General features: G+C 73.2%; 52 protein-coding genes (2 of these 52 running past the window's edge). 27 read left to right on the top strand and 25 right to left on the bottom strand.

Annotated features, from left to right (window positions below; translation table 11 throughout):
* The 3 genes in view from J4G33_RS04770 to J4G33_RS04760 are tightly spaced (each overlapping or abutting the next) and all read left to right on the top strand, a layout consistent with a single transcriptional unit that may run on beyond the window.
* Window positions 1-423, top strand: partial view of a tripartite tricarboxylate transporter TctB family protein gene (locus J4G33_RS04770; RefSeq protein WP_208054799.1) — the 3' portion only. It extends 63 nt beyond the left edge of the window; only the last 423 of its 486 coding nucleotides appear in the window; its start codon lies off the left edge, out of view; it ends in the stop codon at window positions 421-423.
* Complete coding sequence (locus J4G33_RS04765) at window positions 420-1,916, top strand: tripartite tricarboxylate transporter permease (protein WP_208054798.1); 1,497 nt, start codon at window positions 420-422, stop codon at window positions 1,914-1,916. Before J4G33_RS04770 ends, J4G33_RS04765 begins: the two co-directional genes overlap by 4 nt.
* Window positions 1,913-3,454: an aldehyde dehydrogenase family protein gene (locus J4G33_RS04760; protein ID WP_307793752.1), complete on the top strand. Its 1,542-nt coding sequence runs from the start codon at window positions 1,913-1,915 to the stop codon at window positions 3,452-3,454. The genes J4G33_RS04765 and J4G33_RS04760 overlap by 4 nt, the downstream gene beginning before the upstream one ends.
* A 154-nt stretch (window positions 3,455-3,608) precedes the next feature.
* On the opposite strand, the gene J4G33_RS04755 is transcribed toward J4G33_RS04760, so the two are convergent.
* Window positions 3,609-4,511, bottom strand: coding sequence for an alcohol dehydrogenase catalytic domain-containing protein (locus J4G33_RS04755; RefSeq protein ID WP_208054797.1), 903 nt, complete (start codon window positions 4,509-4,511; stop codon window positions 3,609-3,611).
* 102 nt (window positions 4,512-4,613) lie between these two features.
* Here J4G33_RS04755 and J4G33_RS04750 point away from each other — a divergent pair, with 102 nt between their 5' ends.
* The 4 genes from J4G33_RS04750 to J4G33_RS04735 all read left to right on the top strand — a co-directional run bounded on the left by J4G33_RS04750 (window position 4,614) and on the right by J4G33_RS04735 (window position 9,473).
* Window positions 4,614-5,114: a MarR family winged helix-turn-helix transcriptional regulator gene (locus J4G33_RS04750; protein ID WP_307793751.1), complete on the top strand. Its 501-nt coding sequence runs from the start codon at window positions 4,614-4,616 to the stop codon at window positions 5,112-5,114.
* Window positions 5,115-5,168: 54 nt separating this feature from the next.
* The gene (locus tag J4G33_RS04745) at window positions 5,169-5,534 is read left to right on the top strand and encodes a hypothetical protein (protein WP_208054796.1); all 366 of its coding nucleotides are present in this window, start codon (window positions 5,169-5,171) and stop codon (window positions 5,532-5,534) included.
* A gap of 153 nt (window positions 5,535-5,687) precedes the next feature.
* Window positions 5,688-8,078 (top strand): protein translocase subunit SecD, encoded by a 2,391-nt coding sequence (gene secD / locus J4G33_RS04740; RefSeq protein WP_208054795.1) that lies wholly within the window; start codon window positions 5,688-5,690, stop codon window positions 8,076-8,078.
* 96 nt (window positions 8,079-8,174) lie between these two features.
* Window positions 8,175-9,473 (top strand): glycoside hydrolase family 5 protein, encoded by a 1,299-nt coding sequence (locus tag J4G33_RS04735; RefSeq protein WP_208054794.1) that lies wholly within the window; start codon window positions 8,175-8,177, stop codon window positions 9,471-9,473.
* 518 nt (window positions 9,474-9,991) lie between these two features.
* Here the strand turns inward: J4G33_RS04735 and J4G33_RS04730 are convergent.
* Entirely contained in the window at window positions 9,992-11,002 is a 1,011-nt protein-coding gene (locus J4G33_RS04730; RefSeq protein ID WP_208054793.1) for an EamA family transporter, read from the bottom strand.
* A 72-nt stretch (window positions 11,003-11,074) separates the two neighbouring features.
* On the opposite strand from J4G33_RS04730, the gene J4G33_RS04725 reads away from it, so the two are divergent.
* Together J4G33_RS04725 and J4G33_RS04720 are read left to right on the top strand one after the other, a co-directional pair.
* The gene (locus tag J4G33_RS04725) at window positions 11,075-11,971 is read left to right on the top strand and encodes a LysR family transcriptional regulator (RefSeq protein WP_208054792.1); all 897 of its coding nucleotides are present in this window, start codon (window positions 11,075-11,077) and stop codon (window positions 11,969-11,971) included.
* Window positions 11,972-11,998: 27 nt separating this feature from the next.
* A complete protein-coding gene (locus tag J4G33_RS04720; protein WP_208054791.1) occupies window positions 11,999-12,553 on the top strand; it encodes a hypothetical protein in 555 nt (184 codons plus the stop codon).
* A gap of 54 nt (window positions 12,554-12,607) precedes the next feature.
* On the opposite strand, the gene J4G33_RS04715 is transcribed toward J4G33_RS04720, so the two are convergent.
* The 7 genes from J4G33_RS04715 to J4G33_RS04685 form a co-directional block, all read right to left on the bottom strand.
* On the bottom strand, window positions 12,608-14,170 hold the full coding sequence (locus J4G33_RS04715; RefSeq protein WP_208054790.1) for a DUF6297 family protein: 1,563 nt from the start codon (window positions 14,168-14,170) through the stop codon (window positions 12,608-12,610).
* 11 nt (window positions 14,171-14,181) lie between these two features.
* Window positions 14,182-14,880, bottom strand: a complete 699-nt coding sequence (locus tag J4G33_RS04710) for an ABC transporter ATP-binding protein (RefSeq protein ID WP_208054789.1) — start codon at window positions 14,878-14,880, stop codon at window positions 14,182-14,184.
* A 5-nt stretch (window positions 14,881-14,885) separates the two neighbouring features.
* The gene (locus J4G33_RS04705; RefSeq protein ID WP_208054788.1) at window positions 14,886-15,089 is read right to left on the bottom strand and encodes a PLDc N-terminal domain-containing protein; all 204 of its coding nucleotides are present in this window, start codon (window positions 15,087-15,089) and stop codon (window positions 14,886-14,888) included.
* Window positions 15,090-15,216: 127 nt separating this feature from the next.
* Entirely contained in the window at window positions 15,217-15,444 is a 228-nt protein-coding gene (locus J4G33_RS04700) for a hypothetical protein (protein ID WP_208054787.1), read from the bottom strand.
* Between the two features lie 4 nt (window positions 15,445-15,448).
* Window positions 15,449-17,938 (bottom strand): lysylphosphatidylglycerol synthase transmembrane domain-containing protein, encoded by a 2,490-nt coding sequence (locus tag J4G33_RS04695; RefSeq protein WP_208054786.1) that lies wholly within the window; start codon window positions 17,936-17,938, stop codon window positions 15,449-15,451.
* Between the two features lie 10 nt (window positions 17,939-17,948).
* On the bottom strand, window positions 17,949-19,460 hold the full coding sequence (locus tag J4G33_RS17000) for a sensor domain-containing diguanylate cyclase (RefSeq protein WP_208054785.1): 1,512 nt from the start codon (window positions 19,458-19,460) through the stop codon (window positions 17,949-17,951).
* Between the two features lie 420 nt (window positions 19,461-19,880).
* Window positions 19,881-21,074 carry a hypothetical protein gene (locus J4G33_RS04685; RefSeq protein ID WP_208054784.1) on the bottom strand — a complete coding sequence of 398 codons (1,194 nt, stop codon included), beginning with the start codon at window positions 21,072-21,074 and terminating at the stop codon, window positions 19,881-19,883.
* A gap of 551 nt (window positions 21,075-21,625) precedes the next feature.
* Here J4G33_RS04685 and J4G33_RS04680 point away from each other — a divergent pair.
* Both J4G33_RS04680 and J4G33_RS04675 read left to right on the top strand, forming a co-directional pair.
* Window positions 21,626-21,799 carry a hypothetical protein gene (locus tag J4G33_RS04680; protein ID WP_208054783.1) on the top strand — a complete coding sequence of 58 codons (174 nt, stop codon included), beginning with the start codon at window positions 21,626-21,628 and terminating at the stop codon, window positions 21,797-21,799.
* A 161-nt stretch (window positions 21,800-21,960) separates the two neighbouring features.
* A complete protein-coding gene (locus tag J4G33_RS04675) occupies window positions 21,961-22,230 on the top strand; it encodes a hypothetical protein (RefSeq protein ID WP_208054782.1) in 270 nt (89 codons plus the stop codon).
* 158 nt (window positions 22,231-22,388) lie between these two features.
* On the opposite strand, the gene J4G33_RS04670 is transcribed toward J4G33_RS04675, so the two are convergent.
* Together J4G33_RS04670 and J4G33_RS04665 are read right to left on the bottom strand one after the other, a co-directional pair.
* The gene (locus J4G33_RS04670; RefSeq protein WP_208054781.1) at window positions 22,389-22,850 is read right to left on the bottom strand and encodes a hypothetical protein; all 462 of its coding nucleotides are present in this window, start codon (window positions 22,848-22,850) and stop codon (window positions 22,389-22,391) included.
* Complete coding sequence (locus tag J4G33_RS04665) at window positions 22,847-23,677, bottom strand: CPBP family intramembrane glutamic endopeptidase (protein WP_372434969.1); 831 nt, start codon at window positions 23,675-23,677, stop codon at window positions 22,847-22,849. Before J4G33_RS04665 ends, J4G33_RS04670 begins: the two co-directional genes overlap by 4 nt.
* A gap of 172 nt (window positions 23,678-23,849) precedes the next feature.
* Here J4G33_RS04665 and J4G33_RS04660 point away from each other — a divergent pair, with 172 nt between their 5' ends.
* From J4G33_RS04660 to J4G33_RS04645, 4 genes are read left to right on the top strand one after another with little or no spacing between them, the layout of a single operon-like run.
* Window positions 23,850-24,608, top strand: a complete 759-nt coding sequence (locus tag J4G33_RS04660) for a hypothetical protein (protein ID WP_208054780.1) — start codon at window positions 23,850-23,852, stop codon at window positions 24,606-24,608.
* The gene (locus J4G33_RS04655) at window positions 24,608-25,018 is read left to right on the top strand and encodes a transcriptional regulator (RefSeq protein ID WP_208054779.1); all 411 of its coding nucleotides are present in this window, start codon (window positions 24,608-24,610) and stop codon (window positions 25,016-25,018) included. Before J4G33_RS04660 ends, J4G33_RS04655 begins: the two co-directional genes overlap by 1 nt.
* A complete protein-coding gene (locus tag J4G33_RS04650) occupies window positions 25,015-26,007 on the top strand; it encodes an ABC transporter ATP-binding protein (RefSeq protein ID WP_208054778.1) in 993 nt (330 codons plus the stop codon). The genes J4G33_RS04655 and J4G33_RS04650 overlap by 4 nt, the downstream gene beginning before the upstream one ends.
* Window positions 26,004-26,771, top strand: coding sequence for an ABC transporter permease (locus tag J4G33_RS04645; RefSeq protein WP_208054777.1), 768 nt, complete (start codon window positions 26,004-26,006; stop codon window positions 26,769-26,771). Before J4G33_RS04650 ends, J4G33_RS04645 begins: the two co-directional genes overlap by 4 nt.
* Window positions 26,772-26,817: 46 nt before the next feature.
* Here J4G33_RS04645 and J4G33_RS04640 read toward each other — a convergent pair whose 3' ends face one another.
* The 3 genes from J4G33_RS04640 to J4G33_RS04630 all read right to left on the bottom strand — a co-directional run bounded on the left by J4G33_RS04640 (window position 26,818) and on the right by J4G33_RS04630 (window position 30,110).
* Window positions 26,818-29,388 (bottom strand): heavy metal translocating P-type ATPase, encoded by a 2,571-nt coding sequence (locus J4G33_RS04640; RefSeq protein WP_208054776.1) that lies wholly within the window; start codon window positions 29,386-29,388, stop codon window positions 26,818-26,820.
* A gap of 116 nt (window positions 29,389-29,504) precedes the next feature.
* Window positions 29,505-29,747 (bottom strand): heavy-metal-associated domain-containing protein, encoded by a 243-nt coding sequence (locus J4G33_RS04635; RefSeq protein ID WP_208054775.1) that lies wholly within the window; start codon window positions 29,745-29,747, stop codon window positions 29,505-29,507.
* Window positions 29,748-29,828: 81 nt separating this feature from the next.
* Window positions 29,829-30,110 (bottom strand): metal-sensitive transcriptional regulator, encoded by a 282-nt coding sequence (locus J4G33_RS04630; protein ID WP_208054774.1) that lies wholly within the window; start codon window positions 30,108-30,110, stop codon window positions 29,829-29,831.
* A gap of 781 nt (window positions 30,111-30,891) precedes the next feature.
* On the opposite strand from J4G33_RS04630, the gene J4G33_RS04625 reads away from it, so the two are divergent.
* The 10 genes from J4G33_RS04625 (at window position 30,892) to J4G33_RS04580 (ending at window position 41,572) form a co-directional block, all read left to right on the top strand.
* Window positions 30,892-31,866, top strand: a complete 975-nt coding sequence (locus tag J4G33_RS04625; protein ID WP_208054773.1) for an ATP-binding cassette domain-containing protein — start codon at window positions 30,892-30,894, stop codon at window positions 31,864-31,866.
* The gene (locus J4G33_RS04620; protein ID WP_208054772.1) at window positions 31,863-32,702 is read left to right on the top strand and encodes an ABC transporter permease; all 840 of its coding nucleotides are present in this window, start codon (window positions 31,863-31,865) and stop codon (window positions 32,700-32,702) included. Before J4G33_RS04625 ends, J4G33_RS04620 begins: the two co-directional genes overlap by 4 nt.
* Before the next feature lie 153 nt (window positions 32,703-32,855).
* Entirely contained in the window at window positions 32,856-33,905 is a 1,050-nt protein-coding gene (locus J4G33_RS04615; RefSeq protein ID WP_208054771.1) for a TerC family protein, read from the top strand.
* Window positions 33,906-34,026: 121 nt separating this feature from the next.
* Window positions 34,027-35,406, top strand: coding sequence for an alpha-amylase family protein (locus tag J4G33_RS04610; RefSeq protein ID WP_208054770.1), 1,380 nt, complete (start codon window positions 34,027-34,029; stop codon window positions 35,404-35,406).
* 214 nt (window positions 35,407-35,620) lie between these two features.
* On the top strand, window positions 35,621-36,547 hold the full coding sequence (locus J4G33_RS04605) for an ABC transporter ATP-binding protein (RefSeq protein ID WP_208054769.1): 927 nt from the start codon (window positions 35,621-35,623) through the stop codon (window positions 36,545-36,547).
* The gene (locus J4G33_RS04600) at window positions 36,544-37,431 is read left to right on the top strand and encodes a hypothetical protein (protein WP_208054768.1); all 888 of its coding nucleotides are present in this window, start codon (window positions 36,544-36,546) and stop codon (window positions 37,429-37,431) included. Before J4G33_RS04605 ends, J4G33_RS04600 begins: the two co-directional genes overlap by 4 nt.
* 5 nt (window positions 37,432-37,436) lie before the next feature.
* Window positions 37,437-38,267 (top strand): hypothetical protein, encoded by an 831-nt coding sequence (locus J4G33_RS04595; RefSeq protein ID WP_307793750.1) that lies wholly within the window; start codon window positions 37,437-37,439, stop codon window positions 38,265-38,267.
* 106 nt (window positions 38,268-38,373) lie between these two features.
* On the top strand, window positions 38,374-39,813 hold the full coding sequence (locus J4G33_RS04590; protein WP_307793749.1) for a sensor histidine kinase: 1,440 nt from the start codon (window positions 38,374-38,376) through the stop codon (window positions 39,811-39,813).
* A complete protein-coding gene (locus J4G33_RS04585; RefSeq protein WP_307793748.1) occupies window positions 39,810-40,493 on the top strand; it encodes a response regulator in 684 nt (227 codons plus the stop codon). The genes J4G33_RS04590 and J4G33_RS04585 overlap by 4 nt, the downstream gene beginning before the upstream one ends.
* 890 nt (window positions 40,494-41,383) lie before the next feature.
* Complete coding sequence (locus J4G33_RS04580; protein ID WP_208054764.1) at window positions 41,384-41,572, top strand: hypothetical protein; 189 nt, start codon at window positions 41,384-41,386, stop codon at window positions 41,570-41,572.
* Window positions 41,573-41,575: 3 nt separating this feature from the next.
* Here the strand turns inward: J4G33_RS04580 and J4G33_RS04575 are convergent, their stop codons facing one another.
* From J4G33_RS04575 to hemE, 9 genes are all read right to left on the bottom strand, one after another.
* Window positions 41,576-42,541, bottom strand: a complete 966-nt coding sequence (locus J4G33_RS04575; RefSeq protein WP_208054763.1) for a sensor domain-containing diguanylate cyclase — start codon at window positions 42,539-42,541, stop codon at window positions 41,576-41,578.
* 131 nt (window positions 42,542-42,672) lie between these two features.
* Complete coding sequence (gene hemL, locus J4G33_RS04570) at window positions 42,673-43,995, bottom strand: glutamate-1-semialdehyde 2,1-aminomutase (protein WP_208054762.1); 1,323 nt, start codon at window positions 43,993-43,995, stop codon at window positions 42,673-42,675.
* Window positions 43,995-44,978, bottom strand: coding sequence for a porphobilinogen synthase (gene hemB / locus J4G33_RS04565; RefSeq protein WP_208054761.1), 984 nt, complete (start codon window positions 44,976-44,978; stop codon window positions 43,995-43,997). The genes hemL and hemB overlap by 1 nt, the downstream gene beginning before the upstream one ends.
* Complete coding sequence (locus tag J4G33_RS04560; RefSeq protein WP_208054760.1) at window positions 44,975-45,883, bottom strand: uroporphyrinogen-III synthase; 909 nt, start codon at window positions 45,881-45,883, stop codon at window positions 44,975-44,977. Before J4G33_RS04560 ends, hemB begins: the two co-directional genes overlap by 4 nt.
* Complete coding sequence (gene hemC, locus J4G33_RS04555; RefSeq protein ID WP_208054759.1) at window positions 45,880-46,875, bottom strand: hydroxymethylbilane synthase; 996 nt, start codon at window positions 46,873-46,875, stop codon at window positions 45,880-45,882. Before hemC ends, J4G33_RS04560 begins: the two co-directional genes overlap by 4 nt.
* Before the next feature lie 49 nt (window positions 46,876-46,924).
* Window positions 46,925-48,127 carry a ferrochelatase gene (locus tag J4G33_RS04550; protein ID WP_208055183.1) on the bottom strand — a complete coding sequence of 401 codons (1,203 nt, stop codon included), beginning with the start codon at window positions 48,125-48,127 and terminating at the stop codon, window positions 46,925-46,927.
* A gap of 44 nt (window positions 48,128-48,171) precedes the next feature.
* The gene (gene hemQ / locus J4G33_RS04545; RefSeq protein ID WP_208054758.1) at window positions 48,172-48,867 is read right to left on the bottom strand and encodes a hydrogen peroxide-dependent heme synthase; all 696 of its coding nucleotides are present in this window, start codon (window positions 48,865-48,867) and stop codon (window positions 48,172-48,174) included.
* Window positions 48,868-49,048: 181 nt separating this feature from the next.
* A complete protein-coding gene (locus J4G33_RS04540; protein ID WP_208054757.1) occupies window positions 49,049-50,449 on the bottom strand; it encodes a protoporphyrinogen/coproporphyrinogen oxidase in 1,401 nt (466 codons plus the stop codon).
* The gene (hemE, locus tag J4G33_RS04535; RefSeq protein WP_372435027.1) at window positions 50,449-51,402 is read right to left on the bottom strand and encodes a uroporphyrinogen decarboxylase; all 954 of its coding nucleotides are present in this window, start codon (window positions 51,400-51,402) and stop codon (window positions 50,449-50,451) included. The genes J4G33_RS04540 and hemE overlap by 1 nt, the downstream gene beginning before the upstream one ends.
* 221 nt (window positions 51,403-51,623) lie before the next feature.
* Between hemE and J4G33_RS04530 the strand changes: the two genes are divergently transcribed.
* Window positions 51,624-52,934: a glutamyl-tRNA reductase gene (locus tag J4G33_RS04530; RefSeq protein WP_243758624.1), complete on the top strand. Its 1,311-nt coding sequence runs from the start codon at window positions 51,624-51,626 to the stop codon at window positions 52,932-52,934.
* Here the strand turns inward: J4G33_RS04530 and J4G33_RS17595 are convergent.
* The gene (locus tag J4G33_RS17595; protein ID WP_305852915.1) at window positions 52,931-54,331 is read right to left on the bottom strand and encodes a methyl-accepting chemotaxis protein; all 1,401 of its coding nucleotides are present in this window, start codon (window positions 54,329-54,331) and stop codon (window positions 52,931-52,933) included. The genes J4G33_RS04530 and J4G33_RS17595 overlap by 4 nt on opposite strands.
* Window positions 54,332-54,386: 55 nt before the next feature.
* Entirely contained in the window at window positions 54,387-55,868 is a 1,482-nt protein-coding gene (gene purB / locus J4G33_RS04520) for an adenylosuccinate lyase (protein WP_208054754.1), read from the bottom strand.
* Between the two features lie 67 nt (window positions 55,869-55,935).
* On the opposite strand from purB, the gene J4G33_RS04515 reads away from it, so the two are divergent.
* Window positions 55,936-56,457 carry the 5' portion of a DUF4129 domain-containing protein gene (locus J4G33_RS04515; RefSeq protein WP_208054753.1) on the top strand. 270 nt of this gene lie beyond the right edge of the window, so the window shows 522 of its 792 coding nt (coding positions 1-522); the start codon lies at window positions 55,936-55,938; its stop codon lies off the right edge, out of view.

The following is a 56,457-nucleotide window of genomic DNA, read 5'->3' as shown; positions in this document are numbered from 1 at the left end:
GCGGTCCTCGTGGCGGCGGGGGTCACCGTCTTCGCCCAGACCGCCGAGCTCGCCGAGCTCGACTCGGGCAGCGACCCCGGTGCGGCGGGCTACCCACGGCTCCTCGCCGGGGTCCTCATCGCGCTCGCGGTGGCCCTCGCCGTCCAGCGCGGCCGGGGTGAGGCCGCCCCGTCCCGCAGCGGCGCGCTGCGGGTGGCCGGGGCCGTCGTCCTGGTCATCGCCTACGCGCTGGCCCTCGAGCCCCTCGGGTACCTGACGGCGACCGCGGCCTTCCTGCTCGGGGCGATGCTGCTCATCGCTGTCGGGCGGTCCTGGGCGCTGCTCGTGGTGCCGGTGGTCTTCAGCCTCGTCGTCTACCTGGTGTTCTCGACCGTGTTCGGCATCCCGTTGCCCCGCGGTCCGGTCGAGGGGCTCCTGCCATGAGCGACTGGCTCGCCGGACTCCAGCTGATCCTCGCCTGGCAGCCCCTCCTGCTCATGGTCGTGGGCGTGCTCGGCGGCATCCTCGTCGGGGCGATCCCGGGGCTGAGCTCGACCATGGCGATCGCCATCCTGCTGCCCTTCACCTTCGCCGTCGACCCCGTGCCCGGGGTCGCGCTGCTGCTCGGCATCTACACGGGCTCGGTTTACGCGGGCTCGATCCCCGCGATCCTGCTGCGCATCCCGGGCACCCCCGCCTCGGCGGCGACAGTGCTCGACGGGCACCCCATGGTGCTGCGCGGCGAGGGGCGCCAGGCCCTGTCGATCTCGCTGGTCGCCTCGTGCGTGGGCGGGCTGGTCGGTGGGGTGCTGCTGCTCTTCTTCGCCCCTAGCCTCGCGCAGTACGCCCTGCGCTTCGGTCCTGCCGAGTTCTTCATGCTCGCCCTCTTCGCGATCTCGCTGATCGCGTCGATGTCCGAGGGGGCCATGGTCAAGGGCCTCCTCAGCGGTGTGCTCGGCCTGATCATCGCCACCGTCGGGACGGACCCGATCGGTGGGTATCCGCGGCTGACCTTCGGCTCGAACGAGCTGCTCGCGGGGCTCGGGTTCGTGCCGGTGCTGATCGGCATCTTCGGCGTCGCCGAGGCCCTCACCCGGTTCGAGCAGCGGGCCCGGTCCCACGACCCTCGTGCCCTCTCGACGACGGGGTCCTTCCGCCTGTCCCTCGCGACCCTGCGGCGGATCGCTCCCGGCACCGCCTACAGCTCGGTGATCGGGTTCGGCGTGGGTGCCCTGCCGGGCACCGGCGGTGACATCGGCTCTTTCATCGGCCACAACGAGGTCAAGCGTCTCGCGCGTCGCAGCGAGGACTTCGGCCGGGGGGACCCGCGCGGCCTCGCGGCGGCCGAGTCGGCGAACAACGCCTCGGTGCCCGGGAGCCTGGCCCCCACTCTCGTCCTGGGCATCCCCGGCAACGCGCCCGCGGCCGTCCTCATCGGGGCCCTGACGGTCCACGGCCTGCAGCCGGGGCCGCAGCTGTTCTCCGGCTCGGGGGACCTGATCTACAGCATCTTCTTCGCCCTGCTCATCCTGCCCGTGATGATGCTGGTGGTCGGGGCGCTGGGGATCCGGTCCTGGAGCCAGATCGTCCGGGTGCCCACCCAGCTGTTGTGGCCGTGCATCCTCGCCCTCAGCGTGATCGGCAGCTACGCCGTGCGCTCGAGCGTGGTGGACGTGCTCGTCATGGGCGGGGCCGGGTTGCTCGGCTACCTCATGATCAAGACGGGCTTCCCGACGGCGCCCCTGGTCATCGGCCTGATCGTCGGACCCCTCGCCGAGGCCGGGTTCCGCCGCGCGACCATCATCAGCAGCGGCAGCTACTCGTGGATGCTCGACCCGCTACCGCTGGCCCTGCTCCTGCTCAGCGTGCTGACCGTGACGGTCGCCCTGATCCGTTCAGCCCGAGGACGCCGCACCACCCTGAGGAGCTCCGAGTGACCGTCAGCAGCATCAACCCCCGCACCGGCCTGGTCGAGGAGGATCTCGGCGCCGAGTCCACCGCGGAGCAGGTCGCAGCCACCTGCCGGGCCGCCGCCGAGGCCGCAGTCCTGCTCGCGGCCGCTGACCGCGGGGTGCGCAGCGCCCTGCTGCGCGCGGCGGCCGAGGAGCTCGAGGCCACCCGCGCCGAGATCCTCGCGATCGCCGACCGCGAGACGGCCCTGGGCACCACCCGTCTCGACGGCGAGCTGAACCGCACCTGCTACCAGCTGCGGCACATCGCCGACGTGGTCGACGACGGCGCCCTGCTCGAGGTCGCCGTCGACCCGGCGGGTCCTACCCCTGCTGGCCCCCGCCCCGAGCTGCACCGGATGCTCGTGCCGCTCGGCCCGGTGGCCGTGTTCGGGGCGAGCAACTTCCCCCTCGCCTTCTCGGTGCCGGGCGGGGACACGGCGGCCGCCCTCGCCGCAGGCTGTCCCGTGGTGGTCAAGGCGCACCCGGCCCACCCCGCGACCTCGGCCCTGACCTTCGGGTGCCTGGCCCGCGCCGTGGCACGGGTCGGGCTGCCGGCCGGCACCGTCGGCATGGTCCAGGGGCACGAGGCCGGGCAGGCCCTCGTGCAGGACCCGCACATCCAGGCGGTGGGCTTCACCGGCTCCCTCGCCGGGGGGCGAGCGCTGTTCGACCTCGCCGCGAGCCGGCCCAGCCCCATCCCCTTCTACGGCGAGCTCGGCAGCATCAACCCTCTGGTCGTGGCCCCCGGAGCAGCTGCCGTCCGTGCCGCGGAGATCGCCGAGGGCTACGTGGGGTCGATGACCCTCGGGGCCGGGCAGTTCTGCACCAAGCCTGGACTCGCGCTGGTCCCGCGCGAGCACGCCGCCGAGATCCGCGAGCACCTCGGCCGGGCCCTCGGCGCAGCCGGTCCGGCCTGGCTGCTCAGCGAGGGCATCCACCGCGCCTTCCGGACGGGTGTCGCGGACCGCGCGGCGCACCCCCACCTGAACCCGGTCCGCGCCGCCGGCGGGCCTGCCGCACCGGTGGCCGAGCCCACCGGCTACCTCGCCGAGCCGGCGCTCTTCTGGACCACCACCGACGACCTCGACGAGGCCGCCGAGCTCGTGCTCGAGGAGTGCTTCGGCCCCGTCGCCGTCGTGGTCGAGTACTCCGGGACCGCTGACCTCCTCGCGGCCCTGGCCCGCGTGCCGGGGTCGTTGACCGGCACCCTGCACGCTGAGGAGGAGGACGCCGAGCTCGCCGCGGTCGTGCTGCCCGCCCTCGCGTCGAACGTCGGGCGGGTGGTCTACAACGGCTTCCCGACCGGCCTCGCTGTCGCGTGGGGCACGACCCACACCGGCCCGTACCCCTCGAGCACCTCCGTGACCCACTCCTCGGTGGGCGCGAGCTCGGTGCGACGGTTCCAGCGGCCGGTCACCTACCAGGCCGTGCCCGAGCACCTGCTGCCCCGGGCCCTGCAGGCCGAGGGGCTCCGAGCCACCCCCCGCCGCCTCGACGGCGAGAGCGTGCCGACCGGCGGCTGAGCCCGCGGGCCCGGGTAGCTTGGCCTGCCCGTCGCCCCGAGGAGGTGTCGCGTGATGACGCGTGGCCCACGCGGACTCGTGGCGACCCTGCTCGCCGTACCAGCCTGGGCGCGGTGGCAGAGGAGTGGCGGGCGGTGGCCTGAGGGCTGGGCGTTCACCCTTGCGTGATGACCACCTTGCCGCTTCCGCTCTCGGCGAGGGAGTGCGCCCGGACGACGTCGGCCAGCGGGAGCACGTGATCGACTCGGGGTGCGTACGCACCGTCCCGCCCGAGCGCGGCCGCATGCCGCAGGAGAGCCGAGTCGTTGCGGGCATTGACACTCGTCGCTCCCAGTCTGGCGGCGCCTAGGGTGTCGACGACCGTGACGACACGGGAGGCGTCGCCGACGATCGCGACCACGTCCGCGAGGGAGTCAGACGGCGCCGTGTGCAGTGCGGCGTCCACGCCACCAGGGACGAGGGCGGCCACACGTCCGGCCAACCCGGGACCGTATGTCGTCGGCAGAGCACCGAGCGACTCCAGGAAGGCGAAGCTGCGCTCACGCGCCGTGCCGACCACGGTCGCGCCAGCGGCCACGGCGAACGCGGCGGCGGCGCTACCCACGGCGCCTGAGGCCCCCTCGATGAGCACCGTCATCCCCTCGAGGTCGCCGAGGGCCTCGAGGGCGGCGGCCGCAGTAGCGGACGCGAGCCCTGCCGCTGCCGCCTGCTCCGTCGACCACTGCTCGGGGACGGTGCTCCATGCGGTGAGGACCGCGAGCTCGGCAGTGGTGTCGCTCACCCCGCCGAGACCGAAGACGAGGTCGCCGACCCGCGTGCCCGTCACGCCCGGTCCGACCTCGTCCACGACGCCGACCGCGTCCCGGCCGGGAACTGCTGGCAGGTCCAGCGGCAGGACCTGAGCGAGCTGTCCGGCACGCAGCAGGACGTCGATCGGGTTGACGCTCGTGGCGAGGACCGCGACACGGACCGAGCCCTCGCCAGCGTGGGGCTCGGGTGCGTCCTCGACGACGAGGACGTCGGGGGATCCGTAGGAGTGGTAGCGGGCAGCGCGCATGATCGATGAGCTCTTTCGTGGAAGGGTCGCAGCAGATACTTGCTGCGGAAACGAAAGGTAGCCCGGATTCCTTTCCGCGGCAAGCACCTCTACGATGGGGGAGTGCCCGCCAACGACCATCTCTCCCCGCAGGAGGACCGCACGTGGTCACTCCTGGTCGGCGTCATGATGTGGCTCCCAGCCGAGCTGGATGCGTGGCTCGAGGGAGCGGCCGACCTCAGCCACGCCGAGTACGGAGTGCTGCGTTGCCTCTCGACGGGGGAAGACCGTGAGATCCACATGAGCCGTCTGGCCGCGACTGCGAGCGTGACGCCGTCTCACCTCTCGCGCATCGTCGGTCGCCTGGAGCGCCGCGGCCTCCTGAGGCGAAGCACCGACCCCACGGACGCTCGGAAGACGCTGGCCAGACTGACCGAGAACGGGGAGCGTCTCCTGGCCGATGTGGAGCCCGGCTATGTCACGGAGGTCCGCACGCGCGTGTTCGACCTCCTCGGCGGGCAGCAGATCGATCAGCTCGAGGACCTTGCCGAGGCCATCCTCACCCCGCTCCGCGGCGAGTGCATCGATCTGCTGCCGCCCCGGTCAGCGCCGACCGGCGGCTGAACCCGCGGGCCCGGGTAGCCTGGCCTCCCCGTCGCCCCGAGGAGGTGTCGCGTGATGACGCGTGGCCCACGCGGACTCGTGGCGACCCTGCTCGCCGTGCTCAGCGCGACGGTGCTCGGCGTCGGTGGCCTCTCGGTCCAGCTGGACGTCGCGCAGGCGGTCGAGCCCGCGGCCTCCCCGGCGGCCGTGACCCTCACCTCGCACGAGGGGCGACCCGGCCCGGCGTCGGGCACCACCCTCGTCTCGGCACCGCAGGACGAGCACCCGACGAACCAGCACGCCGCGCCCCCCGCGGTGCTCCCGCCGCCCGTCGTCGTGAGCCACGGGGAGCTCCCGGTCGCCCACGACGCGCAGCACGCAGCGGGCCGCCCTGCGAGCGAGACCACAACGGCCGGCCCCCGGGCGCCGCCGGTGCTCTGACACGACCGCGGCGCTCCCACCCGGGTGGACCACCACCAGGTGACGCGACCCGTCGTCGTGCCCCGGCCGCAGGCCTGCGACCCGCCCTGACCCGGGTGGGAGGGTGGGCCTGCAGCCCGTGACCTCCCCGTCCCGCGTCCTCCCGGAGCCCGCATGAGCGCCCGCACCACGCCACCGATCGCCCCCCGCACCGCCGGCCCGCGCGCCGGAGGGTCCTCCCGAGCGTTGCTGATCCGCGCGATCGTCACCCTGGTGGTGCTCGCCGGGGCGACCTTCGCGGTGCTGACCTCCTCGCCGACCCTCGGCCTGGACCTGCGCGGTGGCACCCAGGTGGTCCTCGAGACGCAGGACTCGGCCACCACCGTCGCGGACGCCGAGTCCACCGACCGGGCCCTCGAGGTGCTGCGGCGCCGGGTCGACGCCCTCGGCGTGGCCGAGCCGACCCTCGCGCGCTCGGGGGAGCGGCGCATCGTCGTCGAGCTGCCGGGACTGACCGAGCCGCGCGAGGCCGTCGAGATCATCGGGCGCACCGCCCAGCTGACCTTCCACCCGGTGCTGGGCATCGAGCCCGACGGCACGGAGATCGACGGGGGCACGGAGACCGACGAGGGTGTCGAGCCCGGTGACCTCGAGATCGACCCCACCGCCGAGATCGTGCTCCGGGACGACGCCGGCACCCCGCTGCGCCTCGGCCCCGCGGCCCTCACCGGCGAGGCGGTCTCCGGGGCGAGGGCGCAGACCGACCCGCAGACCGGGCTCGGCTGGTTCGTGACCATCGACTTCGAAGGCGAGGGACGCACGGCCTGGGAGCAGCTCACCGGGGAGGCGGCCTGCTTCACCGAGCTCGACCCCCAGCGCCGCGTCGCGATCGTGCTCGACGGTGAGGTCATCACCTCCCCGTCCGTCAACCAGTCGGTGCCCTGCGGCGTGGGCATCATCGGCGGGTCCACGCAGATCACGGGCAACTTCAGCCAGGACGAGGCCCTCGACCTCTCGGCCCTCATCCAGGGCGGCTCGCTGCCGGTGCCGGTCGAGGTCATCGAGCAGCGGACGGTCGGCCCGAGCCTGGGTGCCGCCGCCATCGACGCGAGCGTCAAGGCCATCGCCCTGGGCGTGCTCCTCACGGCGATCTTCATCGTGGCCGTGTACCGCCTCATGGGGCTCCTCGCCGTCGTCGCCCTCCTCTGCTACGCCCTCATCGCCTACGCCGCGCTGCTGACCGTGGGCGCCACGATCACCCTGCCGGGGCTCGCGGGCTTCGTGCTCGCGGTGGGCATGGCGGTCGACGCGAACGTCCTGGTCTACGAACGCGCCCGCGAGGAACGCGCCGTGCGCGGCCGCACCCTCCCGACGGCGGTCCGCGAGGGCTTCCGCAAGGCCTTCCCCGCGATCGCCGACTCCAACATCACGACCCTCATCTCCGCGGGCCTGCTGTTCGCGCTGGCCTCGGGGCCGGTGCGCGGGTTCGGCGTGACCCTGACCATCGGTGTGCTGGTGTCGTTCTTCTCGGCCCTGGTCATCACCCGTCTGCTCGCCGAGACCGTCGCGCGGACCCGCCTCGCCGAGCGGCGTCCGGGCATCACCGGCATGAACACCCTCGGCCGGCTGCGCACCCGGCTAACCGAGCGCGAGTCGGGCTTCCTGGACCGGCCCGGTCGCTGGCTCGGCGTCTCGCTGCTCATCGTGGTGGTGGCCGGGACCGGCCTGCTGGTCCGCGGGGTGAACCTCGGTGTCGAGTTCACCGGTGGCCGCAGCATCCAGTACTCGACCTCGACGACCGTCGACGCCGAGATCGCGCGCGAGGCCGTCGGTGACGCGGGCTTCCCCACCGCCGTGGTGCAGCGCGCGGGGGACGACGACATCGCCGTGCGGACCTCCCCGATCGACGACGCCGAGCAGGAGCGCATCCGCGACGCCATCGCCGAGGTCGCGGGCGGGGCGGAGGTGGTCAGCGACGAGCTGATCGGTCCCAGCCTGGGCGACGAGCTGCGCCGCAACGCGTTGATCGCCCTGGGCATCGCGCTCCTCGCCCAGCTCGCCTACCTGGCGATCCGGTTCCGCTGGACCTTCAGCAGCGGGGCGGTCGCTGCCCTGGGGACCAACGTGCTGGTGGTCCTCGGGGTGTTCGCGTGGACGGGCAAGCCTCTCGACGGGGTGTTCCTCGCGGCCCTGCTGACGGTGATCGGCTACTCGGTCAACGACTCGGTGGTGGTCTTCGACCGGGTGCGGGAGATGGTCCGGGCCAAGGAGGGGGAGTCCTTCTCCCGGATGGCCGGCAGCGCCGTGCTGCAGACCCTGCCGCGCACCGTCAACACGGGGTTGAGCACGCTGTTCGTCCTGGTGGCGCTGCTGGTGCTTGGCGGGGACTCCCTGTCGGACTTCGCCCTCGCGCTCGTGCTGGGCATCGTGGTCGGCACGGTCTCGACCGTCTCGGTCGCGGTCCCGCTCACCATCGCCCTCGAGCAGCGCTGGCCCACCCCGGTCAAGCAGCCCAAGCCACCGACGACCGGCGAGGCGGAACGCACCGACGGTGCCGTCGTCTAGCGCCACGACGCCGGGCTCGGGCTGCGTCGAGCCGTCGGGAGGTTCCTGGGGTGACCTGCACCGGCGGGGGACCGAGAGGCGTGGTTGCCTGGGCCCATGACCCACGACGGCACGGAGCCGACCCCACCCGCCCAGGCGCCTGACCGCGGGGTGCGCCGCGCGACGTTCGCGGTCGCCGTGGTCGCTGCCCTCCTCCTCGGGATCGTCCTGGGGGCCGTCGGTGCGACCGTGCTGGGCGGTGAGGACGCCCCGGCTCCTGCTCGCAGCCCGGCGACGGCCGGAGCGACGTCCCCGCCCGACCCCACGCCCGCCACCTCGGAGCCCGCACCCACCTCCACGGCCCCCGCCGCGCAGCTCCCCGCCGAGGGGTTCCTCGGGACCGACGGCGCGCGGATCGTGGACAGCGACGGTTCGACGGTGGTCCTCAAGGCCGTGAACTGGTTCGGGCTCGAGACGGAGACCTGCTCGCCCCACGGGCTGTGGACCAGATCCCTGGACGACGTGCTCGACCAGATCCGCGACGTCGGGTTCACGACGATCCGGCTGCCGTTCTCCAACGAGTGCGTCGGGGGAGCGGCGCCGACCAGCATCGACGAGAACCAGAACCCCGCGCTCGCGGGGAAGAGCACGTTGGAGATCATGGACGCGGTCGTCGCCGGTGCGGAGGCCCGCGGGATGACGATCCTGCTCGACCGGCACCGGCCGGGCTCGGACCAGCAGTCCGAGCTCTGGTACACCGACGCCTACCCCGAGCAGGTCTGGATCGAGGACTGGGTCATGCTCGCCGAGCGGTACCGGGACGACCCCACGGTCATCGGCGCGGACCTGCACAACGAGCCGCACGGCCCGGCCTGCTGGGGCTGCGGGGACGAGACGCGGGACTGGGCCGCCGCGGCGACCCGGGCGGGCGACGCGATCGGTGAGGTGCACCCCGACTGGCTCGTCGTGGTCGAGGGCGTCGAGACCATGGAGGACGGGACCGCCACCTGGTGGGGCGGGGGCCTGGCCGACGTGCGCGACCGGCCCGTCGATCTCGCGGTCCCGGGCCGCGTCGTCTACTCGACGCACGAGTACCCCGAGAGCGTCTACGCCCAGCCGTGGTTCTCCGCGGCCGACTATCCCGACAACCTCGAGCCCCTCTGGGAGGCGAACTGGGGATACCTCGTCACCGAGGACATCGCCCCCGTCCTCGTCGGCGAGTTCGGGACCTTCTACGAGTCCGAGTCCGACCGCACCTGGCTGGCGCGGCTCGTGTCGTACCTGCAGGACGGCGGCTTCAGCTTCGCGTACTGGTCCTTCAACCCGAACTCGAGCGACACGGGCGGCCTCGTGCAGGACGACTGGGTCACCCCGCAGCAGGAGAAGCTCGACGCGATCGCCCCGCTGCTGGACTGACCACGACGGCACGCCGCAGCGCCACGGGGCCGGCGGCACCCGTGCCCGGGGACCGGAAACTTCCAGTGCCGGGGTCGGGGAAGGATCGCTAGTCTCCCGATCATGACCGAGACGCCTGAACCGTTCCGTCAGCAGACCGCCAGCGTGCCGAGCGCGCCGTACAGCCAGGACGGGGGCCCGGCGCAGGCCGGCGGTCCCCGTCCCGGCGCCCCGGGGCGGCCGGGCGGCTCTCGCGTCCTCGTGCACGTCGTGGGGACGGTGCTCGCGCTCTTCCTGACGCCGATCGCGATAGCCCTCATCGGTGGCTCGGGCATGACCCGTCACACGGAGACCATCATGCGGATGCAGGGGGCCGGGATCGGTACCGCCCTGGGGCTCGTCCTCGGCGTGCTGCTCCTGGCTGCCGTGGCGTGCACGGCCGCGTGGTCGTGGATCGGCCCGGTGATCGCAGGGGTCCTCTACGGCATCCTGCCCGGGCTGGCGTGGCTGATCGCTCCGATCACCCTGTCGACCTTCGTCTACGGTGCCGGACGCGACGTGGCGATGTGGATGTCGGTCTTCGGCGCGACGGGCATCTTCCTGGCGATCGGCATGCTGCTCGTGTCGTCGGGGGTCGTCGCGGTGCTCGTCGGCCGGCGCCTGCGCCCGACGGTCTGAGGCCACCGCCCGCGGGTCCCGTTCCCCCACAGCACCCCGACCACCACGAGCACCCCGCCGGCCACCTCGAGCGCGCTCGGGGTCTCGCCCAGCACCAGCCAGGCCGCGGTGATCCCCACCACGGGGACCAGCATCGAGAAGGGCGCGACGACCCCGGCGGGGTGCCGCTTCATCAGCCACACCCAGATGCCCGAGCCGACGACGGTCCCGAGGACCACCGTGTAGCCCAGTCCGAGCCATGCCGGGACGGCGGCCGCGGTGGCGGCAGTGCTCCACGCCGCGCGGATCTGCTCCGGGCCCTCGATGACGAGGGACAGCGCGAGCATCGGCAGCGGAGGGACGACGGTCATCCACATGATCAGGTGCAGCGGCTTGGGCGGTGCGGCCAGGCGGCTGGAGAGGTTGCCGATGGCCCACCCGAAGGCCCCGAGGACCACCAGCCAGAAAGGCCACCAGCTCTCGGCGCTGCCCCGCGACAAGCCCACCAGCGCGAGGCCGAGCACGGCGACCCCCACGCTGACGGCACGACGTCGGGTCATGGGCTCGCGGAGGAACAGGACGCCCAGGACCACCGTGAACGGGGCCGAGGCCTGCAGCACGAGCGAGGCCAGGCCGGTGGGGAACCCGGCCGCCATCCCGAGGTACAGGCCGAAGAACTGGAGGGTGCCGAAGCCGAGCCCGTAGCCGATGAGCCACCGCGTCGGCACCTGGGGCCGGGGCACGAGCAGCAGGGCCGGGACGGCGAGGATCGCGAAGCGCAGCGCGACGAGGAAGACCGGCGGGAACTGCTCGAGGGACGCGTGGATCGCGAGGAAGTTGATCCCCCACAGGACGGCGACCAGACAGGCGAGGGCGGTGTGGCGGAGGGGCACCCTGCCAGTCTGGACAGCACCGACAGTGAAGCACCAGCGATACTTCATGGCCTAGAGGTTTAGGCTCCCTACATGGAGTTCCGTCATCTCGACCTGCTCCGCGAGCTGTCCGTGCGAGGCACCCTCGCTGCCGTGGCCGCCGCGACCCACCGCACGCCGTCGGCCCTCTCGCAGCAGCTCCGGACGGCGGAGCGCGAGCTGGGCGTCCGCCTCGTCGAGCCGTTCTCCCGCGGGGTGCGACTGACCGCGGCCGGTCAGGTGCTGGCCGACGGGGCCGAGGACGTGGGCCGGGCCCTCGCCGAGGTGCAGGCCCGGCTCGACGCGAGCCTCGGCGCCCCTCGCGGGGTGGTGTCGATCGGCTCGTTGCCCAGCGCGGGGGAGGCGCTGCTGCCCAGCCTGCTCGGATGGTTGCGAGGCACGGAGATCCGCCTGGAGCTGGACGACTTCGACCTCGCCGAGACCGACTACGCCGCGCGCACCCTCGACGTGGACGTCGTCATCGCCCACAGCCTCGCCGGGGACACGCCCCAGGGCGCCGACGGGCTGGTGAGCCGGGTGGTCGCGCGCGAGCCGATCGACGTCGCCCTCCCCGCCGACCACCCGCTGGCGGCCCGCCCGCGGCTGCGGGTCGAGGACCTCGCCGGGACCTCCTGGATCGGGGTGCCCGAGGGCTACCCCTTCGACACCATCCTCATCGCCGTCGAGAACCTCACCGGGGAGCGGCTCGAGCGACGCCTCCGCCTGCGCGACAACCGGCTGATCGAGGCACTCGTCGCCGAGGGGGTTGGCCTCGCCCTCCTGCCGCGGTTCACCACCCGCCCGCGGCCCGGTGTCGTGCTCCGACCGCTCGACGGCGTGCGCGCCGATCGCAGCATCGTGGCCCTCGCCCGCCCCGACCGGTACGCGCGCCTGGCCGTGCGCACCGTCGTCGACCGCCTGGCCGAGATCGGCGAGGGCCTGGTTCACTGAGTCCTTGGCCCGCCGGACGGAGGAGCGATGACCATGTCCCGATGGGCTCGCGTGGTGGGTGCATCGTCCTGCGCCGTCCTCGCGCTCGGTGTCACGGCCTGCTCGACGCCGGGCTCCGCGCCCAGCGAGGCCGAGCGAGCCGCGCAGTCCGAGGGCCTCGAGCCATGGTTCAGCCTCCTCAGCGAGCAGCCCGGCTTCGAGGGCGGGGGCTTCGCGGAGGACGGCGAGTCCCTCGAGTTCTTGTGGAGTGAACCCCTGTCGAGCGAGGCCGAGGAGATCGCCGCCGAGGCGGAGCGTCAGGGGAGCGTGATCACCCACCGGCAGCTCGACCGCAGCAGTGCGGAGATGGCGGAGGCCTCCGAGCGTCTGCGTCTCGCCCTCACTGAGCAGGGGGTGATCGTCACCAGCCTCGCGCCCAACCGCGAGCACGACGCCATCTCGATCCAGGGTCCGGAGCTGTCGGAGGACCCTGCCCTCCAGGAGCTCGCGGCACGCCTCGCCGAGGACGCGCTCCCCGCGGGTGTGGCCCTGGAGGTCGAGCCGTACGTCGAGCAGGTCGACGCCGCCTTCTCGACCGACTGACGGCGCCCTCTCGTCCTTCACCACGGACTTCCCGAGGGCCCTTCGATCCGGGTCTCAGCTCTGGGGTTTGCGCCCCGCGACGCCGATCAGCACCGCCACCACGATCACCGTCATCGCCCCCTGGATCCCGACCACCACCGGCGCCAGCCCGCCGAGCAGCAGCGCCACCGCCGTCGGGAGGGTGGCGACCGTCGCGACGTCGAGCCCCTGGAAGAAGCCGCCGGTCGGCGGGACGCTGCCCATGGGCGTCGCGACGACGGCCCGTGACCACTTCGCCGGCGGACGGTAGGCGCTGCGCATCGCCGCCGCGGCCAGGGCCGGGGCCCACGCGAGGGCCAGCAGCAGCCAGGTGGGGTCGCCGGTGCGCAGGGCCTGGCTGCCCAGGGTCACCACCGACCACAAGGTCGCCGCGACCAGGGGCACCACCCCGCGAACCACGCGCACGCTGCGGGTCGAGAGCGGGAGCAGCCGGTCGACGGCGGGCACCAGGTCCGCGTGCCGGGCACCAGCCGCTGCGGTCCCGGCCGCCCAGAAGCCGGTGGCCACCCAGGTCAGGTAGAGCGGAACCCCCGAGCTGAGCAGCGCGATCCCGGCGGCCCCTGCCCCGAGCACCACGGCGACCGCGAGCTGCCCGATCGAGCGCGGGGTGCGCGCCAGGAGCACCAGGTCCGCGAGCACGACGGCGCGGCGGGGCCCGCCCGGGTTCAGGCGCAGCGAGCCGCGGCGTCGGGTGCGGGCCGAGGAGCTGGCCAGCGAGGTCGTGGTCAGGGTGCGGCTGAGCTCGCGCAGGTCGAGGGACAGCAGGGCGGCCTGGGCCCGGTACATCACCGAGCCCTGGGCGCGCAGGGCAGCACCGTCGAGCTCGGCGCTGCGTCGCTCGGCCACCACGGTCATCCCGACGGCTCCCAGCACGCAGGGCACCGCGAGCCACACCAGGCCGAGCCCGGGCCACGCGAGGTCGGCGACCGCCGACCCGGCTCCGGTCAGCGCGAGCAGGGCCACCACCCCGACGGCCAGGAGCATGATGCCCTCGCCGAGCCGGGCGACCCGCAGCCCACCGGTCCCGCGCCCCTGGTGCTGGGCGAGCAGCGCGAGGGCCACCACGAGCGAGAAGATCCCCGCCCCCAGCGCCGCCCATCCCAGGGGCACGGACACGCCGTCGGGCACCTCGAGCAGGATCACCACGATCGCGCCGAGCACCAGGCCGGTCGCCGCCCCGACCGCGGGCCAGGCCAGCACCGTCGGGCGCAGCAGGCCGCGCCGCCCGACGGGCATCGGCAGCCACCACGCCGACCCTCCGCCGGGGACGCCGACAGGGCCGAGCCGCCCGGCGAGGCTGAGCAGGGCTCCGGCAGCGACGGCCAGGAGCAGACCGGCGGGCACCGGGCCGAGGAGCAGCCCACCCTCGGCCGCGTCCTCGGCCGGGACGGCGTCCTGCAGGACGGTCGCGACCCCCGCGACGAAGGCGCCGCTGAGCACGATGATCATCACCGCGTTCCAGACCTCGAGGGCCACCCGGCCGGCTCCGCGGCCCTCGCGTGCGCCCTGGATCTCGCCCGTGACGCGGCGGATCTCCCGGCCCTCGGGGGCGCCCTCGGGCCGCAGCTCGATCTGCACGGGTGGCACGATCAGTCCCGAGACATGGTGGCGACGGCCTTCGCGGTGCTCAGACGCGTGCAGCGGGTCGCTCCCACGTGCACGGCCTCGGCCCCGAGGGCGGTGAGCAGCACGGGGTCGTGGGTGGCGAGGAGCACGGCGGTGCCGCCGGCGGCCTCCTCACGGATGAGCTCGGCGAGGGCGTGGCGCATGCTCGTGTCCAGGCGGGCCTCGGGCTCGTCGAGGACCAGCAGGTCACGGGGCCGCACGAAGGCCGCGGCGAGCAGCAGGCGCCGACGCTGCCCGGAGGACATCGCCGAGGGCACCCCGTGCTGGTGGTCGGTCAGTCCGAAGGTCTCGAGGATCGCGTCGACGACCGTCGAGGTGTTCCGCACCCCGTGGCCTGCGGCCGTGAGCAGCAGGTGCTCGCGAGCGGTCAGGCCGGGGAACCACGCGTCGTCGTCGAGCACCCCGGCCACGCGGGCGCGGAAGTCGACCGAGCGCTCGTCGACCTCTCGGCCCAGCACCTCGAGGGTGCCGCCGAGGGGCTCGAGCAGGCCCAGCACCGCGCGCAGCACCGTCGACTTGCCGGCGCCGTTGGGTCCGATGACCGCCAGCACCTGGCCCGCGCGCAGGCGCAGGTCCACGGGAGGGCAGACGGTGTCCGCCCCGTACCCGACGGCGAGGCCCTTGGCGTGGACGAGGTCGGGGGTCTTGGGCTGCGCGGCCACCGGCGTCAGGACTCGTGCAGGCGGGGCGGGTGGGCCCCCACGATGAACCAGGCGATCGGCCCGAGCAGCGGCGCGACGACGATGATGACCACCCAGATGGCCTTGGCAACCGGCTCGAGGTGACGGGCGCGGGCCACGCCGACGAGGGCTGCGACGAACAGGACGAAGGCAGCCAGGCCCAGCAGGACGAACAGGATGACGATGTCCACGAGGCTCCCGAGGTTGCGGTGCCCGCCGGCCCCGAGGGCCTGGCGGGTGGAGCGCGACGCCCCGAGGGAACCGTACCGGGCGGGCGGTGACGGGCGAGAAGCCGCCTCGCCGCGGTGCTCTGCCCCTCTACCGTCCCGAGTTCCGCGGGTGGTTCCGCGCCGTCCGCTCGTTCCCCCGCCGGTAGTTGCCCGTCCACCGCGCCATGACCTGCTGGGCGTGGTCCTCGTCGCCCGCGACCTCGTCGAGGAACTGGGCGGCTCGTCCGCCCCGCAGCACGGTCACTGCCGCACCGTCGCGGAGCACCACCACGGTGCCGTCCTGGCGGTCGCGGTAGCTGAAGCCGAGCGATCCCACGCCCTCAGAGCTCCCCGGTCCGTTGCAGGGCCCGCATCGCCAACCACCCGATGGGCACCCGCGCCCAGAAGGTCAGGGCGCGGAACAGGAACACCACGGAGGTCGCGATGGCCGCGGGCACCCCGCCGGTGAGCGTGAGGCCGGTGATGAGGGAGATCTCGACGGTGCCGAGGCCGCCGGGGGAGGGCACCAGCGCCCCGGCGGCGTTGCCGATGAGGTAGATCAGCGCCAGGTCGATGAGCGACATCTCCCGCCCGAAGGCTGCGAGGGCCGCGGCGAAGGCCCCCAGGTAGCTCATCGTCATGATCATGTTGCCGACGGCGGCGAGGGCGAAGCGCTGGGGCTGGCCGAGCATCTGGACCAGGCGGGGCCAGGTCTGGCGCCACAGAGGCAGGACGCGGGCCAGCACCCAGTGCCGCAGCGGGGGGACGAGCATCGCCGCGGCGATCGCGAGGCTGATGACGCCGAGGGCGGCGATCACCGTCGTGGACGGGATGCGCAGGGGGGTGTCGGTGCCGCTGACCAGGGAGAGCACGACGAGGAGCAGCACGGTGGTGATGAACTGCGAGACCTGCACCAGGCCGACCGAGGCGACGGCGAGAGGGCTCGCGACCCCGCGCCGGGTCAACATCCGCAGGTTGAGGGCCGCGGGCCCGACGCCGGCCGGGGCCACCAGGGCGACGAAGGCCGCGGCGGTCTGCACGAGGGTCGCGCGCCACAGCGGCAGCCGGATCGGCGCGAAGGCCACCAGGGCCAGGGCCGAGCCGAGGAAGGTCAGGAGTCCGAGCCCGAAGGCCAGGGCGGCCCAGAGCGGCTGGGCCGTGGAGAGCGCCTCACTGATCTCGGCGAAGTTGATGGTCGTGATCACCACGACGGCGGCCGCGACGGTCAGGGCGATGGTCACCACGGTCCGGGCACCGAACCGCACGAGCCGCTCGGGCTCGACCTCGGCCTCGGGCAGCCGGGCGAGCAGCGCCTCGCGGACCTCCGCGAGAACCCCGCGGTTCTTGCGGGCCTCCTCGCGGGTGGCCCGCGGCAGGGCGATGGTCTGCAGCAGCGGGCCCACCGCGGTGAGGTCGGGGTCGGGAAGCACCCGGGAGGCCGCCCCGACGGCACGCTCGGCGCCGACGCGCAGGGCCAGCAGGGCGAGGAGCTGGGAGATGTCGAGCCGGCGGGCCAGCTCGGAGGAGGCGACGTCCCCCGACTCCCAGCCGGTGAGGAAGGCCACGGGGGCGTCGCGACGGTCCACGAGCACGACGTCGGCCGTCAGGGCGCGGTGCGCGAGCCCGGCGGCGTGGGCGACGCGCAGCTGCTCCCAGACGGCGTCGAGCACGTCGTCGTCCATCTCGTCGACGGGCAGGTCGCGCAGGGGCACGGCGCCGTGGGCGTGGCGCTGGATGAGGATCATCGAGTCCTCGGCCTCGGCGATGCCGAGCAGCCGCGGGGTGCACACCCCGGCCGACCACGCCGCGTAGGAGAGCAGCGCAGCGCGCTCGGCGGCCTGACGCAGGGACACCACCGCCCGGCCGTCGATGCCGCGCAGCCGGAAGGACCGCCACCACCGGGCGAGGGCACCGACGACCTGACGGTCGCCGTCGAGCACCACGACGTCGAGGCGTTCGTCGTCGGTGGTGGTCATGGCGTAGACGCGGTTGTCGCCGTACCGGGTGATCGCGACGGCGGCGAGGTCCGAGGCGAGCTCCTCGTCACCACCTGGGTGGTCGGCCGAGACGCCGCGCACCCGGATGAGACGACGGGGCTCGAACCCCGCGCGACGGATGCCGTCGACGAGGCTGGCGCCGTAGGCCCGCTCGCTCTGCACCCCGGAGAGGTAGCGGGTCATCAGGCCGACGACGCGACCGAGGAGCACCGTGACGAGGGCGCCCGGCAGGGTCACGAGCCCGGTGATGACGGCGATGCCGAGGCCGATCCACAGCAGGTTCCAGGACCACATCACGGTCCGGCGGCGGTTGCGTGCCCCGGCAGCGGTGAGCAGGGCCGCGGTCCCGACCAGGAGGGCGGGGATGGTCACGACCCGCAGCCCGCGGGACCACACGCTGAGCGCGTCGCGCATCTCCTGCGCGCCGAGCTCGGTGATCAGCCAGGTCGCGAGGAGGGCCAGGCCTGTGGCGAGCACGGCCGCGGCGATCGCCTCGAGGGCCTGACGCACCAGTCGTCGCAGGACCAGCTCGGTGAGCACCGCGAGGGGGGCGATGAAGGTGATGAGCCCCTCGAGGACCGTCACGGGGACGAAGAGCAGGCGGCGCAGCAGCGAGGCGAAGCCGCGCACGTCCTCGGTGAGGCCCGTGGTGGTGCCCTGGGCGTAGACCGCCAGGACGAGGACCAGGGCGACGCCCAGAGCGGCGGCCACCGCGGCGACCAGGTCCACCGGACGGTGCACCCGGATCGCGGGGGTGTCGACGATGCGGACGCCATGATCGGCTGGTCCTCGTCCACCGAGGCCGACACGGCCGCGGAGTGACGGGTTCGACATGATCGCGAGTCTAAGACGAGCGAAGGTCCCGACGGCGCGGACCGGCCGCACGTGGAACGGGGGCGACGCGTTGCTGGGGCAGCACGTCACCCGGTCCGACCAGCCGTGGCGCGGTGCCCGGGCGGGCGGCCTTGCGGGCGCGCTTGACCTCGTACATCGCGGCGTCGGCCTCGGAGAACAAGGCAGAGGGGTCGCGGACCTCGTCGACCGCGAGGGCCACACCGATGCTCGCGCCGACGGCGGCCATGCCGGCACCGAGGGCCACGGGCTGGCACACGGCCACCTCGAGCCGCTCGACGACGCCCTGCACCTCGCCCTGGTCGCGGATCTCGGTGAGGATCACGCAGAACTCGTCCCCGCCGAGCCGGGCGAGCAGGTCGTGCGGGCGCAGCGAGGAGCGCAGCCGGCGGGCGACGACGACGAGCAGCTCGTCCCCGGCGGCGTGGCCGAGGGTGTCGTTGATCTCCTTGAACTTGTCCAGGTCCACGAAGAGCAGCGCGATGCCCGCGCCGGGGCCCACCTGCGGCAGGCAGATCTCGAGGTTGCGCATGAGCTCGCCGCGGTTGGGAAGGCCGGTGAGGACGTCGTGCGCGGCGGCGTGGGCGAGGGCCTCGGACTGCAGCAGCCGGTCGGTGATGTCCCGCTGGTCCACGACCAGCCCCTCGACGAGCGGGTCGTCGAGCAGGTTGTGCAGGTTCCACTCGTACCAGCGACGTTCCTGGGTCGCGTGGACGACCAGGACGTCGGCCGAGGCGCGGGTCCCGGGACCGGCGGCGACCACCTCGGCGATGCGGGCGGCGACCTTCTCCCGGTGCTCGGTGTCGACCATGTCCAGCAGGGCCGAGCCGAGCAGCTCGTCCCCGGGGTGGCCCATGGTGCGTTCGACGGCGGGGCTCACGTAGGTGAGCCGCCCGGCTCGGTCGCTCACGGTCAGCACGTCGTCCGAGCTGTCCATGAGGGCGCGCAGGCGAGCCTCGGTGCGAGCCAGGGCGTCCTCGGAACGCTCCTGCTCGGCGACGGCGCGGCCCATGTTCGCGATGGCCAGCCAGGCGAGGACGAGGAGCCAGACCGCACCGACGTGGCCGTTGACCGGCGCGACGACGCTCGCGAGCCAGCCGAGCCCGACGCCCACCTGGCCCGCGACGGTGAGGATGCTCGTGATGATGGCCGCGGCCCGCCACCACCGGCTGCCCGACCGCTTGATGTGCACCACGGCGACGATCAGCGCGGTCGCCGGAAGCAGGAAGCTCCAGCCGGCGGTCCAGCAGAAGGCCGCGAGGTAGGCGATGCCGACCGTCAGGCGCAGGCCGGCCCGCTGGTCACGCGGACCGTGCCCGATGAGCCGGTGCACCTCGGCCGAGGCGGTGAGGCCGATGAGCGGGACCAGGAGCGCCAGGACCCACGGGTCGCCCGTGACGAGCTGCCGGTCATGCAGCCAGGAGAAGACGACGTAGCCGAACCCGGCCAGCGCGAGGGTGCCCAGCAGCAGGGGGACACGCGCGAGGCGACGGCGGACAGGCACGTCCGTCTCATCGGCGCGGAGGTGCAGGGAGTGAGCAGATCGGGGTGCGGGTCACCCCGATGGGTGAGGCGGTCGCGGGCCGAGGCGCCGGCCCCGGGACGAGAACCAGCAGGGTCTTGTCCCGGGGCCCTCGAAGTGCATGCTTCGTGCCTCGTGGTCGGGCCAGGTTAGGTGCTCGAGATGGTTCGGATCACGAGTGGGACGAGGAACGCCACGATGAGTGCGATCATCGCCCAGTCGGCAAAGCGAAGTGATCCGACGAACGTCCGGAGCTGTCCCTTCCGCGTCGTGGGTTCAGCGCCGGTGGCCCGCGCTCGTGCGAGCGCCAGCCACCAGGAGCACCCGAGGAATATCCCGCCGATCAGGAACAACAGCGCCCACTGCACAGATAGTGGCCAGGAATCCACCGTCACGCCCCCACTACGCGATCACCATCTCGTAGCAGGCGCCAAGTCCGAATACGCCTGCTACGACGCGAGCCCCCTCTTTCAGGAGCGTGATACTCGCGGCGGCCTTGGTGCTCGATGCCTTGTGCTTGGCGACGCCCGATGAGCCATGCTTGACGACCATGTTGCCGAGCGCCTTGATCTGCTTGACGATCTCCTTGAAGATCGCGGAGTTGGAGGATCCGAGCTTCTTCCAGGCGGTGTAGGCCTTGCCCAGTGCGGTGGTGGACTTCGCCTGCTTCATCTTCACGACCAGTTTGGCGATGCCGACGGCGACCTTGGCGTAGCCTGCCGCACCGAGGGCAATCACGCCCCCGACACACTTGGCCCCCTTCTCTACCCACCACTGCCAGCTCGGGTCCGCGACCACCGGGAAGGCCGTGTCGGTGGTGGTCTCCACCGTCTGGACGACAGTGGAGCCCTCCACGCTGTAGTACGTCGGCAGCGGTACACCGTCCGCGTCAACCGCCCACGGCACGGCGATCTCGGCGATCGTCTCGGTGACGGTGATCGGCTCGGTCACCTCGTCCGGGATAGCGGCGAGTTGCTCGATCTGCTCGTCAGTCAGGTTGTCCAGGTCCTCCAGGGATTCAACTCCTTCCCCGATGATCTCAACGGCGGCATCAGTCACCCGCTCCTCTTCGCCCGGCAGCGCGACGTCGTACTGGACCGGGCCGAGGATCGAGATCGACCCGTCCGGCTGCTCGACGAGCTCCGCACCGTCGGGAAGGTCCAGGGGGAAGGAGATGTCCGTCGGGGCACTCTCGTCGGCGAGGACGGCGACGACCTGCACGCCCGCATCAGTGGCGCGTGTCACGAGCTCCGTGGCTGCCGCTACCCCCGACGCGACAACCACTCCGTCGACGATCTCCACGTCGCTCGCGTCCGCGGTGATGTCAATCCGCATCGTGTCGCCACCAGCCCCCGCCATGGTGATGGTGCCATCGGGTGCGACCGTGAGAGTGGAGGGGGCAGAGACAGACGTAGCGGTACCCGCGGCCGTCTCGACGAGGCGCAGAGCAGTTTGCGCGGTGGAGGCCTCGACTAGCGCCACCGTCGAAGAAGGGTTGTCGGCGCTGAAGGCGTCCGCGGCCTGGCTGATCGCTTCGGCGTCGTCGGACGGTCCGGAGACGGGCGCGCCCCCCGGAGGGATTCCCACGTGCTCCATGTTCTCCGCCGCCGCGGCCGGGAGGCCTGCAAACAGGAATGCGCTCGCCGCGGCACTTGCGATCAGCGCCGCGCCTCGACGCGCTCGTAACGTGGTGAAAGAAGAACTTGCCATCAGCGCCCCTGCCTTTTATGAGTGACTTGTCACAGTTGGCAAGTCGTGAGCGAAAGTTAACTATGACCAGGGCCGGTGTCAACCGCCGCGAAGGGAGGGGCGCTGGGCGGCCGTGCGCAAACGTCCTGGCCAGGGCGCTACCACTGGGCCGCGCGGGTGATCTCGACGCCAAGGTCGGCGACGCTGCCCGCAGTCGTGGCGATCCGATCGCGGCAGACGGCCCGGTGAACGAAACCTGCACCTCGGCCGAGGGAGTGAGGCCGATGAGCTGGACCAGGGGCACCAGGACCCACGGGTCGCCTGTGGTGAGCTGCCCACGGGCTCCGGGACTCGCCAAGGCGGCACGTACGTGGTGTAGCGGGTCACCGTTCTCTGGGGGTTATCCTGCGTACGCCCACTTTCCTCACAAGACGGCGCTCGGGGCGGGAAGGGGCGAGATGGCCTGGCTGCTGCTCGCTTGGTTTGCGCTGTTCGTTGTGACAGCCGCGAAGGATGTCAGGGACAAGGTTCTCAGTGGGTTTGTGCGCCCATCGCGCGCGAGCATCGTCGTGCTTCTCAGTGGAGCGGCGCTCTTCGTCATTCCTTTCCTGAACCCAGGATGTTTCGTATGAGCGCTAGTGACGTTGGTGACGCCACTCGAGATCGGCGAGAGGGCATCCGAGCTCTAGGCCTCTCCGCATCAGGAGGAGTCGTGATGGCGTGTGGCGCTGCCGCAACCACCTGGGCGGAGGAAGAGTCGTGGCAAGCCCTCCCGTGGGTGGTAGCCGGTGCCGTGCTCATGATCCTGCTGCGCCTTGCGCAACCCCACGCGGACCAGTACATGGCGCATCTTGCGGCGACCGGGGGGGCGCTGGGGTTTCCGAAGGTCGATCCCTTGGGTATTCGAGGCGACTACCTCGCTTTTCAAGCAAAGATTGCTGGGGTGTCGACATGGCAGGCTCGGACACTGGTCTGGGGCGCGTGGTCAGTTCCCCTTGCGTTCCTAGTGTTCGTATGGGGCTTTGGGCTGTTCGATCTCGCCTCCGCGATGGCCCGATCGTGACGTTTCGGGGGCTCTCGACCGCGAGGCTGTCTCACGGAGATTGCCTCGAAGACTGAGGCCTTTCGGGATTTGACGGAACGATGTGATCGGACCGCCATGGTGCAGCGTCTCTCCAGCCCGGCCGCCCACGCGACCGATCGATCGCATCGGCCTCATCCTTACGACCCCACCGGTCGCACCGCACCCCATACCGTCGTGAGTGCCTGCCCCCCGTCCTGGTCGATCGCCTCGTGAACCTGACGCTGCTGGGTCTCGCTCGCCCGCACCGCCAGGAAGAACCGGTGCAGCGCGAGACCGGTGAGCTCCCCCACCGGTTGGCGCATCTTCCGCGCGAGCGAGGCGTTCGGATGCCCCGAGGCGACCTCCTCGGGGAGCGCGAGTCGTTCGGCCAGCACGTCGACCATCTCCGCTGGCAGGTCGTAGTTCAGCAGCAACCCGCTGGCGATCTCCGGCTCGTTCGTCGTGATGATGGTGAGGAGGACGTCGTGGCTCAGCGCCCGGTTCGCCACGAGGGCGTGCCGCTCCTCGGTGGTGCCGCGACGCGCCACCGCCGCGGCGATGGGTGGAGGCAGGTCGGGGTGGTCCAGACGCGCAGCCCAGCCCTGCCACCGCTCGCTCATGCGACCCCGAGCACCTCGAGCCACTCCGCCGGCAGCACCGCGTACCCGACGAAGGACACGACGTCGAGCACCGTGTGCGCCACGACCAGCGGCATCACGCGCCGCCGTCGGAGGTAGTACCAGGAGAAGACGATGCCCATCACGACGTTCCCGATGGCCATCCCGGGTCCCTGGTACAGGTGGTAGGTCCCGCGGAGCAGGGCGCTCGCGGCGATGATCGCGGGGACGGACCACCTGAGCTCGAGCAGCCGCTCCATGAGGTACCCGACGGCGACGACCTCCTCGAGCAGAGCGTTCTGCAGGGCCGCGAGGATGAGCACGGGAACGGTCCACCAGTAGGCGTCCAGCCCGGCCGGGTTGATCAGCACGTTGAGGCCGAGGGCTCGTCCCGCGAGGTAGAAGGCGAGCCCGGGGATGCCGATCAGGGCGGAGAGCCCGACGCCGACGCCCAGGTCTCGACCCATGCGGGAGCCGTCGAGCCCGATGCGCCGCAGGGAGGACCGGCCGTGGTCCGACAGCAGGTAGAGCGCCAGGGCGACGGGCACCAGCGCGAAGGCGATGCCGGCCACCTGGTACGTCAGGTCGAGGTAGGGGCGCGGCGACCGGGTCGGGTTGAGGGTCGCGGTCTGCTGCGAGAGGGCCTGCTCGCGGGTGAGCCGCTCGACCAGCCGCAGGGCCGCGTAGAAGGCCGACTGCCCGAGGGACAGGCCCAGCACGATCCAGACCTCGGCGCGCAGTCGGCGCCGTCGCGCGGGCGGAAGGGCGGTGGCGTCGCTGCTCGGACCAGCGGGGGCAGCGTCCGGGGCGGTGGTGGGCTCGGCGGGCACGGGCCAACGCTACGGGAGCGGGCTGGACGGTCCCTGGACGTCGGCGAACCGGGGTGGGCTTGACGGGCGGGCGACGCGCGGTGGACCATCGACAAAGCAGTTTGCAGCGCAAAGTAGTTGCTGGCAGATCACAGGAGTGCCAGTCGACGTCCCGAAGGCACCGGAGGATTCCATGGCCACCGACCCGCACCCCACCCCAGGGAGAGCCACGCCAGGACCCGGTACCCCTGACGGCGCGGCCGACGAGGCGCTCCCCGCCGACGACCTTCCCGACGACGACCCCCTCGACCTCGCGCAGGTCGCCGCGCTCATCGCCGCGCAGCAGGACCGGGTGCGGGCGGCGACCGACCTCGACGGTCGACTTCTCTACGGCTCGTGGGGCGTCGCGTGGCTGATCGGGTTCCTGATGATGTGGCTCGCTGCCCTCGAGGACCCGCCGGTCGAGGTCCCGCGCCTGGCGGCAGGGCTGACGTTCTTCGCGCTGCTCGTCGGGGCCGCGGCCATCACCACCGTCCACCTCTCGCGTCGCAACGCCGGCATCCGCGGTGCCGCAGCCATCCAGGGTGAGATGACCGGGTGGGCGTGGATCCTGTCCTTCGCGGGGGTCGGCGCCCTCTCCTACGCGCTCGGTCGGCTCGACGCGAGCCCCGCGATCATGGGCACCGTCATGCCGGTGCTGTCCTCCTTGCTCGTCGGCGTCCTCTACATGACCGGCGCCGCCGTCTGGATCGACCGCTCCGGGTTCCGGCTCGGGGTCTGGATCTCGAGCGTGACGATCGTCGCTGCCATCGTCGGGCACCCGCACATGCTGCTGGTCATGGCCCTCGCCGGGGGTGGCGGCCTGCTGGCCGGCGCGTTCGTCGAAGGGGTGCAGCGGCGCCGCGCCGAGGCCGCCCGTGCTCGTGACGCCATCCCGTCCGTGGGCTCCTGATGGCTGGCACCCCGGGGGACCTCGACCCCCTCATCCACACCCAGGCCCGGCTGCGCATCATGACCACCCTCACGGCCCTCCCCGACGGCAGCCGCCTCACCTTCCCCCGCCTGCAGTCCCTGCTCGACGCCACCGCGGGCAACCTCTCGACCCACCTGCGCAAGCTCGAGGACGCCGGCTACGTCGAGACGATCAAGGGCCACCAGGGCAGGGTCCCGTCCACCCAGGTCGGCGCGACCCGTGCAGGCCGCGGTGCCTTCGAGAACTACATGACCCAGCTCCGCGCCCTGCTCACCCCGCACCCCGACCTCACCCCACCCGAGAACCCCACCCCGCCCGACGAGGGCGCGACGGCGAGCGCCACCGCCCACGCGACGAGCACGCCCACCACGGCTGAGGAGCCCCGATGACCAGCGCCACCGCCCCGCCCCACGTGGTCGAGGTCGAGCACGTGACCCGCCGCTTCGACGCGACCGTCGCCCTCGACGACGTCTCCCTGACCGTGCGCCGCGGCGAGCTGCTCGGCCTGCTGGGCCCCAACGGAGCGGGCAAGACCACCCTGCTCAGCCTCATCAACGGCCTGCGCAAGCCCGACTCCGGCACCATCCGGCTCTTCGGTGGTGACCCTCGTGACCCGGCCTCGCGCGCCCGCCTGGGGACCACCCCTCAGGAGACGGGCCTGCCCCCGACCCTGCGCGTGGCCGAGGTCGTCGACTTCGTCGCCCGCCACTACCCGGACCCGATGCCGACCGCCGAGGTGCTCGAGATGTTCGGGCTCACCGACCTGGCTCGGCGCCAGACCGGCGGCCTCTCGGGCGGGCAGAAGCGCCGCCTCGCGATCGGCCTCGCCCTCACCGGCCGCCCCGAGCTGGTGCTCCTCGACGAACCGACCACCGGCCTCGACGTCGACGCCCGCCACGCCCTGTGGGACGCGCTGCGCAGCTACCACGCCCAGGGCGGCACCATCGTGCTGACCTCGCACTACCTCGAGGAGGTCCAGGCCCTGGCTCAGCGCGTCGTCGTCGTGGACCGCGGGCAGGTGCTCGCCGACGACAGGCTCGACGTGATCCTCGACCGCGTGGCCCTGCGCCGCATGAGCCTGCGCGTCCCCGACGCCGCGGTCTCCTCCCTCGCCACGGTCCCGGGCCTCACCCAGCACGAGACCAGCGCCGACGGGCGGCACGAGCTCCTGGTCAGCGACGCCGACGCCGCAGTCCGCGCGCTCGTCGCCGCCGACGTGCCCTTCGAGGGGCTCACCATCGCCGGCGCCACCCTCGAGGAGGCCTTCCTCACCATGACCCGCACCCCGCCCGGGGCAACCCAGCCCGGCGCCACCCAGCAAGCAGCCGCCGTCGACCAGGCCCGGTCCACCGTCACCACCGAGGGAGCACGCCCATGACCGTCGACGCGGGCCGCGAGCTGCGCCTGACCCTCGCCCACACCCGCTTCCAGGTGCTCGAGACCGTGCGGATCCCGATCGCCGTGATCGGGAACATGGTGTTCCCCGCCCTGGCCCTGAGCTTCTTCGTGCTGCCCCAGCGGGAGATCGCCGGCGACACCCAGCTCGCGACCCAGGCCGTCGCGCAGTTCGCGCTCTTCGCCGTCATGTCCACCTGCATCTTCACCTACGGGGTGGGGGTCGCCGAGGACCGCGCCCAGCCCTTCGACGCCTACATCCGCACCCTGCCCGCCGGCCCCGTGCCGCGGCTCGGCGGGCGCCTGCTCAGCGGCGGGCTGTTCTCCCTCATCGCCCTCGTGCCCCTGCTCGTGCTCGGGGCCGTGGCCACCGAGGCCGCACCGAGCGCGGGCCAGCTGATCGGCGGGATCGGCATGGTGCTGCTCGCCGGCACGCCCTTCCTCTTCGCCGGCCTCGCGATCGGCTATGCCCTGAGCGTCAAGGCAGCGCTGCCCATCGCCCAGGTGATCCTCTTCCCGCTGGCCTTCGGCGGCGGGCTCTTCCTGCCCCCGGAGATGTTCCCCGGCTGGCTCGACACCTTCTCCGGCTTCCTCCCCACCCGCGCCGGACGAGACCTGCTCGTGCACGTCACCACCGGCAGCGGGGCGACAGTGTTCGACGTCGTCGTGCTCGTGGGGTGGACCGTGCTGGTGGCCGCGCTCGCGGTCACGGCGTACCGCCGGGACCAGGGGCGCCGGTTCCGGTGAGCGGGCGCGGCCGACGGCGCCGGGATCCTGTTGCTGCGCCGCCGGTTCAGCCCGCCCGGCGCAGCCGCAGCGAGTTCGTGACCACCAGCACTGAGCTGAAGGCCATCGCGGCCCCCGCGATCATCGGGTTGAGCAGGCCCAGCGCGGCCAGCGGGATCGCGGCCACGTTGTAGGCGAAGGCCCAGAACAGGTTCTGCTTGATGACCCTCAGGGTGCGGCGGGACAGGCGGATGGCCTGACCGGCCGAACGCAGGTCACCGCGCACCAGGGTGATGTCGGCGGCCTGGATCGCGACGTCGGTGCCCGTGCCCATGGCCAGGCCCAGGTCGGCCTGCGCGAGGGCGGCGGCGTCGTTCACGCCGTCGCCGATCATCGCGACCACGCGGCCCTCGGACTGCAGCTCCTCGACGACCTCGACCTTCTGCGCGGGCAGCACCTCGGCGATCACCTCGCTGATGCCCACCTGGTCGGCCACGTGCCGGGCCGCGCCCGCGTTGTCGCCGGTGAGCAGCACGGGGCGCAGGCCGAGGGCGGTGAGCTCGGCGACGGCCGCGGTCGAGCTGGCCTTGACCGGGTCCCGCAGCACGAGCACTCCGCGTGCAGCCCCGCTCCACGCAGCCATGACCGCGGTGGCGCCGCCCTGCTCGGCCTCGGTGAAGACGCCGTCGAGGGCCGTGGTGCTGACCCCCTGCTCTCGCAGCCAGGTCGGGCGCCCGACCAGGACGCGGCGACCCACGCCGACCCCGCTGTGGGCGGTGCGGACCACACCGGAGACCCCACGGCCGGGCTCGTTGAGGAACTCGACCACCTGGTCGGAGCCGACCGCCACACCGTCCGCCCCCACCGCGACGTCGTCGGGCGCGGGGGTTCCTGGCTCGGGGGCGCCACCCGTGGTGAGGGTGTCGCGGGCCCCGGCGGCGATCGCGCGCGCGATGGGGTGCTCGCTGCGGCCCTCGACGGCTCCGGCGAAGCGCAGCAGCTCCTCGCGCTCGACGCCCTCGCCGGGCAGCACCTCGACGAGCTCCATGCGCCCCTCGGTCACCGTGCCGGTCTTGTCGAGCACCACGGTGTCGACCCGGCGGGTGGACTCGAGGATCTCAGGGCCCTTGATGAGGATGCCGAGCTGAGCCCCGCGGCCCGTGCCCACCAGCAGAGCCGTGGGGGTCGCCAGGCCCAGGGCGCACGGGCAGGCGATGATCAGCACGGCCACGGCCGCCGTGAACGCAGCCTGCACGCCGCCGCCGACCAGCAGCCAGACGACGAAGGTGCCGATGGCCAGCACGTTGACGATCGGGACGAAGACCGCCGAGATCCGGTCGGCCAACCGCTGGATCGGCGCCTTGCCCGTCTGGGCCTGCGCGACCAGCCGGCCGATCTGCGCGAGCATCGTCTCCTCGCCCACGCGGGTCGCCCGGACGGCCAGCCAGCCCGAGGTGTTGATGGTCGCCCCGGTCACCTGGCTGCCCGGCTCGACGTCGACCGGCACGGGCTCACCGGTGAGCAGCGAGGTGTCGACGGCGCTCGTGCCCTCGACGACCACGCCGTCGGTGGCGACCTTCTCCCCGGGACGGACGGCGAAGAGGTCACCCTCGCGCAGGTCCTCGACCGGGACCTCGCGCTCGGTGCGCCGACCGCCGTCGTCGACCAGCAGGGTCGCCTGGGTGGCGCCCAGGGAGAGCAGGGTGCGCAGGGCGTCGCCCGCCTGACGGCGCGAGCGGTGCTCGGCGTAACGGCCGGCGAGGAGGAAGGTCGCCACCACGGCGGCGACCTCGAAGTAGATCTCGGGCATGTGCATCTCGCCCGCACCCATGCGGGGGATGAGCACGGGCTCCATCCGCATGCCGATCTCGCCCGCCCCGCCCAGGGTCACGGCCCACACGGACCACAGGCTCGCGGCCGTGATGCCGAGGGAGACCAGGGTGTCCATGGTCGAGGAGCCGTGCCGGGCTGCCCGGACCGCCGCCCGGTGGAACGGCCACGACGCCCACGTCACCACGGGCAGGGCCAGCACGGTGACGACCCACTGCCAGCCCGGGAACTGCAGCGGCGGCACCATCGACAGCACCAGCACCGGCAGCGTGAGGATCGAGGCGACGATCAGACGACGGCGCAGGTCCGCGCCCCGGTCCCGTTCGGGGGCCGAGGTGTCCTCGTCCGGGTCCATCTCGTGGCCCTCGGCCATCGAGTGGCCCGAGAGGGCCATGTCGTGGCTGTCGTGCGTGCCGGACCCGTCCGCGTCCGCCGCACCCTGCTCGGTCTCGGCCGCCCGCGCGGCCTTGGCCTTCGCGACGGCGCGGCTGTCCCGCAGCACGGTGGCGGAGTAGCCCGCGGCCTGGACGGCCTTGACCACGGACGCCGCGTCGACGTCGTCGGCGATGTGGACCTGGGCGGTCTCGGTCGCGAGGTTGACGGTCGCCGTGGCCCCCGGGACCTTGCCGATCTTCTTCTCGACCCGTGCCACGCACGACGCGCAGGTCATGCCGCTCACGGCGAGGTCGAGCACGGCGACGGGGGCCGTCGTCTGCTCGAGGGGGGACGGGGTGGCGGCGTCAGCCTTGCCGGGGGAGGCGCTTGCCGTGCCGGGGGCTGGGGTGCCTGCGGGGGTCTGGTCGGTCATGTGATCACGTCCGAGGTCGTGTGATGCGGGGTGGGTGGACCTGGGGCCGGTGCGTCCAAGCCGGTGCGTCCAAGCCGGTGCGTACGGGGGCCCGAACGGCCGGCCCGGTCAGTCGCTCAGATCAGGGAGCGCGGCGGGGCGATCGTGTAGCCGGCCTCGTCGATCGCGCCGGCGACGGCCTCGTCGCTCAGGGGCTCGGTGCTGGTGATGGTGACCGTCGAGGTGCCGCCCGTCACGAGGTCGACGTCGACCGCGGTCACCCCGGCCAGGGCGCGCAGCTCCTCGTCGACCGAGCTGACGCAGTGCCCGCAGGTCATGCCCTGGACGCCGACGGTGGTGGTCTGGGTGCTGGTGCTCATGGTGCTCTCCTGTCTACGTCTCGTGTCAGAACCTCAGGTACCCCTGGGTATCCGTGCTTCTGACACGAGGTGGGGTGATGGTCAGCTGCGGACGAGGCGGGCGATCGCGTCGGAGGCTTCGCGGACCTTGGCGGCCCCGGCCTCGTCGGACTCACGCGCCGCATCGACGACGCAGTGCGCGAGGTGGTCCTCGAGCAGGCCCAGGCTCACGGCCTCGAGGGCCTTCGTGACCGCCGCGACCTGGGTGAGGATGTCGATGCAGTACGTGTCCTCGTCGACCATGCGCGCGATGCCGCGGACCTGCCCCTCCACGCGACGCAGCCGCTTGAGGTAGTCGTCCTTGCTGCCCGTGTATCCCGCCATGGGTCCCTCCTCGGTGTCTGCAGGCTCAACACCATACCCCCCATGGGTATTCCGGACGTCGGGACGGAGGTCCCGGGGCGGCTGCGCCTGGAGCGGCCGTCCCGCTCCGCCCGCCCGCACCCACGCCCCGCACCCACGCCCCGCACCCGCGCTCCGCCGACGGCGGACCCGAACACCGGGGTCGATCAGGGTCACTATCTGACCTTGATCGACCCCATTGACCCGGACCCGAAGGGGTGGCTGCGGGACGGCGAACGTTGGGGTTGATCGGGGTCACCATCTGACCTTGATCGACCCCATTGACCCGGACCCGAAGGGGTGGCTGCGGGACGGCGAACGTTGGGGTTGATCGGGGTCACCATCTGACCTTGATCGACCCCAACGATGGGTGTGGCTGGAGAGGCCCGGGTGGGTCGTCGCACGCCGTGGACCGCGTCGTCCCGTCCGCTCTCGGGGCTTGGGGTCGATCGGGGTCGCCATCTGACCCTGATCGACCCCACAGCGCGCCCGCCCGGTTGCAGGGCCCGCCCCCTGGGCCGGCGCCGGGAGGTCCGATGAGTTTTCCTCTCGACGGCGGTCTGCCCCGAGGACCACCATCGATCTGAGCCCACCATCGACCGAGGCCCCCGCCCTACCCCCAGCCCGCCCCCACGCCCCCCGCCCCCACGCCCCCCGCCCCCACGCCCCCCGCCCCCGCACCCTGCCCATCGATCTCGTGTCAGAACCACAGATACCCAGAGGTACCTGAGCTTCTGACACGAGGTGGAGATTGGAGAGCACCATGACTGACCTCGCCATCGAGACCCACGGGCTCGTGAAGGTCTTCGGCAGCACCCGCGCCGTGGACGGCGTCGACCTCGCGATCCCGCGCGGCGGGGTGCACGGGTTCCTCGGCCCCAACGGCGCGGGCAAGACGACCACCATCCGGATGCTCGCGACCCTCTCCACGCCCGACGGCGGTACGGCCCGCGTCCTGGGTCGCGACGTGGTCCGCGAGGCCGACGAGGTACGACGTCGGGTCAGCCTCACCGGGCAGTTCGCCTCGGTCGACGAGGACCTCACCGGGCGGGAGAACCTGCGCCTCATCGGACGGCTCTTCGGCTACACCGGCCCGGGGGCCACCCGGCGGGCGAACGAGCTGCTCGAGGCCTTCGGCCTGGCCGAGGCCGGGGACCGCCAGGTGAAGAAGTACTCGGGCGGCATGCGGCGCCGGATCGACATCGCGGCAAGCATCGTCGTGACCCCCGAGCTGCTCTTCCTCGACGAGCCGACCACGGGCCTGGACCCGCGCAGCCGCAACGAGGTGTGGGACATCATCCGGGCCATGGTCGGCAGCGGCACCACCGTGCTGCTCACCACCCAGTACCTCGACGAGGCCGACCAGCTCGCGGACCGGATCAGCGTGATCGACAGCGGCAAGGTCATCGCCGAGGGCACCTCGAGCGAGCTCAAGGCCTCGGTGGGCTCAGGCTCGCTCCACGTACGCGTCATGGACCCCGCGGACCGCGCCGCCGCCCAGCAGATCCTGGTCCGCGAGCTCGGGGTCGAGGTCCGCGAGGGTGTGGACCCGGCGGCCCTGGACGCGAGCGTCGACAGCTCGACCGTGGTGACCCGCGCCCTGGGCTCCCTCGACGCCGCAGGCATCACCCTGGCCCAGTTCGCCCTCGGGCAGCCCACCCTCGACGAGGTCTTCCTCGCCCTCACGGGCCACACAGCCGAACCCGAGCAGTCCGAGACCGAGGAGGACGCAGCATGAGCGTCGCCGCCCCCACCGCCCAGAAGCACGAGACCTCCAAGATCCTCTCGGCCCTCGCCAGCACCGAGCGCCCTGAGCCCCCGGGCCCGATCTCGACCTCCTTCACCTTCGGCTGGCGTGCCCTGCTCAAGATCAAGCACGTGCCCGAGCAGCTGGTCGACGTCACGATCTTCCCGATCATGTTCACCCTGCTGTTCACGTTCCTCTTCGGCGGGGCGCTCGCGGGCAGCACCGTCGAGTACGTGCAGTTCCTGCTCCCGGGGATCCTGGTGCAGGGGGTCATCATGATCACGATGTACACCGGCACCACCCTGCGGACCGACATCGAGAAGGGGGTCTTCGACAGGTTCCGGTCACTGCCGATCTGGCGCCCCTCGGCCCTGGTCGGGATGCTCCTGGGCGACGCCGCGCGCTTCACCATCTCCGCGCTGGTCACCATCACCCTGGGGCTGATCCTGGGCTGGCGGCCGCAGGGCGGGCCGGTCGGGGTCGCGCTCGGCGTGCTGCTGCTCCTCGTGTTCGCGTTCAGCCTCGGCTGGGTGTGGACCTTCCTCAGCCTGGTGCTGCGGACCTCGAACGCGATCATGGGCGTGAGCATGCTGGTCATCACGCCGCTGACCTTCGGCAGCAACATCTTCGTGGACCCGTCCACCATGCCGGGCTGGCTCCAGGCCTTCGTCGAGGTGAACCCCGTCTCGCACCTGGTGACCGCGGTGCGTGCCCTCATGGGCGGGACGGACCCCGGAAACGGCATCGTGCTGACGCTCGTCTCCTCGGCCGCGCTGGTCGCCGTCTTCGGCTCCCTGACGATGTGGCGATACCGCGACCCTCGGTAGCCCGCCGCTGCCGTATGCTCACGACCGCGAGGGGAGTACTTCCCAGCATCGACCCGGTCAATACGGCGCACCAGCGACCTCGGGCGGTGGTCCTTGATGACGAGGGCGAAGGAGACCTCGGAGCCCTGACCCCCTGGAGACTCCGTGCTGCCCATGCCTGCGTCCGTCCTCGCTGCCGTCGAGGCTGAACCCGCCCTGACCTCGATCGCCTCCCCGACCATGTGGGGCATCACGATCCTGGCCGTCCTCGGCCTGCTGGTCATGGACTTCATCCTGACCCGCCGCCCGCACGAGGTCTCGATGCGTGAGGCCCTCGGGTGGAGCGCCTTCTACATCGCGCTGCCGCTGGCCTTCGGCGCGTTCCTGTGGTCCCGCTACGGCTCCACCACCGGGGTCGAGTTCCTCACCGGGTACGTCGTCGAGAAGTCCCTCTCGGTCGACAACCTCTTCGTCTTCATGCTGCTGCTCACCGCCTTCGCGGTGCCCGCGGCCCTCCAGCAGCGCGTGCTCCTCTTCGGCATCGCCGGCGCCCTGGTGCTGCGCGGCATCTTCATCGCCCTCGGGGCGGCGGTGCTGGCGAGCTTCAGCTTCGCCTTCCTGCTCTTCGGCGCGATCCTGCTGCTCACCGGCGTCAAGATCCTGCGGGACCAGGTCAAGGGCACGGGGCACGAGGTCGACGTCTCCTCGATGCGGTCGGTGCGCCTCATCCGCCGGGTCATGCCGGTCACCGACGACTACCGCGGGCCGCGGCTCTCCGTCCGGGAGAACGGGCGCCGGATGCTGACCCCGCTGGCCGTCGTCGTCGCGGCCATCTTCGCGACGGACATCGTCTTCGCGGTCGACTCGGTGCCCGCCGTCTTCGGCATCACGAGCGACCCGTACCTGGTGTTCGCGACCAACGCCTTCGCGCTGCTGGGCCTGCGCGCCCTGTACTTCGTGCTGCAGGGGGCGCTGAGCAAGCTGGTGCACCTGGGGTACGGCCTCGCGGCGATCCTCGGGTTCATCGGGGTCAAGCTCGTCCTGCACTGGGCCCACGGCATCTGGCCGAGCGTCCCGGAGATCCCGACGGTCCTCTCCCTCGGCGTGATCGTCGTGGCCCTGCTCGTCGTGACCGCGACCAGCCTCTACGCGACCCGCCACGGCGGCGAGGACTCCCACGCCACCGCCCACGTCGCCGAGCCCGTCGAGTCCCGCACCGACTGACCCACCTCGTGTCAGAACCTCGGATACCCCTAGGTATCCGAGGTTCTGACACGAGATCTGGTTCTGGGACGAGATCGTCGGCGGCGCTCGTTACGGTGGCAGGACCGTCGATGGAGGTCTGATGCCCGCCTGGGTCGAGCACGCGATGTGGTGGCACGTCTACCCGCTGGGTTTCACCGGCGCCGAGCCCGAGGCCCTGCCCGACGACGCCCCACCGGTCCCGCGGCTGCGTCACCTGCACGCGTGGTTGGACTACGTGGTCGAGCTGGGCCTGTCGGGCCTGGCCCTCGGCCCGGTGCTCGCCTCGGAGACCCACGGCTACGACACGACCGACCACCTGCGCGTGGACCCGCGGCTGGGCACCGAGGAGGACCTGGTCGCCCTGGTCGAGGCGGCCCACCAGCGCGGCCTGCAGGTGACCCTCGACGGCGTCTTCAACCACGTCGGCCGCGGCTTCCCGGCCTTCGCCGAGGTGCTGCGCCACGGCCCCGGCGGGCCCACCGACCACTGGTTCCACCTCACCTGGCCCGAGGGCGCGGGCCCCGGCACCGAGCCCGAGTACGTCGACTTCGAGGGCCACCACGCCCTGGTCACCCTCAACCACCAGGACCCTGCCGTCGTCGACCACGTGGTCGAGGTCATGAACTACTGGCTCGACCGCGGCGTCGACGGGTGGCGGCTCGACGCGGCCTACGCCGTGCCCCCTGCCTTCTGGGCCGAGGTGCTGCCGCGGGTCCGCGCCGCGCACCCCGAGGCGTACATCTTCGGCGAGGTGCTGCACGGCGACTACACCGAGGCCGTGCAGGCCGCGGGGTTCGACGCCGTGACCCAGTACGAGCTGTGGAAGGCGACCTGGAGCTCGCTCAACGACCGCAACTTCTTCGAGCTCACCTGGACCATGGGCCGCCACGACCAGTGGCTCGAGACCTTCGCCCCGCTGACCTTCCTCGGCAACCACGACGTCACGCGCATCGCGAGCCGGCTGACCGACCGCCGCCACCTCGGGCACGCCGTCGTCCTGCTCTTCACCCTGGGCGGCACCCCGACCGTCTACGCGGGGGACGAGCAGGGCATGGAGGGCATCAAGGAGGAGCGCGCCGGGGGAGACGACGCCGTGCGGCCTACCTTCCCGCCCGAGCCCACCGAGCTGGCCCCCGGCGGGTGGGAGGTGCATCGCCTGCACCGCGAGCTCATCGCCCTGCGCCGCCGCCACCCGTGGCTGCACCGCGCCCGGGCCGAGGTGCTGACCTGCACCAACACCCAGCTCGTCTACCGGGTCGTCGACCCCGGCAGCAGCGAACCCGGCAGCAGCGAACCCGGCAGCAGCGCGCCGGACGGTATTGACAGCCTGCTGGTCGCCCTGAGCACCGAGGACGGCGACGCCCGCCTTCACGTCCCCGGTGCGACCGCCGTCCTCGCGGGCGAGGCGCAGCTGCACGACGACGACGAGTCGCAGGTCACGCTGCCCGCCCACGGCTGGGCGGTCCTCACCGCCGGGTGACCGGAGGCGTCGCGGCGCTGCGGCAGCCCAGCGCCGTCCACCCAGCGCCGTCCACCCAGCGCCCTCCGTCCGGGGCAGCCCGCCCTCCTCCCGTGGGAGGAGCAGGGCGCACCACAGGTTTCCTCCGCCAGCAGGTGCTCGACGTCCTGCCCGTCTCCGTAGCGTCGCCGACGGACGCCCCGCACGGGGCGCAGACCCGGTGAAGGAGATGGCGATGATCGAGGTGGAGGCGCTGACCAAGCGCTACGGCAGCACGACGGCGGTGGACGGGCTGACGTTCACCGCGCGACCCGGGACGGTCACGGGGTTCCTCGGGCCCAACGGCGCGGGGAAGTCGACGACGATGCGCGTGGTCGTGGGCCTCGAGCGCCCGACCTCCGGATCGACCAAGGTCGCCGGCCAGCGGTACGCGGATCTGCCCGCACCGCTGCACGCGGTGGGGGTCATGCTCGACGCCCGCTCGGTGCACCCCGGCCGCACCGCGTACAAGCACCTGCTGGCGATGGCGCAGACCCACGGCATCGGCAAGGCGCGGGTGCGGGAGGTCATCGCGCAGACCGGCCTCGAGTCGGTGGCGACCCGCCGGGCGGGCACGTTCTCCCTCGGCATGGGCCAGCGGCTCGGCATCGCCGGGGCCCTGCTGGGTGATCCCGCTACCCTGATCCTCGACGAGCCCGTCAACGGCCTGGACCCCGACGGGGTGCTGTGGATCCGGCGGCTGGTCCGGGACCTCGCGGCAGAGGGCCGCACGGTGCTCCTCTCCTCGCACCTCATGCACGAGCTGGCACTGTGCGCCGACCGGGTCGTCATCATCGGCCGCGGACGGCTCCTCGCCGACGCGACGGTCCACGAGATCGTCGCCCGCTCCGAGCGTGCCGGTGCCGTGCGGGTACGCACGACCGATCCGGAGCCGCTGGCCCGCGAGCTCATCGCCACCGGCGCCCAGGTAGCCCCCCAGGAGGGCGGCGTCCTGCAGGTGCGCGGTGCATCGGTCGACGACGTCGGCACCGTGGCACGCCGGTGCGGGGTGACCGTCCTCGAGCTCAGCGCCGAGTCGGGGACGCTCGAGGAGGCGTACCTGCAGCTGACGGGTGACGCGGTCGAGTACCGCGCGGCCGGCACCCAGGGCGGTGCGCGATGAGTGTCACGAGCACGACGCCCGGTACGGCACGCGCGGCTGCTGCCACGCGCTCCGGCCCGACGTTCGTCCGTCTGCTGGCCGCCGAGTGGACCAAGCTCACCTCGCTGCGCTCCCCGTGGTGGGTCGCCGGGGTGACCGTCGCGGTGGCTGCCGCGATCACCTACCTGAGCGCCCAGGCGTCCTCGGGCGACCCGGGGTTCCAGCCGTTCGACTCCCTGTCGTCGGGCCTGGTGCTGGCACAGGTGGGCCCGCTCGTGCTCGGCGTGCTCGCCGGTGCGGGTGAGTACCGCACCGGTGCGTTCCGGACCACGTTCACGCTGGTCCCGCGGCGATGGCCGGTGCTCGCCGCCCAGACGCTCGTCGTGGCGGCGTTCGCGCTCGGGCTGGGGGTCCTGGCGACGGTCGCCTGCGTCCTCGGTGTCCTGCCCGCGGCCGCGTCGCGTGACATCCCGCTCGACCTGACCGCGGGCGAGACGCCCGCGGTGCTGCTCGCCATGACGCTGTTCGTCGTCGGGCTGGCACTCCTCGGGTTCGCGCTCGGTGTGATCCTGCGTCGGACGGTCCCGGCCATGGTGACGGCGCTGGTCGTGGTGCTGCTCCTGCCCGTCATGCTGACGCTGGCCGGCGAGATGGCCAGCGAACCCGCCGACCCGGCGTCCTTCAGCAGCACCGGGGAGGGACCCGGCCCGATCACCGTCCCGGGCATGCTCCTGACGTTCTCCCCCGGTGGCGCGGCGCAGGAGATGACCGTGCCCGCCTCCTACCAGCCGGTGGCCGGGAGTCCCGACATGAGCCCGCTGGGTGGCGGGCTCGTCCTCGGTGGCTGGGTCCTGGTGCTGCTCGCGGCCACGGGCGTGCGACTGCGCACGCGGGACGTACGGTGACCGCCGTGGCGCAGGGACCCGTGTCCGAGCGGACGGCGCACGGGTCTCCGGCTCGCACCGCTCCCACCGGGTTCCGGGTGCTCCGTGCCGAGTGGACCAAGCTCACGAGCGTGCGGTCGAACGCCTGGCTCGCGCTGGGCACCGTGGCCGTCGCGGCAGCGACCGCGTTCGGGCTGGGGATGTTCGTCGGGCCGGAGGACGGCCGGTCTGGCTCGTGGGTCGTGACCTCGGGATTCGTGCTCGCTCAGGTGGGGTTCCTCGTGCTGGGTGGACTGCTGGGGACGTCGGATTACGTGACCGGGACGGCGCGCAGCACCTTCACGACGGTGCCCCGCAGGCTTCCTGTCCTTGCCGCCCAGGTCCAGGTCACGCTCGTGGCGGCGCTCACCACGGCGCTCGCCGCACTGGGCGCGTCGTACCTCGCCACGGCGGGGGCCCGCGCGGGGGACGCCCCCGCGTTGGACCTCGCCGTTCCGGGCACGTCCCGAGCCCTGCTGGGCTTCGTGCTGGCCTCCGTCGCGGTGTCGCTGCTCGGGGTGGGCCTCGGCGCGCTGCTGCGTCATCCCGCGGCCACGATCGTCGGCGGTGTGGTGCTGATCCTCCTCGGGGACCAGCTGCTCGCGGCGAACCCCGGTCGGGTCACGGACACGATCCGCGCGTTCCTGCCGTCGTCCGGCTCACGGCTCGTCGAGGACGACGCCGCCCTGGCAGCCCTGGACGCCGCCACGCTCGGGCCACGGCTCGGGGAGTGGGGCGGCGGGGCCGTCGTCCTCGCGTGGGTGGTGGTGGTGCTCGCCGCGGCGGCGCACCGGCTTGCGCGCCATGACGTCCGCTGACGACGCGGCGGCGGGGGAGGTCGGGCGACCGACCGCCCCGCCGTCGGTGGGCCCCTCCGGCGGGTCCTCGCCGAGCACCGATGACCGGCGGTGGGACAGTGGAGCCGTGGTGATCCGACGGCCGACCGGGGAGCACCCCGGAGCGCGGGCCGGGGCAGCGCCCGGCGCGTGGGTCGGTGGGGTCGGCGCACCGGACGAACCGGCGCTCACCGAGGCGCACGTCCGTGGTGGCAGCCCGGTCGCCCGGCTCGTCGTCGCCCGACCCTGGGTCATGGACCTCGCGGTCGTCGTCGGGGTGCTGCTGGTGGGCTTCGTGGGGTTGCTGTTCGCGTGGGAGGCCGCGGTCGGCGCCCGCTACCTCGGGCTCTACCCGCAGGACTCACGCATCGAGGACGTCGTCACGGTGACGTGGGTCAGTGGCGTCCTCGTCGGCGCCGCACTCCTGCTGCTGCGCCGTGCGCGGCCCATCACGGTGACCGCGCTGCTCACGGGCGCGAGCGTCGTCTCCCTGCTCGTGGGCGACGTTCTCGGGGTCCTGGGCGTGTGCGTGGCGTGCGCGCTCTACAGCGTCGCGGCGGCACGCGAGCCGCGGGTCACGTGGGGCGTCTTCGGCGCCGTCCTCGTCGTCCTGAGCGTGGCGGTGTGGCGGTGGGAGAACCTCGGCATCATCGAGAACGTGGCGTGGTTCTCGGTGGCCACCACCGCGGAGCCGTGGGAGCCGGCGCGGGACCTCGCGGAGCCGCCGTTCTCGCCGGCGAGCCGCTCCACCTCCCTCCTCCTGCTGCACACGCTCCTGCTGCTGGGCGTGGCCGTGGGGACGGCAGCGCGGTCCCGCCGGTTGCATGCGCAGGAGCTCGTCGAGCGCTACCGCGCGTTGGCGCGCGAGCGCGACCAGAGCGCGGCGCTCGCGCGGGCCGCCGAGCGCGCGCACATCGCCCGGGAGATGCACGACGTCGTCGCCCACAACGTGTCCGTCATGGTGACCCTGGCCGACGGGGCTGACGCCGCCTTCGAGCGCGCCCCCGGCATGTCCCGCGACGCTGTGCGGCAGATCGCCCAGACGGGACGTTCGGCGTTGCTCGACATGCAGGGCGTCCTGGGCGCTCTCGGGCCCGCCGACGGCGACGGCGACCACCGTGCGGCTCCCACCGAGGTCGACCTGCCGACGCTCGTCGACCGCTTCAGAGCCGCGGGGGTCCAGGTCGAAGCCACCGGCCTCGACGCCGACCTTCCGCAGGACACCACCGTGCGCCTCGCCGTGCTGCGCATCCTCGGTGAGGCGCTCACCAACGTGCTGCGCCATGCACCGGGTACCCCCTCGGTCGAGGTCGCCGTCCGCCGCACGGCGACGAGCGTCGAGCTGGAGGTGCTCGACAGCGGCGGCACGCGCCCCGGCACCGGTACCGGCACCGGGCGTGGGATCATCGGGATGCGCGAGCGCGCCGCCCTGCTCGGCGGGGACGCCTCGGCGGGCCCACGGCCTGAGGGCGGATGGCGGGTGCACGCGGTGCTGCCGTGGCCCCCGGAGGAGGAGCGCGCACGGTGACCACGGTCCTGCTGGTCGACGACCAGACGCTGCAACGCGTCGGGTTCCGGATGGTCATCGAGTCCGAGCCTGACCTCGAGGTGGTCGGCGAGGCAGCCGACGGTCAGGTGGCTCTCGACCAGGTGGCTGCCCTGGCGCCCGAGGTCGTTCTCATGGACATCCGCATGCCTGGCATGGACGGCATCGAGGCGACCCGTCGCGTCGTCGGCGACCACCCAGGCTCACGCGTGCTGGTGCTCACGACCTTCGACGTCGACGACCTCGCATTCGCCGCCCTGCGCGCCGGTGCGAGCGGATTCCTGCTGAAGTCGGCCCGTCCCGACGAGCTCGTCGATGCGATCCGCACGGTCGCTGCCGGCACCGCGGTCGTCGCACCGCGCGTCCTGCGCCGCATGCTCGATCTCTTCGCGCCCCATCTGCCGGCCGACGGCGAGGTCGTGACCGAGGAAGGCCCGGACCCCCGTCTGAGCGCGCTGACACCGCGCGAGCTCGACGTCCTGCGGCTCATGGCGGAGGGCGGGTCGAACTCCGAGATCGCGGCCGAGCTCGTGGTGTCGGAGACCACCGTGAAGACCCACGTGGGCAACGTGTTCGCCAAGCTCGGGGCGCGCGACCGCGTGCAGGCCGTGATCATCGCGTACGAGTGCGGGCTCGTCGGGAGGGGCGGGCCGGAGCGCTAGCGCACTCGGGCCGACCGCACGTGCGGGGCTTTCGGGGCAGTGCTGGCGGGCTCGGTGCCGCCGTGGCAAGGTGGGGCATCACCAGGAAGGGCGGGTTGCAGCAGTGGCATACCGTGACGCGAACAATAGCCCTCGGTACCGCTTTGGCCCGGCGCTCGCTGTCTTCGCGCTCTGTCTCGTCTCGGCCTTCTTCATGGGAAGAGTCATCTGGGAGAACTGGCTTGTCCCCGTCTCGCTCTACACGGCGATCGCCGTCCCCCTCCTGGTGAATTCATGGCGAAAGCGGATCCGACGTGGCGAACGGATGCCCGTGCAGGAATACCGGGGAATACTGCACCAACCGCGTCCTCGGCCGCAGGTTCGGTAGGTCAGGGGTGGTGGCCCCGGTTCCCGGTGGATGGATGAGGTCTTGACGCCCACCAAGGCTGCGCCACCGCTTCGGAGAGGCGCCCCTACGGTACTGCGCCATCGAGTGACGACGAGACGCTGCGGGGAGCTTGGGGCCAAGGGTATGGAGTGCCTGGGAGTAGAGAGAGGTCGACGATGGACTACGGGGCCGTGGCCGGTATCGCGCTCATGCTGGTGATTGCACCGTTCGCACTCCGCAACTTTCGTCGGATGCGACACCATCGTTCGAGAAGCGCAGAGGAAGAAGAGTGAACACTGAAGCGATTCCGATCGCGGTACTCGCGGTGGCGATGGGGGTTGGCCAGTTCGTTTTCCGTCAACGTCTGACGGCATTCTCCAGGAGGATGCAAGGGGACCACGAGGAAGTGCCCGTCTGGGTCACGGCGGCGGGTATGGTCTTCTGTTGTGCCCTGGCTGGCTTGGTTCTTTTCTGGGACTTTTAGGCGGGACTTCTGCGGGATGTGGTCAGGGGTGGGGTTTTCATGAGCAAGCTCAGGGTTGCGACTGTCCTTGTCATCATCGGCACCGTGCTGATCGTGATCGGAACGGTGGTCCTCATCACAAGTGCTGATGGTGCGCCGCTCGCGGCGGTGCCCGGGCTGCTGCTCTTGTTCATCGCCTGGCCAGCGCTCGTGCGCTATCGGCGCAGTCACGGAAAGGCGCGCGACTGAGGGTCAACGCACCCCGGCCCGCCGACCTCGCTTGACCGCGTACATCGCCTCGTCGGCGGCGGTCAGCAGGGCCGCGGCGTCCTGGTGAGCCTCGGCGACGACGCTCCCGGTGCTCGCGGCGCACCGCAGGGTCAGGCCGTGGGTCTCGATGGGTTCGCCGATCACGGTGGCTAGCCGCTCGGCCACCCGCTCGCTCATGCCGACGGGGCACTCCTGCACCACGACGAACTCGTCCCCGCCCACCCGGGCCACCACGTCGGCGTCCCGCATGCCGGCGGCGAGGCGGGCGCCCAGCTCGGCGAGCACCGCGTCGCCCACGCTGTGGCCGTGCACGTCGTTGATCTCCTTGAAGCCGTCCAGGTCGAGGTAGCTGACCACGAGCTGGTCGCCCTGCCGACGGGACCGCGCGAGGGCGTTCGTGAGCAGCTCGTCGAGCAGGCGGCGGTTGGCCAGCCCCGTCAGCTCGTCGCGCAGGGCCAGGCCCCGGTAGCGCTCCTCGCTCGCGGCGAGCTGCAGCTCGGCCTCACGGCGCTCGGTGACGTCACGCCCGACGGCGAGCACCTCGCCGCCGTCGGGGGCGTCGAGGAATAGGTCGGTCCACTCGATCCACCGGTCCACCGAGCGCTGGACGTTGCCGGTCAGGAAGGTGGTGCCGGGGCAGAAGCGCGCCACCTGCTGCTCGAGCCCCACGAGCTCGTTCGGGGGCAGCACCGTGCGCATGGTCTGGCCGATGAGCTGGTCGGGCGTGGAGTGCAGGGCGCCGGCCCAGGCGCGGTTGCAGTAGAGGATCCGCAGGTCGGCCACGCGGTACCGGACGATGCGCTCGGTCAGCAGGTCGAGGACCTCACCCAGGCCCCGGCTGCCGGGATCCCCGGTCACGGGCTGACCCCGACCGCCCGGCACGTACCAGTCGTCGCCGCGGGGAGGGACGCGCTCGGTGGTCTCGGCACTGTCCGGGCTGTCGTGCAACGGGGGGCCTTCCGCGGGGGCTGGTGTTGCCGTCCCATCGGCCGCCCCCGTCCGTCGCTGAGCCCTCCGAGCGGGTGATCATGACGTCGGCGACCCGCTCGGGCGGCGGGAGTTCCCGCCGCCCGCGAACCCTACGAGACGGGGGTCGCCGCAGCAGCAGCCCGGGCCGCCGCGGGCAACGCCTCGAGGATGCGGTTGACCGCGGCGTCGTCGTGCGCGGCCGAGACGAACCAGGCCTCGAAGACGCTCGGCGGGGCGTGCACCCCCTGCTCGAGCAGCGAGTGGAACAGCGGCGCGTAGCGGAACACGTCCTGGGACTGCGCGCGGGTGTAGTCGGTGACGGGGCCCTCGGCCGGGTCGACGAAGGCCGCGCTGAACAGGGTCCCGGCCCGCTGGATCGAGTGCGCGACACCTGCCGCGCCGAGCGCGTCGCTCAGGCCCGTGGCGATCGCATCGGCCACGGTCGAGACCCGTGCGTAGACCGCGGCATCGGCGTGCTGCAGGGTCGCGAGGCCGGCAGCCGTGGCGACCGGGTTCCCCGACAGCGTGCCCGCCTGGTAGACGGGGCCGAGGGGCGCGAGGTGCTCCATGACCTCGCGCCGCCCACCGACCGCGGCCACCGGCAGACCGCCGCCGACCACCTTGCCGAAGGTCAGCAGGTCCGGCTCCCAGCCCTCCTCGGCGCCCTCGAGACCCCACCAGCCCCCGGGGCCGGCGCGGAACCCGGTGAGCACCTCGTCCATGACGAGGAGCGCGCCGTGCCGCGAGCACACCTCGTGCAGGGCCCGGTTGAACCCGGGCAGCGGCGGCACCACCCCCATGTTGGCGGGGGCGGCCTCGGTGATGACCGCGGCGATCCGGTCCCCGTGGGTGGCGAAGGCCTCCTCGACCGCGGTCAGGTCGTTGTAGGGCAGCACGAGGGTCTCGGCCGCGACGGCCTCGGTGACCCCCGCCGAGCCGGGCAGCGCGAGGGTCGCGACCCCCGAGCCTGCTGCGGCCAGCAGGCCGTCGAGGTGCCCGTGGTAGCACCCCGCGAACTTCACCACGAGAGGCCGGGCGGTCACCCCGCGGGCCAGCCGGATCGCCGTCATCGTGGCCTCGGTACCGGTCGACACGAAGCGCAGCCGCTCGACGGCGGGCACGCGGCGCTGCACCTCGAGGGCGAGCTCGGTCTCGCGCGCGGTGGGCGCCCCGAAGGTCAGTCCCAGCGCGGCGGCCTCCTGCACGGCGGCGACGACGGCGGGGTGGGCGTGGCCCAGGATCGCCGGGCCCCACGAGCCGACCAGGTCCGCGTACTCGTTGCCGTCGGCGTCGGTGATCCAGGGCCCGCGGGCCGAGGCCATGAAGCGGGGTGTCCCGCCGACCGACCCGAAGGCGCGCACGGGGGAGCTCACCCCACCGGGCATGACCCCCTGCGCGGCGGCGAACAGCGCCTCAGAACGTGTGGTGTCCATCAGATCCCCTCTCGCAGCCAGCCCGCGAGCTCGACCGCCCAGTACGTCAGCACAGCCTCGGCCCCGGCGCGCCGGATGCCCAGCACCGACTCGGTGATCGCGCCCCGGCGATCGATCCAGCCCTGCGCGGCGGCCGCCTCGACCATCGCGTACTCCCCGGACACCTGGTACGCCCACACCGGCACCTCGCTCAGCGCGGCGACGTCGGCCAGCACGTCCAGGTAGCTCATCGCCGGCTTCACCATGACGACGTCGGCCCCCTCGGCGACGTCGAGCACCGCCTCGCGGGCCCCCTCGCGCCGGTTCGCAGGATCGAGCTGGTAGCTGCGGCGGTTCCCCGAGAGGGTCGACTCGACGGCCTCCCGGAACGGCCCGTAGAAGGCCGAGGCGTACTTGGCGGCGTAGGCGAGCAGCGCGACGTCGGTGTGCCCGGCCTCGTCGAGGGCCTCCCGCACGGCCGCGACCTGCCCGTCCATCATCCCGCTGAGCCCCAGCAGGTGCGCCCCGGCCCGGGCCTGCGCGAGGGCCATCGCGCGGTAGTGCTCGAGGGTCGCGTCGTTGTCCACCCGCCCGCGGGGGTCCAGCACCCCGCAGTGCCCGTGGTCGGTGAACTCGTCCAGGCACAGGTCCGCCTGCACGACGACGGCGTCCCCCACCTCGGCGACCACGTCACGCAGGGCGAGGTTCAGCACGCCGTCGGGGTCGCAGGCGGCCGAGCCGGTCGCGTCCCGCTCGGCGGGGACGCCGAAGAGCATGACGCCGCCGACCCCGGCCTCGGCGGCCTGGGTGACCGCGGCCCGCAGGCTGTCCCGGCTGTGCTGGACCTGCCCCGGCATGGAGGAGATCGCCACGGGCTCGGTGGCCCCCTCGCGCACGAACATCGGCAGCACCAGCTGGCTCGGCAGCACGTGGGTCTCGGCCGTCAGTCGACGCATCGCGGGGGTGGTGCGCAGCCGGCGCGGCCGGATCGGCAGGTGGGTCATGAGGACCTCGGAGGCTCGGGGGAGGAGACGACGTCGGAGGAGGGGGCGTCGGTGGAGGTGGCGCGGCCGTGCTGGGCCCGGCCGTGCTGCGCGAGGGCCTCGACCAGGTCCTCGGCCGTGGCGTGCTCAGGCACCACGTGCACCTCGAGCCCGGCGGCCTCGGCGGCGCGGACGGTCCGCGGTCCGATGCAGCAGACGAGGGTGCGCGCGGGCGGCGGGCCCACGAGCTCGAGCAGGTTGGTCACGGTGCTCGCCGAGCTCAGCAGCACGGCGCGGAACACCCCGGACCGCACGTCCTCGCGCAGCTCGCAGCTCGGCTGCGGGCCGCTCACGGTGCGGTAGGCGATCACGTCGTCGACCTCCCAGCCTGCCGCTCGCAGCCCGTCGACCACGGTCGGCTCGGCGAGGTCGGAGTGCGGGGACAGCACGCGGGCGCTGCTCGGGGCGCTCGGGTCTGCCGAGAGCGGCGGCGGGGGGAACTCCGCGACCAGCCCTCGGGCCGAGTACTCCCCGGTGGGCACCAGGTGCGGGGTCAGGCCGTGCCGCTCGAGCACCCGGGCCGTCCCGGGCCCGACGGCGGCGAGCTGGGTGCGGCCGATCATCGCCGCGAGGGCGGTGCTGGGGGTGCGGGCCGCGGGGGAGGTGGGGTTGACGATCCCCGCGGCGCGGCCGGCGAGGGCCGTGACCGTGGTGCCGCTGGTGATGGTGACCCAGTCGTAGGCGCCCTCGGTGAGGCGGACCAGGGCGGCGTCGAGGGCGGCGACGTCCTCGGGCGGGGCGAACTCGATCAGCGGGACCACGGTCGCGACCGCCCCGTGGCGGGCGAGCAGGCCGGTGACCTTCTCCCCCCACTCACCCCCGTGCGGGACCAGCACGGGCCACCCCTCCAGGGCGAGGCCGGTCACGGGGTGCCGCCCTGGTGCTGACCGAGCCCGGCGAGCTCGGCCGCCCCCTCGGCCAGGAGTCGGCGCGCGAGCTCCGAGCCCAGGCCCCGGGCGGCGGCGTCGCGGTCGGCGCGGCTCGCGGACCCGAGCTGCACCGAGGAGGAGGCACGGAGCTGCGCCCCGCCGTCGGGCCGGAGCACGACGGCGTCGAGGTAGAGGCGGTCGCCGTCGAGGGTGCCGAGGGCGCCGAGCGGGGCCGCGCAGCCAGCCTCGAGGTCGGCCAGCAGGGTGCGCTCGGCGGTGACGGCCAGCCGGGTGGGCTCGTGGTCGAGGGCCGCGAGGGTGTCACGCAGCTCGGCGTCCTCGGTGCGGCACTCGATGGCCAGGGCGCCCTGGCCCGGGGCGGGGCACAGCACGGTCGGGTCGAGCAGCTCGCTCACCACGCCCTCGTCCAGGTCGAGGCGTCGCAGGCCGGCGGCGGCGAGCACCACGGCGTCGAGGTCCCCGGGGCCGTCGCCCAGCCCGGGCACGCGGCCTAGGCGGGTGCCGACGTTGCCGCGGATGTCGACGACCTGCAGGTCCGGCCGGGAGGCGAGCAGCTGGGCGGCGCGACGGGGTGAGCCGGTGCCCACGGTCGCCCCGGCCGGCAGGTCCATCAGCCCCAGGCCGTCGCGGGCGCACAGGGCGTCGCGCGGGTCCTCGCGCCGGGGCACCGCCGCGACGGTGAGGGCGGGGGCCTCGGCCGTGGGCAGGTCCTTGAGGGAGTGCACGGCGAGGTCGCAGCGACCCATGAGCAGGGCCTCGCGCAGGGCCACCACGAAGACGCCGGTCCCGCCCAGGGAGGCGAGGGACCCGGTGAGCACGTCGCCCTCGGTGCGCACGCGCACCAGCTCGACCTGCTCCTCCTCCCAGCCCGTCGTGGCGCGCAGGGCGTCGGCGACGTGGCCGGTCTGGGTCAGCGCCAGGGCGCTGCCCCGGGTGCCGATCCGGACCGTGCTCGTGGCCGCGCTCATCGCCGCGTCGCCCTCCCGGCGCGGGCCCCGCGCGGGTGGCCCGCGGGGATCAGGGGGCGATCCCGGACAGGGCCGGCTTGGGGCCGCGCGGGTTGGCGCAGCAGCCGGGCCGGCACACGTCGTACCAGGGCCCCAGCGGGGTGAGCGCGGGACGGGCCTTGACCTCGCTGGCGGGGCCGGAGGCCTCGCCAGCGACGGCGAGGCGCTCGGTCACCAGGTCGATCAGCCCGCCCACGTAGGCCGGGTGGATGCCCGGGGTGGGGACGCGCTCGGCGTGCAGGCCGGCCTCGGTGGCCGTCTCCATGGCCTCCTCGTCGAGGTCCCACAGGACCTCCATGTGGTCCGAGACGAACCCCAGCGGGACGATGACCACGGCCTTGGTGCCCTGCTCGGCGAGCTCGGTGATCGCGTCGTTGATGTCGGGCTCGAGCCACGGGGTGCTCGGGGCGCCGCTGCGGGACTGGTAGACCAGGGACCACGGCACCGCGGCCAGGTGGGCCGCCGAGCCACCCGTCCCCAGGTCGCCGCCGGCCCCGGCGCTGGCCATGACGACCTCGGCCACGGCACGGTGCTGGGCGGCGTACGCGCCGTCGGGCCCGAGGTTCGCGACGGGCGGGCCCGAGGACACCGCCGTCGTCGTCGGGATGGAGTGGGTCGCGAAGAGCACGTGGGCCTCGCGCGCCAGGTCGATCTCGGGGAGCTTCTCCTGGGTGCGGAGCAGCGCCTCGCGCACGCCCTCGACGAAGGGGGTGACGAAGCCGGGGTGGTCGAAGTACTGGCGCACCTTGTCGATGTGCATCTCGCCCTCGAGGCCCGTCTCGATGAGGGCCTCGGCGAGGTCCTCGCGGTACTGGCGGCAGGAGGAGTACGAGGAGTACGCGCTGGTCACCACGGCGAGCAGGCGCCGGTGGCCCGCCGCGTGGGCCTCACGCACGGCGTCGGTGAGGAAGGGGTCCCAGTTGCGGTTGCCCCACAGCACGGGAAGGTCGATGCCACGGGACTCGAGCTCGGCGGCCAGCGCGGCCTGCAGGGCTCGGTTCTGGTCGTTGATCGGGCTCACCCCGCCGAAGTGGCGGTAGTGGTGCGCGACCTCCTCGAGGCGCTCGTCCGGGATGCCGCGGCCGCGGGTGACGTTCCGCAGGAACGGCAGGACGTCGTCCTGGCCCTCGGGGCCGCCGAAGGAGACCAGCAGGATCGCGTCGTAGGGCGCGGGGGCCTGCGGCTCACGGTCGGGCAGCGTCTGCGGCCCCACCTCGGTGGCTCGGACGAACTCAGGACCGGACTCGACCGGTGTGCTCACAGCAGGACCTCCGCGACCTCGTCGACCTCGATGCGCCGTCCGGTGAAGAAGGGGACCTCCTCGCGCACGTGGCGACGCGCGTCGGTCTCACGCAGGTAGCGCATGAGGTCGACCAGCTCCACGAGCTCGTCGGCCTCGAGACCGAGGATCCACTCGTAGTCGCCCAGCGTGAACGAGGCGACCGTGTTGGACAGCACCTGGGGGTACTCACGGCCCATGCGGCCGTGCTGACCGAGCATCGCACGACGCTCCTCGGTCGGCAGCAGGTACCACTCGTAGGACCGGACGAAGGGGTACACGGTGATCCACTGCTTGGGCGTGGTGTCCCGCATGTAGGCCGGCAGGTGGTTGGCGCTGAACTCGGCCGGGCGGTGCACCCCCATGGCGGACCAGCTCGGGGTGAGCGGGGCGAGCTCGGTGGTGCGGCGCAGCCGGCGGATCGCGGCCTGCAGGCCCTCGGGGCTCTCGCCGTGCAGCCAGATCATCAGGTCGGCGTCGGCGCGCATGCCCGAGACGTCGTAGACCCCGCGCAGCTCGACACCCTCGCCGGGCTCGACGGCGGCGTGGGCGAGGTCGGGCAGGGGCGTGGTGGGCCGCGGGTAGGTCGGCGCGTCGGGACGGCGCAGCACCGTCCAGAGGGTCCAGGCCCCGGGCTCGGGGACGTCCTGCACGGCATCGGCTGCAGAGGTCATGGGTGAAGTCTGGTGGAGCAGAAGGAAATGCGAAAATCCACGGCGCCCGCACCTGAGATGACAGGTCGTCAGAACATTCGGACACCATGTCAGAAAGGGAGATCCCTCCTGTTCCCGGGGGTGGCGACGATGCCTTTCCGGTGTCCTCCTCGATCTATTCCGACCGGTCGCGTGACAGGTCTCACACGAGGGAGGCGGCGACCCGGCGGGCGTCGGCCACCACGGCCGCCAGACCGGTCCCTGCGAGCCACGCCCCCGCGGCGTGCAGCCCCGGCTGGGCGGTGAGCTCCGCCCGCAGCCGAGCCACCTGGGCGCCGTGCCCGGGCCGCGTCGGGTTGAGGCCGTGGCGCCACGTCGTCCGCCCGAACCCGCGCACCTGGTCGAGCTCGAGGGGCACGCCCAGCAGCGTCGCGGCGTCTGCCAGGGCCGTCTCGCGCAGGTCGTCGCCGAGGTCCGCCGCGACCTCGGGGGATGCCTCGGCCGAGGGGCCCGCGGGCCGTCCCGCCCAGCCGTAGGACAGGCGCAGCACGTGCCGCCCGGGCCCCGCGGTCTGCGCGAGCCAGGCCCACTTCGCCGTCGCGTGGGTCAGGGCCTTGGCCCGCACCCCGGGGGCGCCCAGGGCGACGAGCACCCCGGTCCCGCGCGGGGCCTGGTCGAGCACCGGGGCGTCGACCACGAGGGTCGCGAGCACCACCCCGTTGGGCGGCCCGGTCATCGCGGTGGCGGCCGGGGCGTGCGGGGCGAGCAGGCGCACGGCGGCGTCGTTGTCGAGGGCCACCACCACCTGCGAGGCCACCACCGGGCCCGCCGTCGTGCCGATGGTCCAGGTGCCCCCGGCCCGCTCGAGGGACTCGGCGCGAGTCCCGGTGCGGACGTCGACCCCTTGCGCCACGGAGTCCTCCCACAGGGCCGTGACCAGGCGGTTCATCCCACCCCGCAGGCCCGCGACGGCGGCTCCGGCGGGGGCGGCGGCGCGCATCGCCGTCACGGCGCCGGCCAGCGACCCGTGCTCGAGCACCAGCTCACGCAGCCCGGGCAGCACCCCCAGGTCGACGTCGTCGGGCCGGGCCGAGTGGACCCCGGTGACCACGGGGTCCACGAGGCGGTCGAGCACGCGACGGCCCTGGCGCGCCCGCACCAGCTGGCCCAGGCTCACCGGCTCGGCGCCCAGGCCCACGCGGGCCGGCAGCCAGCGGTCCAGGCCCGCCCGGGCCGCGCCCAGCACCCCGACCGCCCGCCGCACGTCGGCGGCCCACGGCGTCCCTGGGATGCCCAGGGCGCCCGTGCGGGGCAGCGGGGCGGCGCCGTGCGGACCGTGCACCCACGCCGCCCCCGCGGCCGGGAGCACGACGTCCTCGGCCAGGTCCAGCTCCTCGATCAGCCGCGGGACGGCGGGGGAGCGGGTCGCGTAGGACTCCGCCCCCGCGTCGAGCCGCAGCCCGTCGACCTCGTGCACGCCGATGCAGCCACCGGGGCGGTCCCGCGCCTCGAGGAGCACCACCTCGCGTCCCGCGATCGCGAGGTCTCGGGCCGTGACCAGACCCGCGACCCCACCCCCGACGACGACCACGGGAGCGGGCATCACAGCTCCCCGTGGGCCAGGCGGACGATGCGCGTGAGCACCTCGGGGTCGGTGGTCGGGGGCACGCCGTGACCCAGGTTGAGCACGTGACCTGGGGCTTCGCTGCCCTGCGCGATGACCTCGCGGACGTGGGCCTCGAGGGCCGGCCACGGGGCTCCGAGCAGCGCGGGGTCGATGTTCCCCTGCACCACGGTCGTCCCGCCGAGGCGTCGGTTGGCCTCGGCCAGCCCGATGCGGTGGTCCACCCCGACGACGTCGGCGCCGACGTCCCGCATGGCCGCGAGCAGCTCACCCGTGCCGGTGCCGAAGTGGACCACCGGCACGTCGAGGTCGGCCACGTGGGTCAGCGCCCGGCGTGACGCCGGGGCCACGTACGCCTCGTAGTCGGCCAGGGACAGCGAGCCCGCCCACGAGTCGAAGAGCTGCGCGGCGCTGGTGCCGGCGAGCACCTGCGCCCGCAGGAACGCCCCGGTCACGTCGGCCGCCCAGTCCATGAGGGCCTGCCAGGTCTCGGGCTCGGCGTGCATGAGCGTGCGGGCCCGCAGCTGGTCCTTCGACGGGCCGCCCTCGACCAGGTAGCTGGCCAGGGTGAACGGTGCCCCGGCGAAGCCGATGAGCGGGGTCTGGCCGAGCTCGGCGACCGTGCGGGCCACCCCCTCGGTGATCGGCGCGAGGGCCGCGGGGTCGATCGGACGCAACCGGGCGACGTCGGCCGCGGTGCGGACCGGGTCCGCGAAGACCGGGCCGGTGCCCGGGACGATGTCCACGTCCACCCCGGCCAGCAGCAGGGGCACCACGATGTCGCTGAAGAAGATCCCGGCGTCCACCCCGTGGCGGCGCACGGGCTGCAGGGTGATCTCGCTCGCCATGGCCGGGTCCAGGCAGGCGTCGAGCATCGCGGTGCCCTCGCGCAGGGCCCGGTACTCGGGCAGGGACCGGCCGGCCTGACGCATGAACCACACCGGGACGTGCCCCGTCCGCGAGGTGGTCACCGGGCCCGCGGAGGCCGTGTGGCCTTCGTCACGAGAATGCCCGTCACGGCCCGCGCGGAATGCCCGGACGAGCGCGGAACCGGCCGTGCGGCCGTCGATCAAGGGATGGTTCTGAGGGAGATTCACCCTGCGATTGTGCCGAACATTCTTCCGCCTGGTTCAATCGGGCCGTTGTGGTGCTGATGACCCTGACGGCGTCCCACCGCGATCTGGACCTGGATGTCCTCGAGCAGCTGAGCTCGGGAGCGCACTCCGTCGGCTCCGAGGTCGTGGCGGACAGCCACGAGATCACCGGTTGCGTCGTGCTCGCTACGTGCAACCGGTTCGAGGTGTACCTGGATGTCGCCGAGACCTGTGCCGGTCCCGAGACCGCCCTCGACGCCGTGACGGCCACGGTCGCCCGCACCAGCGGCCTCCCGCAGGCCGACGTGCAGGACTCCCTGCAGGCGCGGGTGGGTCCCGAGGTCGGCCGGCACCTCTTCGCGGTGGCCTCGGGCCTGGACTCGATGGTCATCGGTGAGCGCGAGGTCGCCGGGCAGGTGCGCCGCGCCCTGCACACCGCCCGCACCGAGCGCACGACCTCCCCGCGCCTCGAGCGCCTCTTCCAGACCGCGTCGCGCACCTCGCGGGCCGTGGGTGCCCAGACCGGGCTCGGCGGCACGGGCCGCTCGGTGGTCGGTGTCGCCCTCGACCTCGCCGCCGAGGCCCTCGTCGAGAGCGACCTCGAGCTCGCCCAGGCCCGGGTCCTCCTGGTCGGCACCGGCTCCTACGCCGGGGCCAGCGTGACGGCCCTGCGCGCTCGGGGCGTCACGGACGTCGCCGTCCACTCGCCGTCGGGGCGGGCCGCAGGCTTCGCGGCCGAGCGCGGGCTCGAGGCCGTCGAGCCCGGGACCCTCGACGCCCAGCTCGCCCGGGCCGACGTCGTGCTGTCCTGCAGCGGTGCCCTCGGGCCGGTGGTCGACGCCGCGATGGTGGTCGACGCGCGCCGCCGGTCGGTGGACGACGACGGGCGGCCGCGCCCCGTGGTCCTCATCGACCTGGCCCTGCACCACGACATCGACCCCCAGGCCGCCCAGGTGCCCGGCGTGCACCTCATCGACCTCGCGACCGTGCAGCAGCACTCGCCCACCACCGTGAGCCCCGCGGTCGAGGCCGGGCTCGAGATCGTCGCCCGCAGCGCCGCCGAGTTCGAGGCCGGGCTCGCCGAGCAGGAGCTCGTGCCCGAGGTCGTGGCCCTGCGCGCGCGCGTCGAGGCCCAGGTCGCCGCCGAGGTCGCCCGGGTCGCCGCCCGGCAGGGACCCGAGGCAGCGGCCCAGGTCGAGCGCTCGCTGCGGCGGGTCAGCGCCGCCCTGCTGCACCAGCCCACGGTCCGGGCCCGCGAGCACGCCCGGGCGGGGCGCGCCGAGGAGTACCGCGACGGCCTGGCCGCGGTCTTCGGCATCGAGCCCGAGGGCCCAGCGACAGACGGCCCGGCCCCGGACGGTCCCGTCTAGGAGCCGCTCGCCATCGCCGCGACCTCTTGCGTGACCTGCTGGACGGCGGAGGTCATCGCGCCGATCGAGGACCGGGCCTGGCCGGTGGCCGCACCCTGCTCCTCGACCGCCGCGGCGATCGTCGTCTGGGCGTGGACCACCTCGGCGATCGCCCGGTCGATGCCGCTGGTCCCGACCAGGGCCTCCTGGGTGCCGCTCTGGACGCTCGCCACGACGGCCTCGATCTGGTCGGTCGCACGAGCCGTCTGCCCGGCGAGCTCCTTGACCTCCTGGGCGACCACGCTGAAGCCCTTGCCCGACTCACCGGCGCGGGCGGCCTCGATGGTCGCGTTGAGGGCGAGGAGGTTGGTCTGCTCGGCGATCGAGGTGATGGTGCGGGCGATCTCTGCGATCTGGCTGGTGGCCTCCTCGAGGCCACGCATGGTGGCCGCCGAGGCGGAGACCTTCGCGGCGGCGTCCTGGGCCGAGGTCGAGGCCTGGGACGCTGCCTGACCGATCTCCGAGGCCGCCTCGACCAGCCCGTCCATGACCTGCGCGGCGTTCTCCGCGCCGTCGGTCAGGTTCGCACCGGCAGCGGTCAGGGTGACCAGCCGACGCTCGAGCTCGACCGTGCGCTCCTGACGGGCCTCGAGCCCGCGCTGGGCCTCGGCTGCCGCGCGCTGCTGGGACTCGGCGAGCTCGGCCTGGGCCGCGAGCTGCTCGGCGGCGGTCGCCTCGGCACGGGCCTGCTCGACCCGCCGGGAGGCGTCGGCCTGCTCGGTGAACTTCCAGCTCGTGGCCAGTGCCGCGCACTCGGCGAGCAGCAGCACGGCGTGGATGCTCGCCCACAGCAGCGGGTTGGCCTGCGCCTCACCCTCCGAGAAGACCAGCGACGGGTCGACCAGGCTCATCCCGACGTGATGCACCGCCACGATCGCGACCGCCACGAGGAAGGGCGTCCACGCCTGGTAGAGGGCGACGAAGGCCACGACGACGAAGAAGTGCAGGTGCAGGTCGGTGATCCCGCCCGAGACGTGCACCAGGACCACGCTCGAGAGCACCAGCCCGCTGCTCACGGCCGCGGCGCGCACCAGCTGGGAGCCGCCGACGCGCCCGACGACCAGGAGCGCGAGGATCAGGCCGAGGCCCACCCACCCCATCCACGCGTGGTCGCCCCCGGTGGCGTGGTGCCCGCCGGGGTGCCAGAACGGGGCGAGCGCCGCCAGCACCGGGACGTGCGCGGCCAGCACCCAGGACAACGCGTCGTGCCGGGTCCGGAACGAGGCCTCGTCGAGGCGCACCCCGCGGGGGAGCCACCGGGCGGGTCCGCTCAGCTGCGGGGCGGTCGTGCTCGGGGCTGGGCCAGGCCGGGACGCGGCGGGTGACGGCGTCGTCCGGCCCCCAGGGGGAAGGGTCATGCCATGTGATCGGACGCGTTCGCGCAGGTCTGAGGGGGTGCGGGGGTGAAACGCCTCAGAGGTCGAGCAGCCCCACGAGCTCCTCGGCAGCCCCCGTGTACGAGGCGGGGGTCATGGCGCTGAGCCGTGCCGCGACGTCCTCGGGCAGGCCCAGGGTCGCGACGAAGGCGCGCAGGTCCTCTCCGGTGATGCGGCGACCGCGGGTCAGCTCCTTGAGCCGCTCGTACGGCTCGTCCATGCCGGGCACCCCCGCGACCCCCGCGGCGCGCATCGCCGACTGGACGGCCTCGCCGAGCACCTCCCAGTTCGCGTCGAGGTCGCGGGCCATCGCAGCCGGGTCCGCGTCGAGGCCCGCGAGGCCACGCCGCACGTTGTCGATCGCGAGCAGCGAGTGGCCGAAGGCCGGTCCGATGTTGCGCTGTGTCGTGGAGTCCGTGAGGTCCCGCTGCAGCCGTGAGGTCACCAGGGTCGCGCCCAGGGTGTCCAGCAGCGCGCTGGACATCTCGAGGTTCGCCTCGGCGTTCTCGAAGCGGATCGGGTTCACCTTGTGCGGCATGGTCGAGGACCCCACCGTGCCCTGGCCGCGCACCTGGATGAAGTAGCCCATCGAGATGTAGGTCCACACGTCCGTGGCCAGGTTGTGCAGGATGCGGTTGAACCGCGCGACGTCCGCGTAGAGCTCGGCCTGCCAGTCGTGGGACTCGATCTGGGTGGTCAGCGGGTTCCACGTCAGGCCCAGGTGCTCGACGAAGCTGCGCGAGACCCCGACCCAGTCGGCCTCGGGCACGGCGGCCAGGTGCGCTCCGTACGTCCCGGTCGCACCGTTGATCTTGCCCAGGTACTCGGCCCCCTCGATGCGTCGCAGCTGGCGGCCCAGGCGGTGGGCCAGGACCGCGAGCTCCTTGCCGAGGGTCGTGGGGGTGGCGGGCTGGCCGTGGGTCCGGGCCAGCATCGGGACCCCGGCGTGCTCGCGGGCCATGGCGGCGAGCTCGGCGACGAGGGCCCGTGCCGCCGGGAGCCACACCTGCTGGACGGCGCCCTGCACCATGAGGGAGTAGGAGAGGTTGTTGACGTCCTCGCTGGTGCACGCGAAGTGCACCAGCTCGCTCACCGCAGGGAGCGAGGTGCCCTCGCCGAGCACCTCGGAGGCCTGGGCGATCCGAGCCTTGAGCAGGTACTCGACAGCCTTGACGTCGTGCACGGTGACCCGTTCGGTCTCGGCCAGCTCGGCGACGGTCCCGGCGTCGAAGGTCTCGACCACGCTGCGCAGGTAGGCGCGCTCGGCCTCGGTGAGCACCGGAGCCCCGGGCACCACCTGCTGCGAGGTCAGGTGGATCAGCCACTCGACCTCGACGTGCACGCGCTCACGGTTGAGAGCCGCCTCGGAGAGGTGGTCCACCAAGGGGGCGACGGCCTTCCGGTAGCGCCCGTCCAGGGGGCCGAGAGCGATCGGCGGGTCGACCTCGGCGAGCCGACGGCGGCCGCCGTCGGCGTGGGAGGCGTGGGTCGAGGAGGTCCCGGGCTCGGTCTGCGACATGCGGGCAATCCTTCCACGGGGCGTCGGCCCACCGGGCGAAGCCCGCGTCGGCTGGGATGATGTGGCGGTGGGCCGGACGACGAGGGCGGGCACCGAGGGGCCGCGGGGGCCAGACCCTGTCGGTGAGCCGCCCCCTGTCCGGAGCCGCCCCGACGGTCCACCGCCCCGCGGGGTCGCCGCGGTCCTGCTCGTCGGAGTGGCCGTCGTCGCGGGGGCCCTGGCCGGGCCCTGGGAGCTGACCTTCCGCTCGCGCGGCGCGCCGGTCGAGCAGCCCTTGCCCGAGGCCGTCCAGCCACCCGTGCCCTCGCCCACCGCGGACCCCTTCCTCCGCGAGCTCGAGCGGCTCGACGTCGAGCCGTGGGACCTGCGCTGGCTCGCGGGCGTGGTGCTGACCCTGGTCTTCCTGGGCGTCGCGTTCCTGGTGCTGCAGTGGTGGCGGCGCCGACTGCCCGGGCGCTCGGAGCCCGGCCCCCCGGACCCCGCCGACGTCGCTGCCCTGGGCGTGGTCGCCGTCGGCAGCGACGCCGAGCCCGACCTGCCGGCCCTGCGCGACGGCGTAGCCGGGGCCGGGGCCCGGCTGAGGGTCCTG

Source organism: Actinotalea soli (assembly GCF_017565425.1).
Taxonomy (GTDB): domain Bacteria; phylum Actinomycetota; class Actinomycetes; order Actinomycetales; family Cellulomonadaceae; genus Actinotalea; species Actinotalea soli.
The sequence above is the reverse complement of the archived record's forward strand: the minus strand, read 5'-3'. Positions and strand labels throughout refer to the sequence as shown.

Coding starts and splice junctions, on each gene's coding strand:
- J4G33_RS04765 (WP_208054798.1), top strand. CDS start 420: ATGAGCGACTGGCTCGCCGGACTCCAGCTGATCCTCGCCTGGCAGCCC.
- J4G33_RS04755 (WP_208054797.1), bottom strand. CDS start 4,511: ATGCGCGCTGCCCGCTACCACTCCTACGGATCCCCCGACGTCCTCGTC.
- J4G33_RS04745 (WP_208054796.1), top strand. CDS start 5,169: ATGACGCGTGGCCCACGCGGACTCGTGGCGACCCTGCTCGCCGTGCTC.
- secD (WP_208054795.1), top strand. CDS start 5,688: ATGAGCGCCCGCACCACGCCACCGATCGCCCCCCGCACCGCCGGCCCG.
- J4G33_RS04735 (WP_208054794.1), top strand. CDS start 8,175: ATGACCCACGACGGCACGGAGCCGACCCCACCCGCCCAGGCGCCTGAC.
- J4G33_RS04725 (WP_208054792.1), top strand. CDS start 11,075: ATGGAGTTCCGTCATCTCGACCTGCTCCGCGAGCTGTCCGTGCGAGGC.
- J4G33_RS04720 (WP_208054791.1), top strand. CDS start 11,999: ATGACCATGTCCCGATGGGCTCGCGTGGTGGGTGCATCGTCCTGCGCC.
- J4G33_RS04695 (WP_208054786.1), bottom strand. CDS start 17,938: ATGTCGAACCCGTCACTCCGCGGCCGTGTCGGCCTCGGTGGACGAGGA.
- J4G33_RS04685 (WP_208054784.1), bottom strand. CDS start 21,074: ATGGAGCACGTGGGAATCCCTCCGGGGGGCGCGCCCGTCTCCGGACCG.
- J4G33_RS04680 (WP_208054783.1), top strand. CDS start 21,626: ATGGCCTGGCTGCTGCTCGCTTGGTTTGCGCTGTTCGTTGTGACAGCC.
- J4G33_RS04670 (WP_208054781.1), bottom strand. CDS start 22,850: ATGAGCGAGCGGTGGCAGGGCTGGGCTGCGCGTCTGGACCACCCCGAC.
- J4G33_RS04660 (WP_208054780.1), top strand. CDS start 23,850: ATGGCCACCGACCCGCACCCCACCCCAGGGAGAGCCACGCCAGGACCC.
- J4G33_RS04655 (WP_208054779.1), top strand. CDS start 24,608: ATGGCTGGCACCCCGGGGGACCTCGACCCCCTCATCCACACCCAGGCC.
- J4G33_RS04650 (WP_208054778.1), top strand. CDS start 25,015: ATGACCAGCGCCACCGCCCCGCCCCACGTGGTCGAGGTCGAGCACGTG.
- J4G33_RS04645 (WP_208054777.1), top strand. CDS start 26,004: ATGACCGTCGACGCGGGCCGCGAGCTGCGCCTGACCCTCGCCCACACC.
- J4G33_RS04640 (WP_208054776.1), bottom strand. CDS start 29,388: ATGACCGACCAGACCCCCGCAGGCACCCCAGCCCCCGGCACGGCAAGC.
- J4G33_RS04635 (WP_208054775.1), bottom strand. CDS start 29,747: ATGAGCACCAGCACCCAGACCACCACCGTCGGCGTCCAGGGCATGACC.
- J4G33_RS04630 (WP_208054774.1), bottom strand. CDS start 30,110: ATGGCGGGATACACGGGCAGCAAGGACGACTACCTCAAGCGGCTGCGT.
- J4G33_RS04625 (WP_208054773.1), top strand. CDS start 30,892: ATGACTGACCTCGCCATCGAGACCCACGGGCTCGTGAAGGTCTTCGGC.
- J4G33_RS04620 (WP_208054772.1), top strand. CDS start 31,863: ATGAGCGTCGCCGCCCCCACCGCCCAGAAGCACGAGACCTCCAAGATC.
- J4G33_RS04615 (WP_208054771.1), top strand. CDS start 32,856: ATGCCTGCGTCCGTCCTCGCTGCCGTCGAGGCTGAACCCGCCCTGACC.
- J4G33_RS04610 (WP_208054770.1), top strand. CDS start 34,027: ATGCCCGCCTGGGTCGAGCACGCGATGTGGTGGCACGTCTACCCGCTG.
- J4G33_RS04605 (WP_208054769.1), top strand. CDS start 35,621: ATGATCGAGGTGGAGGCGCTGACCAAGCGCTACGGCAGCACGACGGCG.
- J4G33_RS04600 (WP_208054768.1), top strand. CDS start 36,544: ATGAGTGTCACGAGCACGACGCCCGGTACGGCACGCGCGGCTGCTGCC.
- J4G33_RS04580 (WP_208054764.1), top strand. CDS start 41,384: ATGAGCAAGCTCAGGGTTGCGACTGTCCTTGTCATCATCGGCACCGTG.
- hemL (WP_208054762.1), bottom strand. CDS start 43,995: ATGGACACCACACGTTCTGAGGCGCTGTTCGCCGCCGCGCAGGGGGTC.
- hemB (WP_208054761.1), bottom strand. CDS start 44,978: ATGACCCACCTGCCGATCCGGCCGCGCCGGCTGCGCACCACCCCCGCG.
- hemC (WP_208054759.1), bottom strand. CDS start 46,875: ATGAGCGCGGCCACGAGCACGGTCCGGATCGGCACCCGGGGCAGCGCC.
- hemQ (WP_208054758.1), bottom strand. CDS start 48,867: ATGACCTCTGCAGCCGATGCCGTGCAGGACGTCCCCGAGCCCGGGGCC.
- J4G33_RS04540 (WP_208054757.1), bottom strand. CDS start 50,449: ATGCCCGCTCCCGTGGTCGTCGTCGGGGGTGGGGTCGCGGGTCTGGTC.
- hemE (WP_372435027.1), bottom strand. CDS start 51,402: ATGCGTCAGGCCGGCCGGTCCCTGCCCGAGTACCGGGCCCTGCGCGAG.
- J4G33_RS04530 (WP_243758624.1), top strand. CDS start 51,624: ATGACCCTGACGGCGTCCCACCGCGATCTGGACCTGGATGTCCTCGAG.
- J4G33_RS17595 (WP_305852915.1), bottom strand. CDS start 54,331: ATGACCCTTCCCCCTGGGGGCCGGACGACGCCGTCACCCGCCGCGTCC.
- purB (WP_208054754.1), bottom strand. CDS start 55,868: ATGTCGCAGACCGAGCCCGGGACCTCCTCGACCCACGCCTCCCACGCC.